At 70.9% G+C, this 56,667-nt stretch carries 52 protein-coding genes and 1 tRNA gene (2 of these 53 cut by a window edge); 24 read left to right on the forward strand and 29 right to left on the reverse strand.

Features of this window, described 5'->3' with window-relative positions; genetic code table 11:
* Positions 1-60: the 5' portion of a GDP-L-fucose synthase gene (locus OG385_RS01170; RefSeq protein WP_266850994.1), read on the reverse strand. 879 nt of this gene lie to the left of the window's left edge; 60 of the gene's 939 nt are visible here — the first part of the coding sequence; it begins with the start codon at positions 58-60; the stop codon falls past the left edge of the window.
* Between the two features lie 125 nt (positions 61-185).
* Between OG385_RS01170 and gmd the strand changes: the two genes are divergently transcribed.
* From gmd to OG385_RS01185, 3 genes are all read left to right on the forward strand, one after another.
* Complete coding sequence (gmd, locus tag OG385_RS01175) at positions 186-1,199, forward strand: GDP-mannose 4,6-dehydratase (protein WP_266850995.1); 1,014 nt, start codon at positions 186-188, stop codon at positions 1,197-1,199.
* A 32-nt stretch (positions 1,200-1,231) separates the two neighbouring features.
* Entirely contained in the window at positions 1,232-3,976 is a 2,745-nt protein-coding gene (locus OG385_RS01180; protein WP_266850997.1) for a LamG-like jellyroll fold domain-containing protein, read from the forward strand.
* Between the two features lie 83 nt (positions 3,977-4,059).
* Positions 4,060-4,743, forward strand: coding sequence for a hypothetical protein (locus tag OG385_RS01185; protein ID WP_266850999.1), 684 nt, complete (start codon positions 4,060-4,062; stop codon positions 4,741-4,743).
* Here the strand turns inward: OG385_RS01185 and OG385_RS01190 are convergent.
* The gene (locus OG385_RS01190; RefSeq protein ID WP_266851001.1) at positions 4,706-5,866 is read right to left on the reverse strand and encodes a glycosyltransferase; all 1,161 of its coding nucleotides are present in this window, start codon (positions 5,864-5,866) and stop codon (positions 4,706-4,708) included. The two genes, OG385_RS01185 and OG385_RS01190, sit on opposite strands and share 38 nt — an antisense overlap.
* Positions 5,863-6,399, reverse strand: a complete 537-nt coding sequence (locus OG385_RS01195) for a WcaF family extracellular polysaccharide biosynthesis acetyltransferase (RefSeq protein ID WP_266851003.1) — start codon at positions 6,397-6,399, stop codon at positions 5,863-5,865. Before OG385_RS01195 ends, OG385_RS01190 begins: the two co-directional genes overlap by 4 nt.
* Before the next feature lie 194 nt (positions 6,400-6,593).
* On the opposite strand from OG385_RS01195, the gene OG385_RS01200 reads away from it, so the two are divergent.
* Positions 6,594-8,135, forward strand: a complete 1,542-nt coding sequence (locus OG385_RS01200) for a hypothetical protein (protein WP_266851005.1) — start codon at positions 6,594-6,596, stop codon at positions 8,133-8,135.
* Here the strand turns inward: OG385_RS01200 and OG385_RS01205 are convergent.
* From OG385_RS01205 to OG385_RS01215, 3 genes are read right to left on the reverse strand one after another with little or no spacing between them, the layout of a single operon-like run.
* Positions 8,108-9,352, reverse strand: coding sequence for a hypothetical protein (locus tag OG385_RS01205; protein ID WP_266851006.1), 1,245 nt, complete (start codon positions 9,350-9,352; stop codon positions 8,108-8,110). The two genes, OG385_RS01200 and OG385_RS01205, sit on opposite strands and share 28 nt — an antisense overlap.
* Positions 9,349-11,061: a lipopolysaccharide biosynthesis protein gene (locus OG385_RS01210; RefSeq protein ID WP_266851008.1), complete on the reverse strand. Its 1,713-nt coding sequence runs from the start codon at positions 11,059-11,061 to the stop codon at positions 9,349-9,351. The genes OG385_RS01205 and OG385_RS01210 overlap by 4 nt, the downstream gene beginning before the upstream one ends.
* Positions 11,058-12,263: a glycosyltransferase family 4 protein gene (locus tag OG385_RS01215; protein ID WP_266860543.1), complete on the reverse strand. Its 1,206-nt coding sequence runs from the start codon at positions 12,261-12,263 to the stop codon at positions 11,058-11,060. Before OG385_RS01215 ends, OG385_RS01210 begins: the two co-directional genes overlap by 4 nt.
* A 187-nt stretch (positions 12,264-12,450) precedes the next feature.
* Here OG385_RS01215 and OG385_RS01220 point away from each other — a divergent pair, with 187 nt between their 5' ends.
* The gene (locus OG385_RS01220) at positions 12,451-12,936 is read left to right on the forward strand and encodes an adenylyltransferase/cytidyltransferase family protein (RefSeq protein WP_266851009.1); all 486 of its coding nucleotides are present in this window, start codon (positions 12,451-12,453) and stop codon (positions 12,934-12,936) included.
* Here OG385_RS01220 and OG385_RS01225 read toward each other — a convergent pair.
* Both OG385_RS01225 and OG385_RS01230 read right to left on the reverse strand, forming a co-directional pair.
* Positions 12,896-13,618 (reverse strand): CDP-alcohol phosphatidyltransferase family protein, encoded by a 723-nt coding sequence (locus OG385_RS01225; protein ID WP_266851011.1) that lies wholly within the window; start codon positions 13,616-13,618, stop codon positions 12,896-12,898. The two genes, OG385_RS01220 and OG385_RS01225, sit on opposite strands and share 41 nt — an antisense overlap.
* Before the next feature lie 82 nt (positions 13,619-13,700).
* Positions 13,701-15,737 (reverse strand): regulator, encoded by a 2,037-nt coding sequence (locus OG385_RS01230; RefSeq protein WP_266851013.1) that lies wholly within the window; start codon positions 15,735-15,737, stop codon positions 13,701-13,703.
* A gap of 285 nt (positions 15,738-16,022) precedes the next feature.
* On the opposite strand from OG385_RS01230, the gene OG385_RS01235 reads away from it, so the two are divergent.
* The 3 genes from OG385_RS01235 to OG385_RS01245 all read left to right on the forward strand — a co-directional run bounded on the left by OG385_RS01235 (position 16,023) and on the right by OG385_RS01245 (position 18,151).
* Positions 16,023-16,949, forward strand: coding sequence for an SGNH/GDSL hydrolase family protein (locus OG385_RS01235; protein ID WP_266851014.1), 927 nt, complete (start codon positions 16,023-16,025; stop codon positions 16,947-16,949).
* A 112-nt stretch (positions 16,950-17,061) separates the two neighbouring features.
* Positions 17,062-17,682, forward strand: coding sequence for a hypothetical protein (locus tag OG385_RS01240; protein WP_266851016.1), 621 nt, complete (start codon positions 17,062-17,064; stop codon positions 17,680-17,682).
* Positions 17,683-17,896: 214 nt separating this feature from the next.
* Entirely contained in the window at positions 17,897-18,151 is a 255-nt protein-coding gene (locus tag OG385_RS01245) for a hypothetical protein (RefSeq protein ID WP_266851017.1), read from the forward strand.
* 105 nt (positions 18,152-18,256) lie between these two features.
* On the opposite strand, the gene OG385_RS01250 is transcribed toward OG385_RS01245, so the two are convergent.
* The 7 genes from OG385_RS01250 to OG385_RS01280 all read right to left on the reverse strand — a co-directional run bounded on the left by OG385_RS01250 (position 18,257) and on the right by OG385_RS01280 (position 24,816).
* On the reverse strand, positions 18,257-18,910 hold the full coding sequence (locus OG385_RS01250) for an ABC transporter permease (RefSeq protein ID WP_266851019.1): 654 nt from the start codon (positions 18,908-18,910) through the stop codon (positions 18,257-18,259).
* Positions 18,911-19,621: an ABC transporter permease gene (locus OG385_RS01255; protein ID WP_266851020.1), complete on the reverse strand. Its 711-nt coding sequence runs from the start codon at positions 19,619-19,621 to the stop codon at positions 18,911-18,913.
* Entirely contained in the window at positions 19,618-20,610 is a 993-nt protein-coding gene (locus tag OG385_RS01260; protein ID WP_266851022.1) for an ABC transporter ATP-binding protein, read from the reverse strand. The genes OG385_RS01255 and OG385_RS01260 overlap by 4 nt, the downstream gene beginning before the upstream one ends.
* Before the next feature lie 86 nt (positions 20,611-20,696).
* Positions 20,697-21,650 carry a glycine betaine ABC transporter substrate-binding protein gene (locus tag OG385_RS01265; RefSeq protein WP_266851023.1) on the reverse strand — a complete coding sequence of 318 codons (954 nt, stop codon included), beginning with the start codon at positions 21,648-21,650 and terminating at the stop codon, positions 20,697-20,699.
* A gap of 50 nt (positions 21,651-21,700) precedes the next feature.
* On the reverse strand, positions 21,701-23,722 hold the full coding sequence (locus OG385_RS01270) for a CocE/NonD family hydrolase (RefSeq protein WP_266851025.1): 2,022 nt from the start codon (positions 23,720-23,722) through the stop codon (positions 21,701-21,703).
* A 167-nt stretch (positions 23,723-23,889) separates the two neighbouring features.
* Complete coding sequence (locus OG385_RS01275) at positions 23,890-24,210, reverse strand: hypothetical protein (protein WP_266860545.1); 321 nt, start codon at positions 24,208-24,210, stop codon at positions 23,890-23,892.
* Positions 24,211-24,261: 51 nt separating this feature from the next.
* Positions 24,262-24,816, reverse strand: a complete 555-nt coding sequence (locus OG385_RS01280) for an alpha/beta fold hydrolase (RefSeq protein WP_266851027.1) — start codon at positions 24,814-24,816, stop codon at positions 24,262-24,264.
* 899 nt (positions 24,817-25,715) lie between these two features.
* Between OG385_RS01280 and OG385_RS01285 the strand changes: the two genes are divergently transcribed.
* The 4 genes from OG385_RS01285 (at position 25,716) to OG385_RS01300 (ending at position 30,464) form a co-directional block, all read left to right on the forward strand.
* Positions 25,716-26,747: an amino acid ABC transporter permease gene (locus OG385_RS01285; RefSeq protein ID WP_266851028.1), complete on the forward strand. Its 1,032-nt coding sequence runs from the start codon at positions 25,716-25,718 to the stop codon at positions 26,745-26,747.
* Positions 26,744-27,772, forward strand: coding sequence for a transporter substrate-binding domain-containing protein (locus OG385_RS01290; RefSeq protein ID WP_266851029.1), 1,029 nt, complete (start codon positions 26,744-26,746; stop codon positions 27,770-27,772). The genes OG385_RS01285 and OG385_RS01290 overlap by 4 nt, the downstream gene beginning before the upstream one ends.
* Positions 27,773-27,873: 101 nt before the next feature.
* Positions 27,874-29,118, forward strand: a complete 1,245-nt coding sequence (locus OG385_RS01295; protein WP_266851030.1) for an LLM class flavin-dependent oxidoreductase — start codon at positions 27,874-27,876, stop codon at positions 29,116-29,118.
* On the forward strand, positions 29,115-30,464 hold the full coding sequence (locus tag OG385_RS01300) for an NtaA/DmoA family FMN-dependent monooxygenase (protein WP_266851031.1): 1,350 nt from the start codon (positions 29,115-29,117) through the stop codon (positions 30,462-30,464). Before OG385_RS01295 ends, OG385_RS01300 begins: the two co-directional genes overlap by 4 nt.
* Before the next feature lie 44 nt (positions 30,465-30,508).
* On the opposite strand, the gene OG385_RS01305 is transcribed toward OG385_RS01300, so the two are convergent.
* On the reverse strand, positions 30,509-31,381 hold the full coding sequence (locus OG385_RS01305; protein WP_266851033.1) for an SDR family oxidoreductase: 873 nt from the start codon (positions 31,379-31,381) through the stop codon (positions 30,509-30,511).
* Positions 31,382-31,484: 103 nt separating this feature from the next.
* Between OG385_RS01305 and OG385_RS01310 the strand changes: the two genes are divergently transcribed.
* Positions 31,485-32,240, forward strand: coding sequence for a TetR/AcrR family transcriptional regulator (locus OG385_RS01310; RefSeq protein WP_266851035.1), 756 nt, complete (start codon positions 31,485-31,487; stop codon positions 32,238-32,240).
* Between the two features lie 60 nt (positions 32,241-32,300).
* Here the strand turns inward: OG385_RS01310 and OG385_RS01315 are convergent, their stop codons facing one another.
* The 4 genes from OG385_RS01315 to OG385_RS01330 form a co-directional block, all read right to left on the reverse strand.
* A complete protein-coding gene (locus tag OG385_RS01315) occupies positions 32,301-33,149 on the reverse strand; it encodes an alpha/beta fold hydrolase (RefSeq protein WP_266851037.1) in 849 nt (282 codons plus the stop codon).
* Positions 33,150-33,268: 119 nt separating this feature from the next.
* Positions 33,269-33,553, reverse strand: coding sequence for a cupin domain-containing protein (locus OG385_RS01320; RefSeq protein WP_266851038.1), 285 nt, complete (start codon positions 33,551-33,553; stop codon positions 33,269-33,271).
* A 120-nt stretch (positions 33,554-33,673) separates the two neighbouring features.
* A complete protein-coding gene (locus OG385_RS01325) occupies positions 33,674-34,003 on the reverse strand; it encodes a hypothetical protein (protein ID WP_266851039.1) in 330 nt (109 codons plus the stop codon).
* A gap of 11 nt (positions 34,004-34,014) precedes the next feature.
* Entirely contained in the window at positions 34,015-36,003 is a 1,989-nt protein-coding gene (locus OG385_RS01330) for a choice-of-anchor P family protein (protein WP_266851041.1), read from the reverse strand.
* 305 nt (positions 36,004-36,308) lie between these two features.
* Between OG385_RS01330 and OG385_RS01335 the strand changes: the two genes are divergently transcribed.
* The gene (locus OG385_RS01335) at positions 36,309-37,262 is read left to right on the forward strand and encodes a hypothetical protein (RefSeq protein ID WP_266851043.1); all 954 of its coding nucleotides are present in this window, start codon (positions 36,309-36,311) and stop codon (positions 37,260-37,262) included.
* A 13-nt stretch (positions 37,263-37,275) separates the two neighbouring features.
* Here OG385_RS01335 and OG385_RS01340 read toward each other — a convergent pair whose 3' ends face one another.
* Positions 37,276-38,388: a M20 family metallopeptidase gene (locus OG385_RS01340; RefSeq protein ID WP_266851045.1), complete on the reverse strand. Its 1,113-nt coding sequence runs from the start codon at positions 38,386-38,388 to the stop codon at positions 37,276-37,278.
* 14 nt (positions 38,389-38,402) lie between these two features.
* Positions 38,403-39,410: a LacI family DNA-binding transcriptional regulator gene (locus OG385_RS01345; RefSeq protein WP_266851047.1), complete on the reverse strand. Its 1,008-nt coding sequence runs from the start codon at positions 39,408-39,410 to the stop codon at positions 38,403-38,405.
* Positions 39,411-39,537: 127 nt separating this feature from the next.
* On the opposite strand from OG385_RS01345, the gene OG385_RS01350 reads away from it, so the two are divergent.
* From OG385_RS01350 to OG385_RS01375, 6 genes are all read left to right on the forward strand, one after another.
* The gene (locus OG385_RS01350; RefSeq protein WP_266851049.1) at positions 39,538-40,290 is read left to right on the forward strand and encodes a glutamine amidotransferase; all 753 of its coding nucleotides are present in this window, start codon (positions 39,538-39,540) and stop codon (positions 40,288-40,290) included.
* 145 nt (positions 40,291-40,435) lie between these two features.
* Positions 40,436-41,452, forward strand: a complete 1,017-nt coding sequence (locus OG385_RS01355) for a DMT family transporter (RefSeq protein ID WP_266851050.1) — start codon at positions 40,436-40,438, stop codon at positions 41,450-41,452.
* Positions 41,449-42,513, forward strand: a complete 1,065-nt coding sequence (locus OG385_RS01360) for a phosphotriesterase (RefSeq protein WP_266851051.1) — start codon at positions 41,449-41,451, stop codon at positions 42,511-42,513. The genes OG385_RS01355 and OG385_RS01360 overlap by 4 nt, the downstream gene beginning before the upstream one ends.
* A gap of 73 nt (positions 42,514-42,586) precedes the next feature.
* The gene (gene efeU, locus OG385_RS01365) at positions 42,587-44,731 is read left to right on the forward strand and encodes an iron uptake transporter permease EfeU (RefSeq protein ID WP_266851052.1); all 2,145 of its coding nucleotides are present in this window, start codon (positions 42,587-42,589) and stop codon (positions 44,729-44,731) included.
* Between the two features lie 126 nt (positions 44,732-44,857).
* The gene (gene efeB / locus OG385_RS01370) at positions 44,858-46,090 is read left to right on the forward strand and encodes an iron uptake transporter deferrochelatase/peroxidase subunit (protein ID WP_266851054.1); all 1,233 of its coding nucleotides are present in this window, start codon (positions 44,858-44,860) and stop codon (positions 46,088-46,090) included.
* A 71-nt stretch (positions 46,091-46,161) separates the two neighbouring features.
* A complete protein-coding gene (locus OG385_RS01375) occupies positions 46,162-48,408 on the forward strand; it encodes an amino acid adenylation domain-containing protein (protein WP_266851055.1) in 2,247 nt (748 codons plus the stop codon).
* 101 nt (positions 48,409-48,509) lie between these two features.
* On the opposite strand, the gene OG385_RS01380 is transcribed toward OG385_RS01375, so the two are convergent.
* A complete protein-coding gene (locus OG385_RS01380; RefSeq protein ID WP_266851057.1) occupies positions 48,510-49,754 on the reverse strand; it encodes an MFS transporter in 1,245 nt (414 codons plus the stop codon).
* A 192-nt stretch (positions 49,755-49,946) separates the two neighbouring features.
* Here OG385_RS01380 and OG385_RS01385 point away from each other — a divergent pair, with 192 nt between their 5' ends.
* Positions 49,947-50,390: a MarR family winged helix-turn-helix transcriptional regulator gene (locus OG385_RS01385; protein WP_266851059.1), complete on the forward strand. Its 444-nt coding sequence runs from the start codon at positions 49,947-49,949 to the stop codon at positions 50,388-50,390.
* An 85-nt stretch (positions 50,391-50,475) separates the two neighbouring features.
* On the opposite strand, the gene OG385_RS01390 is transcribed toward OG385_RS01385, so the two are convergent.
* Both OG385_RS01390 and OG385_RS01395 read right to left on the reverse strand, forming a co-directional pair.
* A complete protein-coding gene (locus tag OG385_RS01390) occupies positions 50,476-50,598 on the reverse strand; it encodes a hypothetical protein (protein WP_266851061.1) in 123 nt (40 codons plus the stop codon).
* Positions 50,573-51,112, reverse strand: coding sequence for a putative immunity protein (locus tag OG385_RS01395; RefSeq protein WP_266851063.1), 540 nt, complete (start codon positions 51,110-51,112; stop codon positions 50,573-50,575). The genes OG385_RS01390 and OG385_RS01395 overlap by 26 nt, the downstream gene beginning before the upstream one ends.
* A 533-nt stretch (positions 51,113-51,645) precedes the next feature.
* Here OG385_RS01395 and OG385_RS01400 point away from each other — a divergent pair.
* Positions 51,646-51,954, forward strand: a complete 309-nt coding sequence (locus OG385_RS01400) for a hypothetical protein (protein ID WP_266851065.1) — start codon at positions 51,646-51,648, stop codon at positions 51,952-51,954.
* 206 nt (positions 51,955-52,160) lie between these two features.
* Here OG385_RS01400 and OG385_RS01405 read toward each other — a convergent pair whose 3' ends face one another.
* Positions 52,161-52,958 carry an SDR family oxidoreductase gene (locus OG385_RS01405; RefSeq protein ID WP_266851067.1) on the reverse strand — a complete coding sequence of 266 codons (798 nt, stop codon included), beginning with the start codon at positions 52,956-52,958 and terminating at the stop codon, positions 52,161-52,163.
* A gap of 354 nt (positions 52,959-53,312) precedes the next feature.
* Positions 53,313-53,386, reverse strand: a tRNA-Pro gene (locus OG385_RS01410).
* Positions 53,387-53,522: 136 nt separating this feature from the next.
* On the opposite strand from OG385_RS01410, the gene OG385_RS01415 reads away from it, so the two are divergent.
* Positions 53,523-54,203, forward strand: a complete 681-nt coding sequence (locus OG385_RS01415; protein ID WP_266851068.1) for a transketolase — start codon at positions 53,523-53,525, stop codon at positions 54,201-54,203.
* A 26-nt stretch (positions 54,204-54,229) separates the two neighbouring features.
* The gene (locus tag OG385_RS01420; RefSeq protein ID WP_266851070.1) at positions 54,230-55,147 is read left to right on the forward strand and encodes a transketolase family protein; all 918 of its coding nucleotides are present in this window, start codon (positions 54,230-54,232) and stop codon (positions 55,145-55,147) included.
* A 134-nt stretch (positions 55,148-55,281) separates the two neighbouring features.
* Here the strand turns inward: OG385_RS01420 and OG385_RS01425 are convergent, their stop codons facing one another.
* The gene (locus tag OG385_RS01425) at positions 55,282-56,472 is read right to left on the reverse strand and encodes a Gfo/Idh/MocA family protein (protein ID WP_266851071.1); all 1,191 of its coding nucleotides are present in this window, start codon (positions 56,470-56,472) and stop codon (positions 55,282-55,284) included.
* 138 nt (positions 56,473-56,610) lie between these two features.
* A protein-coding gene (locus tag OG385_RS01430; RefSeq protein WP_266851073.1) for a right-handed parallel beta-helix repeat-containing protein crosses the window boundary here: on the reverse strand, positions 56,611-56,667 show its 3' portion. Its footprint extends 2,166 nt past the window's final position; 57 of the gene's 2,223 nt are visible here — the last part of the coding sequence; its start codon lies off the right edge, out of view — the gene reads right to left on this strand; it ends in the stop codon at positions 56,611-56,613.

Raw genomic sequence — 56,667 nt, forward strand, 5'->3', positions numbered from 1 at the left:
GCCGCGGTGGCCGGCGACGAATATACGGGCGCCCGGCGGCAGGAACAGCGATTCAGTCATGAGCCGGATCATGCCAGGACGAAGCCCGTCACCGGGGCCGAGATGCTGACTTATTTCCCGAACCACAACATAACCGCGGGGTCCGGGCGGGTCCCGGACCGGTCCGCCAGAGAGGGACATCCCATATGAGCAAGTCCGCACTGATCACCGGAGTCACCGGTCAGGACGGTTCCTATCTGGCCGAGCTGCTGCTCTCCAAGGGCTACACGGTCCACGGGCTGCTCCGGCGTTCGTCGAGCTTCAACACGGAGCGGGTCGACCACATCTACCAGGATCCGCAGCAGCCCGACCGGTCCTTCGTGCTGCACCACGCGGACCTCGCCGACGGGGTGGCGCTGGTGAACCTGCTGCGTGAGCTGAGACCGGACGAGGTCTACAACCTCGGGGCCCAGTCCCACGTCAGGGTCTCCTTCGACGCCCCCCTGTACACGGGCGATGTGACGGGTCTCGGGGCGCTGCGGCTTCTGGAGGCCATCCGGGCGAGCGGCATCGAGACCCGCTACTACCAGGCGTCGTCCTCCGAGATGTTCGGCGCCACCCCGCCCCCGCAGCACGAGGGCACGCCGTTCCATCCGCGCAGCCCGTACGGCGCGGCCAAGGTCTTCGGGTACTGGACCACGGTCAACTACCGTGAGGCGTACGGCATGTACGCGGTGAACGGCATCCTCTTCAACCACGAGTCGCCGCGCCGGGGCGAGACCTTCGTGACCCGGAAGGTGACCCGCGCGGTGGCGCGCATCAAGGCGGGACTCCAGGACCGGCTCTACCTGGGCAATCTGGACGCCGTACGCGACTGGGGGTACGCCCCGGAGTACGTGGACGCGATGTGGCGGATGCTCCAGCACGACGAGCCGACCGACTTCGTGGTGGCGACCGGAGTGGCGGCGACGGTACGGGAGTTCGTGGAGACGGCCTTCGCGCACGCGGGCCTGGACTGGGACAGGTACGTCCGCTACGACCCGAAGTACGAGCGCCCCAGTGAGGTGGACGCGCTGATCGGCGACCCGGCCAAGGCGAACGAACTGCTCGGCTGGAAGCCGGAGGTGCTCGTGGAGGAGCTGGCCCGGATCATGGTGGACGCCGATGTGCGTCAGGTGGCGGACCAACTGGCCGGTGCGAACGTCCGCATCGACCGCTGACGTGAACGACTTCATGCCTGGGGGGTATGTACATGCGTAGATCCAGATCCAGATCCAGATCGAGATCCAGAGGGCTTTCGGCCGCCCTCGTCCTCACTGTCACAGCGGGTCTGGGGGTGACAGCCGCGGCACCGGCCACGGCGGTCACCCCTCCGGTGGCGTTCACCGCGGACAACCTGCCGACCTGGCAGACCAACGGAATCGTCTGGGCGCTGGCCGAGGCGCAGGGGACCGTCTTCGTCGGCGGTACGTTCTCGCAGGTCCGGCCGCCGGACGGGGCGAGCGGGACGCCGCAGGACGCCGTCAACTTCGTGGCGATGAACGCCGCGACCGGGGCGCCCACGTCCTGCAAGCTGTCGTTCACCGTGGGCAGCGGCACCGCGACCGTCCGGGCGCTCGCGGTCTCGCCCGACAAGAAGACCCTGTACGCGGGCGGCTACTTCGGCGCCGTCAACGGTGTACAGGCCAGCAGCCTCGCGGCGATCGACATCGCCACCTGCGCCCCCGAGCCGGACTTCCACCCGAGTTTCCCGGCGACCGTGCGGGCGCTCGCGGTTACCGGCGACACGGTGTACGCGGGCGGCGACTTCGGGACCGTCGCGGGCGAGACCCGCAAGCGGTTCGCCGCGGTGGACAGCGGCACCGGGGCGCTGCGGCCGTTCCGGGCGGACGCCGACCTGCCGGGCCGCGCGATCGCGGTCACGCCCGACGGGCACGATGTCCTGCTCGGCGGTGACTTCTTCACCGTCAACGGCGCCGACTCGCACGCGCTGGCCGTGGTCGACGCCACATCGGGCGACAACGTGAAGACGTATCCGGGCTTCATCGAGACCAACTCGGTCGTCAAGACCATCGGGACCGACGCGACCGGTTTCTACACCGGCAACGAGGGGACGGGCGGCGGCGTCTTCGACGGGCGGATCGCGCTGAACCTCAGCGATCTCGGCCAGCGCTGGCGCGACACCTGCCTGGGCGCCACCCAGGCCGTGCTGTCGTACGAGAACGTCCTCTACAGCGCGTCGCACGCCCACGACTGCTCCAGTGTCGGTGAGTTCCCGGACGGCCCGCGCAACCATCTGCTGGCCCAGCCGACCACCTCGGTCGGCAAGCTCGGCTGGTTCCCGAACACCAACGACGGTCTGGGCGAGGGCATCGGCCCGCGCGCACTGGCCGTATCGGACACCGGGTCGAACAAGTACCTCTGGGTCGGCGGCGAGTTCACCACGGTCAACGCCGCGCCCGCCCAGGGGCTCACCCGGTTCGCGGCGAGCCCCGACACCGGGGTGCCGGGCGTGCCGCAGGCCAGTGCGTCCAGCATCAAGCCCGGTGAGGTGCAGGTGCGCTGGCGCTCCAGCACCGATCTGGACGACAGCAAGCTGACGTACAAGGTGTACCGCAACGGCTCGTCGACCCCGGTGTACACGGCGGACGGCGAATCGCTGCCGTGGTCGCGGCCCCAGATGTCGTTCAGGGACACCGGCGTGACCGCCGGCCAGACCTACACCTACCGGGTCACGGCGACGGACGCGGCGGGCAACGCCAGCGGTCTTTCGCCCACCGCGACGGTCACCGTCCCCTCGTCGGCGGAGGCGTACCCGACGGCCGTCCTCAAGGACGGCGCCACCCAGTACTGGCGCTACGACGAGGGCAGCTCGCCCTTCACCGGCGACTCGTCCCCGTCCGACAGCAGCGGAATCCAGCTCAACGGGCCGTCGCTCCGGCAGACTCCCGCCGCGGTCAACGGCCCCAGTACGGCGATAAGTTTCGACGGCACCGACCAGGTCGTGTACAGCGACCGCAGGACGACCGTGGACGGTGACTACTCCATCGAGACCTGGTTCAGGACGACCACCGACCGCGGCGGCAAACTCGTCGGGTTCGGCAACAACACCACCAAGACCAGCAGCAACTACGACAAGAACATCTACCTCACCGACGACGGACATCTGGTCTTCGGTGTGTACACCGGCGGGGCGCAGACCGTCACGGCGCCGGGCACCTACAACAACGGTGCCTGGCACCATGTGGTCGCCACCCAGGGCGCGTCCGGTATGGCGCTCTATGTCGACGGTGCGCTGAAGGCGTCGTCGAAGGTGACGGGCAACCAGGCGTACTCCGGCTACTGGCGGGTCGGCGGTGACCAGCTCAACGGCTGGCCGCAGCAGCCCACGAGCAACTTCTTCGCGGGCCAGATCGACGAGACGGCCATCTACCCCTCGGTGCTCACCGCGCAGCAGGTGGCCGACCACCACAAGCTGGCGAGCGCCCCGGCGGACACCGTCTCCACCGTCCGGGCCACCGAGGACAGTTACGTCAACGCGGGTGCGCCGGGCACGAACTACGGCACGTCGAGCTCGCTCGCCGTGCGCGGCACATCGGCGTACGCGTCGTATCTGCGTTTCACCCTGCCGTCCGCCCCGGCGGGCACGGTGCTGAAGAGCGCCAGGCTGTCGGTGAAGACCTCGACCCAGACCGGCGCGGGCTCGGCGGACAGCCAGTCCGTCGTCCCGGTCACCGGGGACTGGACGGAGTCCGCTCTGACGTACAGCAACCGGCCCGCACCGGATCCTGGCACACTCGGCACGCTGAGCGGTGCGACGGACGGCTCCACCGTCTACTCGGCCCCGCTCGACACGACCGCGCTCACCCCGGCACTGGGCAGCCCCTACAGCCTGGCACTGACGAGCACGGGCACGGATCCGCTCTGGCTGTGGTCCCGCGAGGCCACCGCGGCCGAGGGCACCCCGCAGCTCGTGCTGACCTTCGGCGCACCGTGATCCGCAGGTGACGCCACCTCACTGACAGCGTGCGGGGCCCGGTCAGCCGGGCCCCGCACCGCCCGTACCACAGGAGCACTCTCATGCGTCCACTCCACCGGCGTGCGGCGGCCGCCGCGGCCGCGCTGGCCGCCCTCGTCTCCGTCTCCGCCTGCGGTTCGTCCGGTTCCCCGCACGACGGCGGGAAGAGCGGGGCCGGCGCCCGGCACAGCCCGGCCCCGGCGGCGAGCATCCCGGACCAGCAGACCGCGACCGGTCCCGCACCGTCCCCCTCGGCGAAGGAGCCGATGCTGCCGGACTCCCGGCTCACCCCCGTCACCGGCTCGTTCAGCAAGAAGGACAAGAAGTATCTGAGCGGGCGGGTGCCGCAGGACATGGACCCCTCCGCCGTGCTGCAGACGGGTCAGGAGAGCTGCCAGCGGGTGGCCAGGACCGCCGCACACGACAAGAACGCGGCGGTGGGGGCGGTCATCGCGGGTGACATCCCCGACGCGAAGGCCGCCATCACGCTGCTCTGTCCGGACCAGAAGCCGGTGCTCAAGGCCGCGGACGCGGGCTTCCCCGACGGCACCCGGAAGAACCCGCGGGCGGGCACCTACCGCGCTCTGACGTCCGCTGCCGACTGCACCTGGCGGGTGTCGGGAAGCGGCGGCAAGGTGCTCGCATCCGGGCCGGGCACGGGCGCCAAGGGGACCGTCGAGGCCCGGATCCCTGCGGGCGCGGCCGAGTTCACGTCTTCCGGCTGCTACGCCTGGGTGCCCGCGTAACACCGCTCGCGCACCCCTCGTACACCGCGATGAGGGTGTCGAGCACGGCGTCCATCGAGAACGCCTGCGCCGCCAGCTTCCGGGCCGCGGCGGAGGCCGCCTCGTTGGCGCCGGGGTCCAGCAGCTCCAGCACCCCGGCGGCCAGCTCCGCGGCGCCGCCGACCACGCGGCCGGCCCCGGCGCCCGCGATGTCCCGGGCGAGCCCGTTCGAGTGCGTGACCACCGCGGGCGTCCCGGCCGCGAGGGCTTCCAGGACCGACATCGGGAACGGCTCGTCCACCGACGGCAGCACATAGACGTGGGCGTGCTGTAGCTCGGCGAGCATCTCACCGGCCGAGAGCGAACCGGGGCAGTGCACGCGCTCGCCGAGCCCGAGGCTGCTGATGAGCGCCTGTACGGAGGCGAGTTCGCCCTCGTCGGGCCCGGCCACGACGAACTCGGCGTCGGGGTGGTGGCGCAGGATCTCCGGGACCGCGGCCACGAAGTCCTGCGGCCGCTTCCTGGCCTGGAGCCTGGCCGCGTACAGCACGCGCGGGGGTCCGGACGGGGTGGGCCCGGCCTCCTGGGCCGGCACCCCGTTCACCAGGCGCACCAGGTGGAGGGGGAGCCCGGGGCCGGTCGGGGCGACGGCTTCGAGGCCCCGGCGCTCGTGCTCGGTCAGATACAGCACGGCCGATGCGCGGCGGAGCACCCTGCGGACGGCCAGCGCGTCGAGCACCTTCGCGAGGAGCCGGTCGCTCGGGTCGACCATGCCGTGGGTCTGGAGCACGAGCGGCTTGCCCGCGCGCAGGGCCGCCAGGGCGACCGGCAGGGTCACCAGGTCGCGTGCGAGGTGCACATGGACGAGGTCGGCGTCGCGGACCAGGCGCCCGGCGGCCGCGACCAGGGCGGGCGACGTGATGCCGCTGAAGCCGAGCGGCAGCATTCTGCGGGCCTGGAAGAGCCGGGCGGGCACGCCCTCCACCTCGGTGGGCAGCCGCCCGCCGAAGCCGTCGCCGAGAGCGACGAGCCGCGCCTCGTGACCGCGCTCCCGCAGTCCGCGGGAGAGGTTGAGCGCGACCCGGACGGGACCGCCGAAGGCGTGCGTCGGGCTGTGCAGGGTGACGGTGTGCAGGACTCTCATACGGGCTCCCGCACCGGGCGCCGGCCATCCGCCGTGTGCAGCGTGAGGTCCGGGAGGTCCCGGTGGACGACCGTGCCCGCCGCGACGACGGCCTGCGCGCCGATGGTGACGCCCGCGAGCACCGTGGCGCGGGCGGCGACCCAGGCGCCGTCCTTCACCACGATCGGGGCGTTGCGGTAGCGGAAGTCGGCGGCACGGTGGTCATGGCTGCCGGTGCAGAGCAGCGCCTCCTGGGAGACACAGACATGCGCCCCCAGGGTGACCGGCTCCAGATTGAGCAGCCAGGCACCCTCACCGATCCAGGTGTGGTCCCCCACGGTCAGCTTCCACGGCCACAGGACCCGTACCCGGTGCCGTATCAGCACCCCTTCACCGACCGTCGCGCCGAAGGCCCGCAGCAGCGCGACCCGCAGCCGGGCCGGGCAGAACCACGCCATGAAGACGGTGTTCATCACGGCGAACCACAGCGCCTGCGTCAGCCGCCCCCGGCCCTTGTCGTATCCGGCCAGCGTGAACGCCGGTAGATTCCGCATCACTTCACCCCCACTGGCGCCTCCCCAGACGCCTGAGCGCTCAGCCTAGTGGGTGATACGCGCAGACGCCGGAAGCTACGGGAGGACAGCGGCCTCGGTAGACTGCCGGCGGGGAAGTACAGCGGGGCGTTCAACCAGGGGCGTTCAACAGGGTCGTTCAACCAGGGGCGTTGAACAGGGGGCGGGGGCCATCCATGGCGACGGACACCAGCGAGGGCGCCCGGCCGGAAGCTCCGGCCGCTGCCGCCGGGCGCGGTCCGCGGTCCGGCCCTGTCCTGCCCCCCGCGGCCGTCCTCCGCTTCGCACCCGCCGTCTCCCCGCGCACGCTGCTCTCCCGGGCCCTGTCGGTGCCGCTCGCGCTCGGGCTCTCGCTCGTGCTGCCGCTGCTCGTCGCCGTACAGCCGGGTGACGGGGTCCACGACGCCGCGTACTGGCTCCAGCTCACCCTGACCGTGTACGCGGGGGCCAGGCTGTCCGGCATGGTGCTGACCAGCCACCGCAAGCTGCTCCAGGGGTCGTTCTGGCTCTTCGTCTATATGGCGATGGGGGTGGCGCCGCTGGCACAGGCGGTGCTCGGCAAGGTCCCCACGCCGGTGGTGGGGCCGCGCTCGGACGTGACGGAGGCCGTGGCGCTCGTCCTGATCGGGTGCGCGGCCTTCGACGTGGGGGCGCTGCTCGCCCGGCACCGGCCCGGGGGCAAGGGCCGTGGTGGGACGCGGCCCGCGCTGGTGCACCGCAGGCGGCTGTATCTGCTGGTCGTGGTGGCTTTCGTGTGCAGCGGGGCGCTCGTCGTCAAACTGGGCGGGCCCGCCGTCTTCTTCAGCAGCCGCCAGGAGATCATCGCCGGGATCGAGGAGGCGGGCATCTCGCAGGCCGACTCGCAGGCCGGTCAGGCCCTGCTGCGCGGCTTCGGTACGGTCCCCGCGCTCTTCGCGCTGCTCGCGTACACCCGCTGGCTCGTCACATCGCGGCGGGCCCGCAGGTCTCCCGCCGTGATCGGCGTCTGGTTCGCCCTGGCCGCGCTGAACACGGTGGTCAACAACCCGATCTCGAACCCGCGTTACTGGTTCCTGACCGTGCTGCTCGCGCTGTTGTTCACTCTCTTCCCGGTCAGCGCGGCGATGTACCGCTCGGCACTGAGCCTGGGCGTGGTGGTGGCGCTGGTGATCTTCCCGTTCGCCGACCGCTTCCGCTACGACGAGCAGAACTACCACCCGGTGGAAACCACTTCGGTGCTGGAGCCGCTGGCGCTCAAGGACTATGACCAGATCGGGATGTTCGCCAACACGATCACCTTCGAGCGGTCCGGGGTGGGCCATCTCTACGGCAAGCAGCTGGCCGGGTCCATCCTGTTCGCCGTTCCGCGCTCGGTGTGGCCGGGCAAGCCGCACGACACCGGTGTGATGGTCGGTGAGTGGATGGACGCGGTCAACACCAACCTCTCCTCGCCGATCTGGGCGGAGCTGTGGATCGACTTCGGTCCGGTCGGAATGACCCTGGGGCTGCTCGCGATGGGGTACGCGGCCGCCCGGGTGGACCGGAGATACGCCCGCCGCGCGATCCGGCGTACGCCTCCGGGCAGCCTGATCTCGCTCGTGGTGCCGCTCGTCGCGGGCTACTCGTTCATCCTGCTGCGCGGTCCGCTGCTCCAGGCGTCGGGGCGGGTGGCCATCGCGGTCATCTGCATCGCGATGGTCACCACCTACCGTCAGGACAGGGGCGCGGCGCTGCGCTGAGCGTCCCCGTCGGCGACCGGACCGGCCACCGGGCCCAGCCGTACGACCCGGGCCCAGGCGGCGACGGCCTTGAGCGCGGAGCCCGCCGCGAGCCCCCAGGCCGCCCCGATGGCGCCACCGAGCGGATAGCCGCCGAGCATCAGCGCCACGGAGACCAGCGAGAAGACCACCTGGAGCGACAGGGTCGCGCGCGGGCTGAGCACCCGGAGGGTGACCAGGGCGCAGGTCCCCAGCGCCATCACCGCGTACTGGCTGCCGGTGGCGGGCAGCAGCGCGGACGCCGACTGCCAGGTGGCGCCGAGGAGTTGGCGCCCCACCCGGTCGGGCAGGGCGTACAGGACCGCGGCCCAGCCGAAGCCCACCCCGGCCAGTACACAGCCCAGGACCGCGGCGGCTCGCGCGGTGGCGCGCCGGCCGCCCAGTCTGCCGAGTACCGGCGGGCCGAAGGCGTTGACCGAGTTGAACAGCACGTTGAGCGGGCCGAAGAGGGTGGTGGCGCCGCGCAGCGCGCCGACGGCCAGCGGGCTGGCGAAGAGGCCGAGGCCGAGGACCGCCAGCTGGCTGGAGGCGTTGCCGACGGCGAACTCGACGACGAACCGCATCCCGAGGTGGCCGCGCCGCAGATAGCGCCGTACCTGGGTGGTGGCGCCGCTCACCAGGGGCCGCAGCAGGAGCAGGCCGGCCAGCAGCGCCGGGACGGCGGAGAGCCCCCAGACGGCCACCAGCCGGGCGGGACCCGCGTGATGGGGCTGGAGGAGCAGCGCGGGCACCACGCAGAGCAGCCGCAGTACATCGGCGGCCAGCGCGCGGTGCGGCTGCTGGAGCGCGGAGAAGGAGTAGCGCAGCCCGTCCTGGAGCAGCACGAAGGGCAGGACAAGACCCAGCGCCAGGAAGGTGTGCCCGAGCCGGCCGCCGACGGCCGCCCCGCCCGCCGCCAGCAGCGCGCCGGCGGCGAGCGAGGCGCAGGCGGTGAAGGCGGCGGCCGAGCGGCACGCGGATGCGAGCGCCGTCCGGTCGCCGCGCTCCAGTACGACTGCCTGGCCGACGTACGACATGTTGAGTCCGAGCAGCACCGTGAACGTCAGATAGACCATCGAGAACGCCGCGAACCCGGCGGTGGTGGAGACCCGGGCCGCCATCACCAGGACCAGGATGTTGGTCAGGCTGGATGCGGCCTGGTCCAGCACCGAAGCGGCGACGACGGCCGAGCGTCTCACCGGTCTCCGGCGCGGATCGTGCCGAGGGCGACGGTGTCGTCCCCGGCGGGGACGCGTGGTGCCGCCGGGGGCGGTGCCGGAAGCTGCGGCGCCGGGCCCGGCGGCAGGGGTCTGCCCGATGCCCGGCTGCCTCCGCCCCGGTGCCCGGACTTGGCCGCGGTACGGCGGCCCGCCCTGCGGGAGGCCGCGTGGGTGACGGCGCCCAGTACGGTGCCGCCCGCGCCGGTGATCAGCTCCCGGATGCGGACGAGGTCGGCCCGGTGCACGGCACGCGGATCGCAGACGATCAGCACACCGTCCACCCGGTCGACCAGCGCCAGCGCGTCGGCGTAGGCAAGGACCGGCGGGGCCAGCACGACGACGGTCGCGTTCGGTGAGTCGGCCTCCTCGATCAGCCGGGTCACCCGGGCCGATGTGAGGGCGCGCGCCACATTCCGTACGCGCTCCCCCGGGATCAGGTCGAAGACCCCCGACTCGCCCGCGTCGACCTGGAGTTGCCGCGGGCCCGGCCAGCCGGACTCGTCGAAGTCGGGCGGCAGGCTCCACCCGGGGCGGCTGGGCGAGTTGGCGCGCAGCCGGGCGGTGAGGGACGGTGTGCGCAGGTCCGCCTCGACGAGCAGCACGTCCTTGCCGGTCTCGGCGAACGACGCGGCCAGGTTGGCCGCCACGGCCGCCGCCGCTTCGCTGTTGCCGCCGCGCGGAGCGGCGACGAGCAGCCGGCGGCGGTCGGCGAACCGCTGGTCGTAGGCGAGCCGGAAGGCCACGGAGCGGTACTCCTCGGCGAGGCGGGAGTCCGACTGGTCCACGGCGAGCAGCGGGCCGCCGTCGGCGACGCGCGGCAGGGTGCCGAGTACGGGGGCCCGCACCGCACGGGCGACGTCGCCCGACGAGCGGGGCGACGGGTCGAAGACCAGCCGGACCCAGGCGGCGAGCAGCCCGAGCGCGATACCGACGGCGCCGCCGACACCGAGCGAGACGATCAGCCCGAGACCGCTGGAGGCGGTCGGCGGCACGGCCTTGACGATGACGGTGCCGGCCGTCATGTCGAGCGCCTTGAGGCTGGCTATCTGGCTGTTGAGCGTGCCGACCTTGCTGAGCAGGTCGTCGTTGCGGGCCCGTGAGGAGTCGGGGGCCCCGCTGCCCTCGGCCGCCAGCTGCTTGGCCAGGTCGTTCTGCTCCTTGGCGATCGGGTTCAGCTGATTCTGGGACTTGGTGACCATGCTGTCCCGGAGATCGCCCCACTGCTTCTTCCGCAGATCGAGGTACGCCTTGGTGACGGCGTTGGCCCGGCGGGCCGCCTCCCCGGGCGAGGTCGTCGTGTAGGTGAAGTGGAGCACCATGGTCTGCGGCGGGTTGGTGACCTGGAGCCCGCGCTGGAAGGCGGCCAGCTGACTGTCGGGCAGGCCCAGGGCCTTGACGGCGACCTCGGCGACGCTGCTGCTGACCGCGGTCTGCCGCTCCGTGCCCATGTTGATGGTCTTGTCGACCGAAACGGCCGGATTGAAGGGGTCGTTGGTGGGGGCGCGCAGCCGGATGTCGCTGGCCGCCGCATAGCTCTCGGCGGATGTCACGCCGAGCCAGGCTCCGCCGAGCAGGCCGACCCCGATCCCCAGGCCGATGAGACGGCGGTAGCGCAGCAGTTGCCTGAACTGGTCCCTCAACAGGTCCGGTTCGTCGTCCCGCGCCGCGGAAGCATGCGTGTCCGTCACGTGTGTGGACCCCCCAAGGCCTCTTCGATCAGTGCGTCGATCCGCGCCAGTCCCGCGTCCCTCGACAAGTGGGACGCCACATGACGCGGCCCCTCAGCCCCCAGAGCATCGGCGGTCACCGGATCTGCGGCGAGTCTACGCACCGCGGCCAGCAGAGCGTCCGGATCCTCCGGGGAAACGAGCACCCCGGCCCCCGAGCGGAGCACTTCCTGAGCGGTGCCGCCCTCGGCGGCGACGGAGGCGATCACCGGCCGCCCCGACGCGAAGTACGAGGTCAGCTTGGAGGGGACGCTCATGTCGAGCACCGAGGCCCGCTGGGTGACCGCGAGGACGTCGGCCGCCGCGAGAATGTCCGGGAATTCACCGTCATCGGCGGGCGGCATGAACAGCAGATTGGGTACGTCGGCGGCGAGCGCGGCGAGCGTCCCGCGCTGGTTGCCGTCGCCCATCAGCACCACGCGCAGGGCCGGATCACGTCTGGCCGCCTCGACGAGGACGTCGAGCCCCTGTTTGAGCCCCATGTTCCCGGAGTGCAGGACGACGGTGTCGCCGTCGCGCCAGCCGAGCCGGGCCCGGCTCTCCGCGCGCGGGCGCGAAGGGCCCGGTATGTGGTTCCAGTTGGGCACGAGGCGGATCCGGCCGGGGTCGACGCCCATCGCCCGTACCTTCTCCACGAAGGTCTCGTGGATCACGCCCACCAGTGTGGCGCGGCGCAGGGCGTACGACTCGGCGCGCTCGGCCAGCGCTGCGGCGCGGTCCCCGCCGCGTATCCCGCTCTGCGCTGCCGCCGCCCCCATCAGGTCCTGCACCACGGGGACGTACGGCGCCTTCCAGCGGGCCGCGAGCCGGGCCCCGAGCACGCCGCCCGCGAGGCTGGGCATCTGTGCCAGCACGGCGTCCGGACGGCCGGTCCTGGGCGGCGCGGCCAGGCCGTGCAGCAGGATCGTGCCCTCGAAGAGCGCCCGCCGGACGGCGGTCTGCCGGGGCGGCACGGTGTGCCGTCTGCGGTGCACCCGTACGCCCTCGCGCTCCTCGGACCGGCGCCAGACACCGGCGTACGCCGGGTCCGTCGTCCAGGACGGGTAGTGCGGCATCCCGGTCAGTACATGTGTCTCGTGGCCACACCGCGCCCAGTGTTCGGCTATCTGTGTCGCATACGGGCCGATACCCGCGTGCTCCGGCGCGTAGTTGGTGGAAACCAGCAGCAGTCTGCGCCGGTTCGCGGCCGGTTCGTCGTTTCGTCGCGTCTGTGTCACGCGGCGGTCCTTTCCCCCCAGAGGTGAACCCGTTGGTTCACCCCGATCGTTCACTCAACCTGAACGGAATGTGCACGCTATCGTCAGTACCTTCCACCACGCCGGGGGGTGTGGTTCGCTGGGGGGTTCAGTCATGACAGCAGGCAAACGGCACCGGGTCGGATACGCACCCGGCGCTTACGATCTCTTCCATATCGGGCACCTCAACATCCTTCGTCACGCGCGCAGTCAGTGCGACTACCTGGTCGCCGGAGTGGTCTCCGACGAGATGGCCGAGCGGGCCAAGGGGCGCCGCCCGATGATCCCGCTCGTGGAGCGGCTGGAGATCGTCCGCAGCGTCAAGTACGTGGACGCGGCGTTCGTGGAGACCGTCGCGGACAAGGTCGAGACCTGGCGGCAGGTGCGGTTCGACGTCCTGTTCAAGGGCGACGACTGGCGGGGCACCGCGAAGGGCGAGAAGCTGGAGCGGGATTTCGCCGCGGTGGGTGTGGAGATCGTCTACTTCCCGTACACGGTGCACACGTCGAGTACGCAGCTGCGCCGGGCGCTCGACGTACTGGCCCAGCCCGAACCGCAGTTCAGCGCCGAACTGCGCTCAGTTCCCGGAACCACTTCATGAGGAAGGCGGCCAGGAACAGCGCGCTGACCGCACCGAGGACCGTATAGGCCCAGCGGAAGCCCGCACCGGCCCCTAGCAGCAGGAAGACCAGGCAGAAGATCCCGTGGTCGACCGGGAGCAGCGCGACCGCGCGCAGCCGCGACGGTGCCGCGGCCGGGCTGCCGGGGGCCGGCCGTGGGGTGAGCTTCTCGGTGAGCAGTCCGCCGAAGAAGGTGACGACGGCGGCGAACTGGAAGCCGAGCGGCACCAGCAGCCAGGCGTCGTCCGTCACCCCGAAGTGGCCGGGGTTACGGTAGAAGGCGATGAGTACGGCGGAGTGCAGTGCGGTGATCTTCGCGCAGTCCACGACATGGTCCAGCCACTCCCCCGCCGCGCTGCCGCCGCCGCGCAGCCGGGCCAGCTGACCGTCGGCAGAGTCGAAAGCGAACCCCACGGCGAGACCGGCCCACACGGCGACGCCCTGCCCCCAGGAGGGTTCGCCCAGCGCCACACCCGCCACGGCGGCGAAGCTGAACACCGCGCTCACCAGGGTCACCTGATTGGGGCTCAGCCCCAGGGCGTACGACCCGGCCGCCAGATAGCGGCCCACCGGGCGGTTCACATAGCGGGAGTAGAGCGACACCCCCTTGGCGGACTTCTGCGCCGTCCGCAGTTCGAGCAGCGCGGTACCCACGGATCCCATGGCCCCCCCAGGTCATCTGTGCACAAAGTGTGAACATCATCGCAGGTGTACGGCCACCTTCAAGACCACCCGGTTCATGGGCTCATGACAGCGGCAACTGCCCGTCCAGAGCGCGGGCGAGGTCCGGGGCGGTCCGTACCGAGGCGCCCCGGAGGAAAGCCGCGGTGTACGCCTCGTCCCCGATGGCCGCACGGGCGCTGCGCTCGCACTCCTCGCGTACGGGTCCGAGCTCCGGGGTGCCGCGCTGCGGGTGGCCGACGGTGCGCCAGAACGCCTGGCTCGTCCCGTAGACCAGGGCGGCCCGGTCACCGTCGCCCTGCGCCGCCACGGCGGCCGCGAGAACGTCCAGACCCAGGGCGATCCCGAAGGCGTCACCGATGTGCCGCTTGCCCATGAGCATCGACTGCGCATGGGCCGCCGCGTCGCCGGGCCGGCTCTGGAAGAGCGCGATCAGCGCGAGCTGGTACTCGGTGTAGGAGCGGGTCCACCAGTCGCCGGTCGCCACGCACGCCTCCCGCAACTCGGCTGCCAGAGCGTGTGCTTCGGCGAGCCGGCCGAGTCCGGTGAGCGCGAACACCTCGACGAGCCGGCACTTGCGGCGGGACGCCGAGTCCCGCGTCATGTCCGCGGAACCCGGCAGCCGCACCGCCACGGTGTGTGCGGCCGCCGGCCGGCCTGCCATGAGGTGGCTGAGGCCGAGGAGATAGGCGGCGGCGAGCGACTCCTCCGTGTCGTCCCCCGGTCGCGCTTGCGCGTCGCACTGGAGCCCCAGTTCGTGCGCCAGGTCGTGCTCACCCTGGAGCAGCGCGTTCACACCGAGCACCCACTGCGCCCGGCTCCGGACCGGCCCCCGCTCCGGGTGGCGGGCCAGGGCACGTTCCACGAAGCTGCGCAGCTCGTGCAGATGGCCGCAGCAGCTCCAGTAGAAGCCGATCAGGCCGACCAGTTCGAGTGCGCGTCCGGGGTCGGTGACCAGCAGCTGTTCCAGCGCGGTACAGAGGTCGATGTGTGCGTCGGCGACCCGCCGGTACCACTCGCTCTGTTGCGGACCGGACCAGCCGGCGTCGGCGTCACGCGCGAGGGCCAGACAGTACGCGGCGTGGCGCTCGGCCAGTTCCCCGCCCTCACCCAGCTCCGCGAGCCACATCCGGCCGTACTCCCGCACGGTGTCGAGCATGCGGTACCGCGAGCCGTCCCGGCCGACGACGGATTTCTCGGTCAGCCCCCGCAGCGCACGGCCGACGCCGTCCGGGGAGAGCGGCCCGCCGGAGCAGACGGCACGTGCGGACTCGGCGTCGAAGGGGCCGCGGAAGACGGACAGCCGCGCCCAGAGGAGCCGTTCCAGCGGTTCGCACAGTTCGTGGCTCCAGCCGATCGCGGTCCGCAGGGTCCGGTGCCTCAGCGCCCCCGGCCGCCCGCTCAGCACCAGTGTCTCGAAGCGGGAGCTCAGCCTCTCGGCCACCTTCTCCACCGAGCTGTCCCGCAGTTGCGCGACGGCGAGTTCCAGCGCCAGCGGGATACCTTCGAGCTGTCGGCAGATCCGGTCGGCCGCGGCGGCCGCGCCCGGATCCGCCAGCGAGAGACCGGGCACAGCGTGCCCGGCCCGCTCGGTGAAGAGCGCGAGCGCTGTCCGCTCGCCCCCGACGGACAGCGGTTCGATCTCGACCACCCGCTCACCGCCGACTCCCAGCGCCTGCCTGCTGGTCGCCAGCACCGTGAGTCCGGGGGCCGCGGTGAGGAGATCGCCCACCAGACTGCGGCAGGGCCCGACCAGGTGTTCGCAGGAGTCGAGCACCAGCAGCCCCTGTTTGTCGGAGAGCCATTCGCAGAGCGCTTCCGCCTGACTGCGCGTCGTGTGGTCGGAGAGTCCGACGGCGTCGCAGACGGTGGGCAGCAGCAGCTGCTCGCCGGAGAGCGGCGAGAGGTCCGCCCACCAGGCGCCGTCCGGCCAGTCCGGTGCCGCACGGCCCGCCGCGCGGAGCGCGACACGGGTCTTGCCCACCCCGCCGATCCCGGTCAGCGTGATCAGCCGGTGCCCCGCGAGAGCGTTCCGGAGATGGTCCAACTCGTTCTTTCGTCCCACGAGAGTCGTGGCCTCGCGAGGAAGGTAGCCCGCCACCGGAACAGTCTCGCCTACTTCGCGCGTCGTCGGCACCACGGGGCGCAGCCCTCCTGACGGCCCGGGGACACGGTTCGGACACACACGGTTCGGACACAGGCGTCGTGGGCGAACACCGTCTCGGCACAGCGGCGTTGAGGCACCGCCGCCGCACCGCGTCGGTGCTCGACAACGCCGGTGAAGTGAAGGAAGTTGTGGTGGACGGCGCCGCCCGCCGCGGCGCAGCCGTCCTCGGCACGCCGCAACCGCACAGCTTCACCGCACATCCAGGAGCCGGGAGCCCCAGTGAACTCAGCACGCCGCACAGGCATTTGCCGCGGAGTACGACGGCTGACCGGGGCCGCCCTCGCCGCTGCGGCGCTCGCCGTCTCGGCCACGGCAGCCGGCCTCACGCCTGCGGCGGCGGCCGGCGGAGGCACGGCGGGCGGGGCCCGCCAGGTGTATGTGGCGCTGGGCGACTCGATGGCAGCGGCGCCGTTCGTCCCGCACCGCACCGGTCCCGCCGCCTGCGGACGCTCGACCCGCAACTACCCGCACCGGCTGGCCGCCCGGCTCAGGGCCGCCGTCTTCCGCGACGTCACCTGCAGCGGCGCGCAGACCGGCGACATGACCGCACCGCAGCGGCTCTCCGTACTCGGCGTGGCCGCGGGCACCGCGCCGCCCCAGGTCGACGCCCTGACCCCCGGCACCACGCTGGTGACCCTGACCATCGGCGGCAACGACGCCGGTCTGGTCGGCGTCGCGGGCAGCTGCGTCCGGCTGAGCTCGCTCGGCGGGTACTGCCAGGACACGTACAGCAGGTCCGGGGTGGACGAGGAGGCGGCCCGCATCGACGGCCTGGGCCCGAAGCTCGCGACCGTACTCGACGCCATTCACCGTCGCTCCCCGGCGGCCAGGGTGCTGGTCACCGGGTACGGGGACTACCTCAGGCCGGGCGGCTGCTGGCCGGCCGTGCCGCTGCTCGCCGGCGATGCGGACTGGCTCCAGGGCAGCATCGACCGGATGAACCGGGTGATCGCCGCGACGTCGGCCGCGCACCGCGCCGAGTACGTCGACGTCCGCACCCCGAGCGAGGGGCACGACGCCTGCCGGGCGCCCCGTGCCAAGTGGGTGGAGGGCTTCGTACCCACCGCGCCGGCGGCGCCGCTGCACCCCAACGCGCGGGGCGAGCAGGCGTACGCGGACGTCATCCACGCCCGGCTGGCGGACTGACCGGGGCTGACGAGGACTGACGGGGGCTGACGGGCGGCGACGGCCGGGCGGCCACCGGCCGGGATCCTGAGCCACTGGCTGTCACACAGGTCCATCGTCCATACTGCGCACCGTGGAACAGCACATAGGTCCGAAGAGCCCGCCTCCCGTGCACGCCGCCGCGACCGATCCGGCGTACGTCCCGGGCCTCATGCCGCCGCGCGCCGACACACAGGCCGCCGAGTCACCGGAACCTGCGGACGGGGAAACCCCCGAGCGTACGGAGGGATCCGCCGATACCGCGCCGCCGCAGGAGCCGGCCGGGGACGGCGCTCCGGGCGGAGCGGCTGCGCCGGAGAGCGCCGCCGCGCCCACTGAGCCGACGGAGGCCGGTGCCGACGCCGCGGAGCACGAGAGTTCCGGACCGGAGGACGCCGGGCGCGAGGGCGATACCGAAGCCGGAGAAGACGACGGAGCTGACCCGGCTTTCGAGGTCGCCGACCGCCGTTCGGTGATCATCGCGAACCGTGCGGGCATGGTGCTCCGGCTGGACGACCAGGAGGCCGAGTTCGACTGGAGCGAGATCGGCGCCGTCGAGTTCGAGACCGCCAAGTACCGGCGCCGTCTGACCGTCTTCGTCCATATGCCGAACCGCCACACCTACCAGGCCGATGTCACGGCGTCCGGCCGGGACCAGCTCAAGGAATGGTCGGCGCAGCTCGATACGGTCCTGGACAGGTATTTCGAGGAGTGAGCCGGGGCCCTGTCCCGCGCCTCCCGCACCCGGGTTCCGGCACCGCCGGCACGTACGAGAACCGCACCCCGGTCCCCACGTCCTGACCTGTCCGCCGCCCCGTCTCCCGGACAGGTGCGTCCGTTCGGCTGGGACCGGGCGGGGCGGCTTGGGGATGCCCCTCCTAACCGATATGCATGTGCTTGCCCATGTAGTCGTCGAATTAGGAGTCTTCATGCGTCTTCGCAGCATGCTCGTCGCCAGCGCCTTCGCCGCCTCCGCGGTGCTGGGCGGCGCCGCGTCCGCCTCGGCCCTCGACTGGGGTCACGGCCACGAGCACCACCACCACCACGGCATCGCCGCCGCGGGCGCCTTCCACGAGGAGAAGAGCGGCATCTTCTACCACAACATCGGAGGTCCGGCGGGTATCACGCACGCCGGGGCCTTCAAGGAAGAGCGCGCGGGCTGGTTCGCATTCATGGCTCACTGATCCGAGTCCCTGCCGCCCCCGGTACCGCACAGTCGCGGTACCGGGGGCGGCGGTCTGTCCGGACGGCGGCGGGGCGGGCTGCCGGGCCGATCCGGACGAGAGGTTCTAGGCGCGCGAGGCGCGCAGCCCCTTGGGCACAAGGAGTCGCTGGATCAGTGCGATCAGCCCGTCGGCGGCGAGCGCCAGGGCCGCCACCCACAGTGCGGCGGCGATCACCCCTTCCAGCCCGTAGTTGGCCTGGCCGAGGACGATGTCCCCCAGACCGCCGCCGCCGGCCACCGTGGCCAGGGTCGCGGCGGAGATGACGTACACCACCGCGATCCGGATGCCGGAGAAGAGCAGCGGGAGGGCCAGCGGCAGCTCCACCTTGAGAAGGACCTGGAGAGGTGTGAGGCCCATACCGCGTGCGGCTCGGACGGTGTCCGGGTCGACCTGGTCCACGGCCAGATACGCCTGGCTGAGGATCGGGGGGATGGCGGTGATCAGCAGCGCGACGGCGATGTTGACGAAGTTGAGGCCGAAGATGCCGAGGCCGATCGCGATGACCGCGAGGTTGGGCAGGGCGCGGCCCACGTTGGAGATGCTGGTGGTGACGAACTCACCGCGGTGCAGATGCCCGAGCCACAGACCGACGGGTACCGCGACCACCAGCGAGACGGCGATCACGATCGCGCACATCCAGATGTGCTGCCCGGTCTTCTCCAGCATCAGCGACAGCCGATCGTGCATGAAGGTGAACGATCCGACGAAGGTGTCCATTTACGCGGCCTTCCTGCTCCGGGCCCACGGTGTGAGCAGCCGTCCGGCGAGTACCAGCAGTCCGTCGGCGGCCAGCGCCAGGATGACCGCGAGTGCGCCCGCGCCGATGAACTGGGTGTTGAACGGCGACTGCAGCGCCTTGAGGATGAGCGAGCCAAGGCCGGAGTCGATGACGTAGGCCGCGATGGCGACCGTCCCGATGGTCATCACCGTCGTGACCCGCAGTCCGGAGATGAGGGACGGCAGGGACATCGGCAGTTCGACCTTGAACAGGATCTGCCGCCGGGTCAGGCCCATGCCCCGCGCCGCCCGCACCGCGTCCTCGGGGACTTCGCGCAGCCCGGTGAGGATGGTGGTGAAGAGCAGATAGAGGCTGTACGCGATGAGCGCGATCTCCACGGTGAGCACGGAGAACCCGGTGACCGGGACGAGGAGTTGGAAGAGCGCCAGCGGCGGCACCGTGTAGAGGAACGACGAGAGGGCGGAGGCCGGCATCGCGAACCACCCCTGGAAATGGGCGAGTACGGCCATCAGGAAGGCGATGACGAAGCCGGCCACGACCGCGATCACGGTGAGTTCGATGTGCTGGACCAGCGCGGGCCAGAAGAGATTCGACCAGTGCGCGGTGAACCAGTCCAAGCAGAAGGTGGAGTTGTTCGCCACGCAGGCGCTGGGGCTCCCGTAGTCCGGGATGACGGGTGCTGCGCTCATGCCGCGCCCGCCTTCCGTACGGCGTCCATCGACGCGGTGCCGATGACGGCTCCGCCGTCTCCGGTGACCCGTACGGCGTCGGCGCCCTCGGCCACCATCAGGGAGAGCGCGGAGCGGAGCGTGGCCTCGCCCGGGAGGACGGGCAGCTCGCCGGTGCCGGTGTCCGGGGCCCGGGTGAGCTCCAGATCGCTGAGCCGGACCAGGGACAGCCGTTTCAGTCCGCGGTCGGCGCCGAGGAAGCGGGCGACGAACTCGTCGGCCGGCTTCTTCAGCAGGGCCCGGGGCGAGTCGTACTGCGCGAGCCTGCCGCCCTCCCGGAGGATCGCGACCCGGTCGCCCATCTTCACGGCCTCGTCGATGTCGTGGCTCACGAAGATCACGGTCTTGCGGATGCGCTCGTGCAGGGCCAGGAACTCGTCCTGGACGTGTTCGCGGGTGATGGGGTCGAGCGCGCCGAACGGCTCGTCCATCAGCATGACCGGCGGGTCGGCCGCGAGGGCGCGGGCGATGCCGACGCGCTGGCGCTGGCCGCCGGACAGCTGGGTGGGGTAGCGCGAGCCGTACTCGCCGACCGGCAGGCCGACCAGGTCGAGCAGCTCGGCCACCCGGTCCTTGGTGCGTTTCCGGTCCCAGCCGAGGACTTTGGGGACGGTGGCGATGTTCGCCGCGATCGACAGATGGGGGAAGAGCCCTGTCTGCTGGATGACGTAGCCGATCGAGCGGCGCAGCTGGATGGGGTCGAGATCGCGGATGGAGCGACCGCCGATGCGTATGTCGCCGCCGGTCGGCTCGGCGAGCCGGTTCACCATCATCAGCGCGGTGGTCTTGCCGCTGCCGGACGGGCCGAGCAGCACGCAGATCTCCCCCGCGGGCACGGTCAGCGACAGGTCGTCGACCGCGGGCGACGCGGAGTTGGGGTACGTCTTGACCACGTGGTCGAAGACGATCTCCTGCGCGGAGGTGGAGATTTTATGGCTTTCCTGGCTCATTGGGGGCTTTTTCTCCTGGAGGGCGACGGAAGGTCGCGGATGGGTGGCGGGACGCCGCCGCGGACGTCGCGGGGCGGCTGCCTGCGTCAGCTGATGTCGTTGGCCTTCAGGAACTTGGCCGCGACTTCGGAGGGGGCGAGCCGTACGGTGTCGACCGCCCGGTTCATCTCGCGTACCGCCTGGTCAGTGAGGAGCGCGTCCACCTTGTTCAACGTCCTGGCGAATTCCGGTCCCTGTTTCTCCTGCACGCCCTTGCGTACGACGGGGGCCACGTTCTGGAAGCCGTAGTAGCCCTTCGTGTCGTCGAGAAGGGTGTAGCCGCCGCGGGCGAGTTGCGGGTCGGTGGTGAAGACGTCGGCCGCCTCGACCTGTCCGTGGTCGAGGGCGGAGTACTGCAGACCGATGTTGAGGGTCTTCACCTCGGTGTTGTGCAGCCCGTAGGCCTTCACCATGTCGCGGTAGCCGAGCGCGCCCTCCATGTTGTCCGGGTACTCGGCGAAGACGACATGGCCCGCCTTCTTCAGATCGCTGATGGTCCTGAGCCCGTGTTTCTTGGCGAAGGCGGGCTTGACGGCGATCGCGTCGCGGTTCTGGAAGGGGGTCGGGGGCAGCATCGTCAGCCCGCGGGTCTCCTCGTAGGCCTTGGCCTGCTGGAAGGTCGCGGCGGCGGAGTGCGGCACCGTCCTGCTCCGGGCCAGGACCTGGAGGATGACCCCGGTGTACTCGGGGTACAGGTCGATCTGACCGGATGTGAGCGCCCCGTCGATGACGGTCGTGCTGCCGATGTTCGACTTCAGCTCGACGTTGTATCCGGCGTGGGTCAGCGCCTGCTTGTACAGCTCACCGATGATCCACTGCTCGGTGAACTCCTTCGCCCCGATGACCACGGTGGGCTTGCCGGTGGTCTCGGAGACGGCGCTGCAGCCCGAAAGGGCGGCGAGGGACACCAGGGCCAGACAGCCGGCCAGGGCCCGCGAGGAGCGGCGGGCCGGCGGGCGCCGCAGGGGCCGGCGGCCGGTCGCCGGGGCCGCGTTCGCCATGGGGGCCGCTGGAGCCGGGGTGAGTGCCGCAGGGGTGCGGCGCAGGCGCCTCACACCTGGTCCCGGGGGACGCTGAAGGACCAGGTACGGCTGAAGATCTCGCGCTCGTCGTCGCCCGAGCCCTCGAACGCGGACAGCTGGTTGACCACGCAGAAGTCCGTGGCGTCGGCGGTCATCCGGGACCGGGTGCTGATGCGCGTCGCCCAGTCGCCCCGGCTGATGGACTCCTCGCGCTCGCTCTCCACCGCCGCGGAGAGCGGGTCGCCCTCGACCAGCCGGAAGCGGTTGAGGTCGCTGCCGGTACGGGTGAGTCCGTCGGCCCGGTCGGTCATGGTGCCATCGGCCGGGGTGGTGACGATGACCTGCTCCCCGGTCTCGTAGTCGTAGCTGACCCGCCTGTCACCGGGTATCGCCGTCAGCTCGATGCTGTGCGGCGGGACGTCGAGCGGCGGTCCGTACGGGCGCAGCCCGGCCTCATCGGCGGGGCGGGGCGCGCGTACCGGCAGGGTCAGCTCGCCGTGTGCCGTGTCGAGTTCCAGCGCCACCTGCTCGGGCGAGGGCCAGATCCAGGGCCACAACGAGGCGGAGACGGAGACCCGGACGCGGTTGCCGGCGGCGAAGGCGTGGCCGATGGCGAACAGTGGTACCGCCACCTCGTAGGCGCGGCCCGGTTCCAGCGGGCGCGGGTCGGTGTGCCCGTCCCGGTGGGTGAGGTTGAGGAAGCCGGTGGTGACCAGCTTGGAACTGCCGTCGGGCCAGACCTCGCAGAGCCGCACGGCGAGCTGCGCCTGCGGCCGGTCGCTGGTGACCCGCAGGGTCACCTCGGGGGCGCCGAGGATCTCAAGACGTTCGGTGAGGGCGGGACCGGTGAAGGTCTGCGAGCGGCCGTCGTCGGCGGCCTGGTCCCCGTACTGCCCCGGTATGTCGCCGAACTTGAGGAAGTCGCCGCCGGATGCGCCGATCGCGAGCGGCGAACGCAGGACGGCCGTGCCCCGGCCGCCGCCGAGCGTGCTGAGCGGGATGACCGACGCCTCGACGCCGGGGGCCGGCCAGGAGGGTTCGGCGACCCAGCGGCCGGGGCGCTCCTCGCGGTCTGCACCGACCGGGCTCGGGTCGGGTATCCAGGCCCGCAGGGCGGGTTCGTCCATGATGCCGTTGTCGGCGCCGCCCATCCAGTGGTCGAACCAGCGCACGCACTCGCCCTGGAAGTCCATGGCGGGGCCGGGCTCGGCCTGGTGGGGGTAGGTGTGCGCCCAGGGACCGAGCATGGCCTTGGCCGGTACCCGCAGGTTCTCCATGAGGCGGAAGACGGCGCCGCGGTACGGGTCGAGCCAGCCGCCGACCGCGTAGACCGGCACCTTGATGGCCGAGTAGTCCTCGCAGACGGAACCGTGCTGCCAGTAGGCGTCCCGGCGCTGGTGGGCCAGCCACTCCTCGGCGTACGGGACGGTCCGCTCCAGCCGGTCCAGCCACTCGTCGCGCCAGGATTCACCGAGCACGGCGGGGTCGGACGGGCGGGCGTTGTACGCGAGCATCGTCGCGGCCCAGGGCAGCATCTCGGAGGCGAGCAGGGAGCCGCCCGCGTAGTGCACGTCGTCGGCGTACCGGTCGTCCGTCGAGCAGACGGTGACGATGCAGCGCAGCTGGGGCGGCTGGAGGGCGGCTATCTGGAGGCCGTTGAAGCCGCCCCAGGACTTGCCGATGATCCCGACCTGGCCGTCCGACCAGTCCTGCTGTTCGATCCAGGCGAGGACTTCGAGCGCGTCGGAGAGCTCGGTGGCGTGGTACTCGTCGAGCATGATGCCGCTGGAGTCACCGCTGCCCCGGCAGTCCACCCGCACCGCGGCGTAACCGGCCCGGGCGAACTGGCCGTGCAGCGTCACGTCGCGCGGAGCCGTCCCGTCGTTCTTCCGGTACGGGATGTACTCCAGGACCGCTGGGACCGGCCCTTCGGCGTCGGCGGGAAGCCAGATCCGGGCGGCGAGACGGGTGCCGTCCTCAAGGGGAATCCAGACATGGCGCAGGACGCGTACGGGATGCTGTGCGGGGGTTGGGGTGGTGGCAGTGCTCATGTTTCGGCACCTTAGAGGAGCCTCACATTCCGTTTGTCCTGAGTGCCCGTGTATACCTGGGTTGTTCAACCGTGAACAAAAGCACAGGCATAGGGCAGCTCATTGTGGGTAAACACCCCATATTTGCACGTTGGTGTGCACGTACCAGTGGGTAATGCCCGCTGCCCCTACGCCGGATCCGGCCCGTCGAGGAACCCGAGCAGCACGGCCGCTTCCGCACGGAGCCGTTCGGCCCGGTCGGCGTGCGCGGGCGCGGTCAACTCCGCTGCGGCCCCGAGCCGTTCGACGGCCTCGGCGCGCACGATGTCCGCCATGCTCCGCTCGCTCAGCTCCCGCCTCGCCACGTCGGTGGCGCCGGCACCGGCCGGCGACCCCTCCAGGGCCGAACTGCCGGGAGCGGCGGCGTCCACCGGCACCGCCCCGGCGTTGTCCAGCGCGGCGAGCGCCGAACGCAGGGCGCTCACCGTGGCCTTCTCACGAGCGCGCATGGCTGCGGGCAGGGCTTGGCGCATACGGTTGTGCAGAGACATGCGGTGACCCTAACGCCGCCGCGCCTCGTGTCCCCAACGGAAATATCCGTAACTGGCCGGTATCCATCGGTGCCGGAGGGGTTCCGGGGTCGGAGACCGGTCCCAGCTAGACCGCGAGGCTCCGGGCGACGGTGTCGGCCGCGAGGAGCGGCAGCGGGCGGCGATCCAGGCGCCGTAGGAGTGGCCGGCCAGCGTGACGGGACCGGTGGCGTCGAGCCCGTCGATGACCGCGCCGAGCCAGCCGTCCAGGTCCCCCGTGCTGCGGATCGGCCGCCCCTCGGCCGGGACGCTGAGCCCCGGCTCGCCCACCAGGTCCACGGCGTGCACCCGGTGGGTACGGCCCAGCCCCGCGGCGACCGCCGCACGCCAGACCAGGGAGGTCGCCCCGCCGCCGGGCAGGAGCACCAGGGGCGGCGCGGCGAGAGGACCGCAGCTGTTGATGCGGGTGAGGCCGTACGGAGTGGGAAGTCCGCGGCTGTCCACCGGGAATGGCCACTGGGCAAGCGCGTCGTCGTAGGCGGCGCGGAAGTGCGGTGACGCTGTTTCGGCCGGCTTGGCGGACACGGTGGACTCCATTACCTAGTGCCACGGCAGGCAACGTTTGCCCCGTCGCGACGCCCGGCACACACTCTCGCCGCACCGGCCGAAAGCCCAAGTACGTCCAGTACAAGGGCTTCCGGCCGGCACGCCGAGAGCACGCACCGAACGCCGCTCCTTGACGGGCAAACCTTGCCTGCCGCGGCACTAGCTGGGCGACAGTCTCGTCAGTCTCATGAGTTTCGTTCAGCGAGATATTAGGGATGTCGCGGGAGCCGGACCCACTCTTCCGGGGATGAAGCCCGTGTTACGGCCGCACGAAATGAACGGCCGCCGGTCAACGGCCTCCCCGCCCGGTCAGCGCTCGCACACCGGATGCCCCTCCTGGACGTTTCCCCTGCTCAGAGCTGTGGCAGCCGCCCTCATCCGGTACCGGCGACGCCTCCCCGGGCCTCAATTCACAGAGCCCGTACGCGCATTGACGCCGCGTTCTCCGCATGGGTTACTGACGCCGGACCGGCCCGTTGATCCCCCGCCGGTCCGGCGGACACGATTCCCCGTGTGCCGCCCGTTTCACCGAGCGCGTCCCGGGCGGCGCCCGTACGGCGGAGAGAACCAGGGTGACCTGCATGGAGAGCGCACCGGAGAGGACGGCAGCCGTCAGCCGCCTTCGCTGCGCCGTGCCGCACCCCGGCTCCTGGCGTACGCAGTCCCCCGCGGTCCGTCCCTGTCCCCCGTGTACCGGCGGGCTGCCGGCCGGCGCTCCGCACTGCGGCCGCTGACGGCCCGGACGGAGTCCCGCCCGCTCCCCCAGCTCCCCCGTCTTCCCCGTACCGCCGTTCCCGGCCCGCTGCCCCGGGGCCGCCGGCTCAGCCCGGCCGTGCCGGCCCCCGCCGTCCGGCCACCTCTTGATCGCTGGAGTACCCATGCCCGAGACGTCCGCGCCCCCTGACGAGCCGGTGACCGCCGGCCCGTCGCCCGTTCCACCCGGACAGCCTCCGGCCGGTTCTGTTGCCGGACCTGACCACCCGGTGCGCGATCCGCGCCTCGCCGCCGAGCGGGTGCTGCCACTGCGCCACCCCTGGCGCTGGGTGCTGACGGCTGTGGTCCTGGTCCTGGTCGCCCAGTTCGTCCACGGGCTGGTGAGCAACCCGTTCTACCAGTGGGACCGGTTCTCGTACTGGTTCTTCCGGCCGGTGGTGCTCGAAGGACTGGTGATCACCCTGGAGGCCGCGGCGCTCAGCGCTGTGGCCGGGCTCGTCGGCGGGGTGGTCCTCGCGCTCTGCAGGCTCTCCCCCAACCCGCTGCTCAGGTCGGTCTCCTGGGTCTATATCTGGGCGCTGCGCTCCGTGCCGCTGATCGTCGTGCTGCTGTTCCTGTACAACTTCAGCGCCCTGTACCGGACGCTGAGCCTGGGCATCCCCTTCGGGCCCGCCTTCTTCCGGTTCGACGAGTCCCATCTCGCCACGGACATGGTGGTGGCCGTCGTCGGCCTGAGCCTCAACGAGGCCGCGTACGCCGCCGAAGTGGTCAGGTCCGGCATGCTCTCCGTCGACCGGGGGCAGCACGAGGCGGCATCGGCCCTCGGACTGCCGCGCTGGTTCCAGTTCCGCCGCATCGTGTTCCCGCAGGCCCTGCGGGTCATCGTGCCCACCTACGTCAACCAGTTGATCGGCCTGGTCAAGAGCACATCACTGGTCTTCTACGTATCCCTGCTCGACCTCTTCGGCACCGTCCAGAGCCTGGGCAGCACCTACCCGGGGGACGTCGTACCGCTCCTGCTCGTGGCCACCTTCTGGTACATCGTCCTGACGAGCGCGGTCTCGGCCGTGCAGTTCTCTGTGGAGCGCCACTACTCACGGGGCGCACTGCGCACCATGCCCCCCACGCCGCTGCAGAAGGTCCGGTCCGGGATCCGCAGTGCCCGTGCCCGGATCGCGATCGGAGCGGGCATATGAGTGTCAGCACCCCGAGGAGAACACCGCTGTCCGCTCTCGCCGCGGCCGCCACCGTCCTCGCTCTGACCGCCGGACTCAGCGCCTGCGGCGGCAGTGGCAGCAATGGGGCGGGCTCGCCGGACGCCGCCGCCAAGGGGTCGGTGGTCATCGGCGCGGTCTCGAACGGGGCCGCCAAGGAGACCACCCTCCATGTTCCCGAAGTGGCCGCGATCCGGTCGCAGCTGCCCAAGTCCGTCACCGCGGACGGGAAGCTGACCATCGGCCTGGGCATGCTCCCCGCCGGGTCGGCGCCGCTGGGGTACGTCGGCGACGACCAGAAGACCGTGACCGGGTCCGAGCCCGATCTCGGCCGGCTGGTCGCATCGGTCCTCGGCCTCCGGCCCGACGTGAAGAACTCGACCTGGGAGAACCTGTTCGTCGGGATCGACAGCGGGCGCACCGAGGCGGGCTTCTCCAACATCACGGACACGGAGGAGCGGAAGAAGAAGTACGACTTCGCCTGCTACCGCGAGGACAACCTCGGCTTCGAGGTGCGCAAGGACTCCAGCTGGAACTTCGACGGCACCTACGAGAGCCTCGCGGGCAGGACGGTCGCGGTAGGAGCGGGCACCAACCAGGAGAAGCTGCTGCTCGAATGGCGGGGCAAGCTGGCGGCCGAGGGCAAGAAGCTGACGGTGAAGTACTACCAGGAGAGCAACAGCACCTATCTGGCGCTCAATTCGAAGAAGATCGACGCGTACTTCGGCCCGAACCCGAGCCTCTCGTACCACATCACCCGTACCGCATCGACCCCGCAGGCGACCCGCAGCGCAGGCACGTTCTCGGGTGCCGGGGCCTCGTTGCAGGGGCTGATCTGCGCAACCGCCAAGAAGGGCAGCGGCCTCGCGAAGCCGCTGGCCGAAGCCGTCAACTACCTGATCGAGCACGGTCAGTACGCCAAGTGGCTCCGGGCGTGGAATCTCGGCAACGAGGCCGTGAAGAGCGCCGAGGTCAACCCGCCAGGCCTGCCGGTCACCACCTCCTGAGCCGGGCCGCCCCTTCCCGGAGAAAGGCGCGAGGGGCGGCCCGCGCCTCCTCCCGAACTTCTCATCGCTCACCAGGTCATCAGGAAAGGCACCCCGCGGACATGTCTCCCTCTCCCCCTTCTCCTCCCGCGCCTCCTGCACCACTGCACCTCGCCGTGGCGCTGGACGGCGCGGGCTGGCACCCCGCGTCCTGGCGCGACCCCCGGTCCCGCCCGGACGGACTCTTCACCGCCGGGTACTGGCTGGACGCCGTACAGGAAGCCGAACGAGGCCTCATCGACTTCGTGACCTTCGAGGACGCGCTGTCCCTCCAGTCCACCGATCCGGCCGGTGACGACCGGCGTACCGACCAGGTGCGCGGCCGGCTGGACGCGGTACTGACCGCCGCCGCCGTGGCGCCGCTGACCCGGCACATCGGGCTCGTACCGACCGCGGTGGTCACCCACACCGAGCCGTTCCACCTCGCGAAGGCCATCGCGACGCTGGACCACGTGAGCACGGGGCGCGCAGGCGTCCGGGTGCGGGTCTCCGCTTCGGCGCACGAGGCCGCGCACTTCGGGCGGCGGAGCCTGCCGGAGTTCCGGCCGCAGGACATCGGGCTGCCGGGGGCGCAGGAGCCGGCCCGAGAACTGTTCGGCGAGGCCGCCGACTACGTCGAGGTGCTCCGCAGGCTCTGGGACAGCTGGGAGGACGACGCCGAGATACGGGACACGGCCACCGGGCGGTTCATCGACCGCGCGAAGCTGCACTACATCGACTTCGAGGGCGACCGGTTCAGCGTCAGGGGCCCGTCCATCACGCCGCGCTCGCCGCAGGGCCAGCCGCTGGTGACCGCACTCGCCCACGAGTCCGTTCCCTACGGGCTCGTGGCGAGCTCGGCGGACGTCGGGTACGTCACCCCGCACGACGCCGCGGGCGCACGGGCCGTCACCGACGAGATCCTGGCCGCCCGGGACGCGGCCGGGCGAGGTGGGGAGACCGTCCACGTCTTCGGGGACCTGGTGGTCTTCCTGGACGAGACCGCTGCCGCCGCGAAGGCCCGCAGGCAGCGGCTCGACGAGACGGCCGGTGCCCCGCTGACCAGCGACGCTGAGGTGTTCACCGGCACCCCGGCCGAACTCGCCGGCCTCCTCATCGACTGGCAGCGCGCGGGCCTGACCGGATACCGGCTGCGCCCCGCCGTCACCGGCCACGATCTGCCCGCCATCACCCGGGGCCTGGTCCCCGAACTCCAGAGCCGGGGCGCCTTCCGCCGCGCCTACCAGGCCGGCACGCTGCGCGGGCTGCTCGGCCTGCCCCGGCCCGCCGGCCGCTACGCCCGGGTCCGGGCCGGAGGACAGTCATGAGCGACACCCAGAAGCAGATCCACCTCGCGGCCCACTTCCCCGGGGTCAACAACACCACGGTCTGGAGCGATCCGGAGGCGGGCAGCCAGATCGACTTCGCCTCCTTCAGCCATTTCACGCGCACCGCGGAGCGGGCCAGGTTCGACTTCCTGTTCCTGGCCGAAGGGCTGCGGCTGCGGGAACAGGGCGGCGAGATCTACGACCTGGACGTGGTCGGCCGCCCGGACACCTTCACGGTGCTGGCCGCGCTGGCCGCGGTGACGGACCGGATCGGGCTGGCCGGCACGATCAACTCCACCTTCAACGAACCGTACGAGGTGGCACGGCAGTTCGCGTCCCTGGACCATCTGTCGGCCGGCCGGGCCGCGTGGAATGTCGTCACCTCCTGGGACGCCTTCACCGGGGAGAACTTCCGGCGCGGTGGATTCCTCGCGGAGGCGGACCGTTACACCCGCGCCGAGCAGTTCCTCCGTACCGCCTGGGAGCTGTTCGACTCCTGGGCACCGGACGAGGTCGTGGCCGACCCGGAGAGCGGGCGGTTCCTGCGGACGCCGGACGCCGGTACGTTCGCCCACCGCGACCAGCACTTCGACATCGCGGGCCGGTTCAATGTGCCGCGCTCCCCGCAGGGCCGGCCGGTGATCTTCCAGGCGGGCGACTCCGACCAGGGACGGGAGTTCGCGGCGGCGACCGCGGACGCGATCTTCAGCAGGCACTCGGCGCCGGAGGCGGGCCGCGTCTTCTACCAGGACGTGAAGGGGCGGCTGGCCCGGCACGGACGGACACCGGACGAGCTGCTGATCCTGCCCGCTGCCACCTTCGTACTGGGTGACACCGACGCCGAGGCGGCGGAGCGCGCCCACGAGGTGCGGCGCAGCCAGGTCAGCGGGCAGACGGCGATCAAGTTCCTGGAACACGTGTGGAACCGGGACCTGTCCGGCTACGACCCCGACGGGCCGCTGCCCGACATCGACCCCGACCCGGGTGAGCACACGGTGGCGCGGGGCCGGGCGAGCGTGCGGATGGTGCGCGACCCGCTGGCCACGGCGTCCGAGTGGCGGCAGCGGGCGAAGGCGGAGGGGCTGTCCATCCGGGAGCTGGTCATCGAGACCAGCGCCCGGCAGACCTTCATCGGCTCACCCGCCACGGTCGCCGCCGCGGTGAACGCCGCCGTGCAGAGCGAGGTCTCCGACGGCTTCATCCTGGCCCCGCATCTGGTCCCCGGCGGCCTGGACGAGTTCGCCGACACGGTGGTGCCACTGCTCCAGGAGCGCGGGGTGTTCCGTACGGAGTACGAGGGGCCGACGCTCCGCGACCATCTCGGGCTGCGCACACCGGGCGTGTGAAGCAAGCTCGTTACGGAGCGGCGGCACCGTCACCGGGCGGAGGGTCAGCGCTCGTCGCTGTGGGCCACCTGCTCGCGCAGGAACGTGTGCAGGGCGATGGGCTCGCGGCCGAGCAGGGTCGCGAGTGCCGGGTCGACGGTGGCGAATTCACCGGCATGGGCGGCCGCGAAGATGCCCAGCAGCTGGTCGGCCACCTCGGCGGGGGCACCGCCGCCCGTCAACTGCTCCCGGAACACGTCGTCGGACACGGTGGTCCTCGTGATGGTGCGCCCCGTGACCTCCGCGGCTGTGCGGGCGATGTCGGCGAAGGTCAGCGCCTGCGCCGCGGTGAGCGGAGGCGTGGGCCCGTCGAAGCGGCCTTCGTCGGCCAGGATGACGGCGGCCGCCTCGGCGAGGTCGGCGTGCGTGGTCCAGCTGACAGGACCGTCCGCGGGAAGCGCGACCTGGCCGGACTCCAGTCCGTGGCCCGCCAGTTGCAGCCCGCTGGCGGCATAGAAGCCATTGCGCAGCGACGTGAACGGCACGCCGGATGCGCGCAGCGCCTCCTCGGTGGCGGCGTGGTCGCGGCAGGCCTGGAAATGGGACGAGGCGCCGGCGCCGATCTGGCTGGTGTAGAGGATGCGGCGGGCGCCCGCCTTGACGGCCCCGTCGATCGCGGCACGGTGCTGCCGTACGGTCTCGTCGCCCATCCGGTCGACCGAAACGATCAGCACCTGGGACGCACCCTCGAAGGCATGGGCGAGGCTGTCCGGGTCGGTGAAGCTGCCGTGCCGCACCCGCACCCCTCGGTCGGCGAACGTCTGCGCCTTCTGCGGGTCGCGGACGCTCACCCCGATCCGGTCCGCCGGGACACGCTCCAGCAGGCTCTCGACAATGCGGCGTCCGAGCTTTCCGTTGGCTCCGGTAACGATGATCATGGTGAACCCCCACGCTCTGTTTCCAGTGGCCGTTTCCAGTGGAATCACTTTCAAGGTATCACCGATATTACCGAGGGAACCACCTGAGCGGTATCGTTGATACATGCCACCACCTCCGCCCACCCGGGACAGCGCCACCGCCGACGAGTCCGACACCGCGGCCTCGGACCGCGAGCAGCCCCGGCAGCGGGTCATCGAAGCCGCGGCCGACCTGCTGGCACGTGAGGGCCGCGACGCGGTCACCACCCGCGCGGTCGCCGTCGCGGCCGGCCTCCAACCACCGGCCATCTACCGGCTGTTCGGCGACAAGGCCGGGCTGCTCGACGCGGTCGCCGAGTACGGTTTCGCCTCGTTCCTGGCGACGAAAGAGGCCAGGAACCCGGACGCGGAGCCGCAGGATCCCATCGAGGGCCTGCGGGCGGGCTGGGACCTGGCGGTCGAGTTCGGCCTGGCCAATCCCGCCCTCTACACACTGATGTACAGCGAGCCCACCAGGGCCGCGTCGGCAGCCTTCAAGACCGGCATGAGGATCCTGATGGGCCGCATCCGGCGGCTCGCGGCCGACGGCTGGCTCCGTGTGGACGAGGACCTCGCGGCCATGCTCATCCACGCCACGGCACGCGGCGCGGTGCTCACCTGGCTGTCCCTGCCCGAAGACCGGCGCGACCCGGCCCTGTTGACCACGATGCGGGAGTCCATGGTCACCGCCGTCACCAACGACAAACCGGCCGTGCAGAGCGGCGGCCCGGCCGGCGCCGCCCGCGCTCTGCGCGCGGCGCTGCCCGAACAGACGACGCTCAGCGGCGCGGAGCAGCACTTGCTGAAGGAGTGGCTGGGCCGCCTCGCATCGGACGGCTGAGGCGCCACGCCACGTACACCCCGGGGCGATGAAGCAGCGTGCCCCGGGGGTCGAGGGCCGTCAGGACGCCGTGGGGCGGTCCCCTCCTGCGGGTTCGGACAACTGCGTCCCGAGGAAGTCCAGCAGGACGGCGTTGAAACGCTCGGGCTGTTCCGCGCCCGGCAGGTGCCCGGCACCGTCGATGACGCTCACCGTGGCGTACGGAACGAGCCCGCCCATCGCCTCGGCCTCGGTGACAGGTGTGTAGACGTCGTCCGCGCCGACCACGATCAGTGTGGGAACACCGGCGTCGGCGACGGCGACGAGGGTGTCGCGGTAGTCGGGGCGCTCGGCCCGGCCGCGCAGCGCGGCGGCAGCCCCACGGGGATCGGTCGTGCGCATCAGACCGAGGACGTGTGCGGCCACGTCCGGGAGTGCGGCGACGTTGTACGGGGCGAGCATCTTGTCGATGACCTCGTCCGCGTAACCGTCCATCCCCTCGGCGAGCAGCCGGTCGGCGAGGCGGTTGCGGAACGCCTTGCCCTCGCCGGTCTCGGCGGGGGCCGACGTGTCGGACAGGACGAGCGCCCGCACCCGCCCCAGGTGGCGGCGGCAGAACTCCATGGAGATCTGGCCGCCCATGGAGACACCGCCGATCACCGCACGCTCGATGCCCAGCCCGTCCAGGAGTGCCGCGATGTCGTCGGCGAAATCGGAGAGGAACACCTTGCCGGGCGTCACACTGCTCTCCCCGTAACCGCGCAGGTCGGGGGTGATCACCCGGTGCCCGGCCGCGCTGAGGGCCTGCGCCTGGGGAGCCCACAGCGTGCGGTTGAACGGGTGCCCGTGGATCAGCACGACCGGGATCCCGTCCGAGGGGCCGAGGTCGTCGTAGTGGAGCGTGGCGTCGTTCACGGTGATGCGGCTCATCGCGGGCTCCCTGGCTGCGGCCGTCGGCTGCGGTCGTCGGCGCTGCGGTCGTGGGCGGGACGTGGTCGTCCGGGGTCAGTACGTGGTCGCGGTGCTGACGTGCGGGGCGGCGGCCCTGGCTACTTCAGTTCGATCTCGACGAAGGCCAGCGGCGAGGATCCGGCGTTGACGACCTCGTGTTCGCCGCCGGCCGGGCGCGCGTAGGACTCCCCCGCCCGCAGCTGCGAGGCGGTGGTCGTACCGTCCGGCGCGATCACGCTGGTCAGACCATCCACGACCGGCACGACGACGTAGTCGTACTCGTGCACATGGCGACCGGTGCTCTGGCCCGGCTCGAAGTCCCAGCGGGTGACGCGTACCCGCTCGTCCTCGTGCTGCTGCGTCGCACAGGCGGTGGTCGTCATGGCGTCTCTCCTCGGCGTCGGCTGCCCATCGTGCTGCGGACGGGTCCGCAACATCCCAGGTGGCAGGCTAACTGCCGGACTCCACGGCGGCGGGGGCGGGGATGTCCCCGCCCCCGACCGCTACAGCACGACAGCAGCCCCGCCGTCCCCTCCCACCGGGTAGCGGCGGGTGAGGACGCGCTCCCGCAGGTGCTCCACGTAGAGCGCGACTTTGATCTCCAGCGGGAAGTCCGGGGGCCAGACCCGGCGGGTGTAGTGGAAGCGGAGGCCGCGGTAGGAGAAGGCCGTTTCGGCGTGGACCTCCTCGCCCTGCTCCACCAGGGCGAAGCGATCGAGGTGCCCGCCGACCAGGCCGGCGGTGCTTCCCTGCACGAAGAGTTCGGCGATTCCCTCGTGCGCGAGGACGCGGAAACGCTCCACGTACACGTCCCGCGTCTCCTCGACCTCCATGGCTCCCGCCCTCACTCGGCGCAGTTGTGGACGGCGCTCGTACTCGATCCGATGACGATATCGCCGAGGCCCCCTGCGACCACGAGATGAACGGCGTTGACCGTGAGCCCGTGGTCGGCCCCGGCGACCGGCGTCTGCTCGTTGATCACCAGCCGGGTCCCGCCGGGCAGGCTGATCGTGCTGTTGGGCGCGGTCGGTACGGTGACGGTCGCGCCGCCGATCGTGAGCGCCGTCAGTGTGGCGCTGCCCGTCGCGCCGTCGCAGCGGGCGGTCGCCCTGGCGGTCAGCCCGGAGATACCGATCACGGGGACTCCGGGGAGGCCGATCGAGGCCGATTCGACACGCGTGGTGGCAGTGGCCGTGCCCGGGTCGAGGGTCGTCGTCACTCCGGAGCAGAGCGCATGTACGTCGAGGACGACCGCAGACACGGCGGCCGTGCAGGGCGGTGTCACAGTGGTCGCGCCCGCTGTCCTGACCTTACCGGTGTCAGGCTGAGCAGGCAGGCCGACCGGCGGCAGGAGCGGCAGGTGCAGCTGGGCCGACAGGCCGAAGGCACGGCCGGTGTAGTACTGGAGGAGCAGGGACGCGTCGGCGCTCGACTTCAGATAGTTGGCGTCTCCGGCGAACGCCGCGTGCAGCGGCACGGTCGCCGCGTCGTTGAGCGGCTGGCCGGTCACGCTGATGGTGCACCGCGCGGCCCCTGCGCTGTCCGTGGTGGCGTCGCAGGACTGCGCGGTGGCCCCCGTACCGAGGGCGAAGTGCACCGACCTGCCGGTGACCGGTGCGCCGAGGTAGTCGTCGAGCTCGCCCGAGAGCCGGACGTCCTTGCCGTTGGCGATACGGGCGGGCCCGGTGTACTTGAGCGTCGTCGGCGACTGGACCGCCACCGTGGCGGCGGCCGATGACGCCTCGTAGCCGGAGTCGCCCGCGAAGCTCACCGCGACCGGGACCGAAGTCGGTGGCTGGCGCAGGGAGTTGATGGCGCAGCGGGCGCCGCCCGTCGTACTCGTGGTGCCGTCGCAGGACTGCGCGGCGTCACCCGAGCCGATACGGAAGTGAACGGTCCGGCCGGTGACGGGGCTGCCCGCGTAGTCGGAGAGCGTGGCGGACAGCTCCAGCGGGCTGCCGTTGATGCCATGCGCGGGTCCGGTGTACGAGAGCTTCGTCGGCGAGGTGGGCACCACCGTGGAGGAGGTCGACGAGGCCTTGAATCCGTCGTCGCCCGCGAAACTCACCGCCACCGCCACCGACCCGGTGGGCTGGTGCAGTTGGCTGATGGCGCAGCGGGCCGTTCCCGCCGCACCGGTCGTGCCGTCGCAGGACTGCGTGGCGTCACCCGCCCCGACCCGGAAGTGCAGGGTCTTGCCCGCGACAGGGACCCCGAAATTGTCGACGAGGGAGGCGGAGAGCGTCAGCGGGCTGCCGTTGGTGCCGTGCCGGGGCCCGGTGTACGTGAGGGTGGTCGGGGCGGCCGGTGGGGGTGGGGTCCCGCCGCACTTGAGCCGGGGGCCGTCGCCCGAGGGCGCGATGCACGGCAGCGTGTAGTAGGCGGTGATGATGCCGAAGGCGTACGCGTCACCGGAGCGGGGGTCGAGGACCGGGCTGTACACGACGAAGAGGTTGGTCTCCGGGTTCAGGCAGCGCACCCGGGCGTCGGCTCCGGGCGTGCAGTTCACCGGGCTGCCGATGGTGTCCTGGATGTCCGTGGCGGGCGGGACCGCGCCGTGACCGCCGTCGGACGCCTCGATGTGCACCCGGCCGAAGCCGTCGAGCGGCGGCGGATCGGACGGCTCGTTGTAGTCCTCCTGGCCGGTGCGGAGCGGCACGTCGTGACCGTACTGGTCGTAGAAGAGCTTCTCGACCTTCCAGTTGATCGGGTTCGGGTTGGTCGTTGCGGCGTAGGCCGTACTCGCGGCCACGCCCACGCCGAGCAGTCCGGCGACGAGACAGAGAAGGGCCGCGAAGATTTTCCCGCGCAGCCATGTGGTCGGACGCTTCACCCGGATCCCCCCGAGGATCGGCGGCTGCGCGGTGGACAGCGCGCAACCGTCAGTGGTTACAGAGTCAGTGGTGCACAGAGTCGGTGGCACACAGAGCTGGTGAAACACCGAGTCCGTGGTGTACATGCCAACGCGGCAGTCTAGCTACGGACGTCCGGTACTGCACAGGGGTTGCCGCACACGGCGCGGCTGCGACCCGAAGGGGGAACGGAGGGCCAGCCTCCGAGCCGCGCTCGCCATGATCAATACCCTGACCTCAGGCGCGTGATCTCGCGCCTGACGGAGAGAAAGGCGAGCGACCTCCAGTGAAATTCCCCAAGTTGCAGCGCACAGCCTGGCTCATCGCGGCGACCGCACTGCTGACGACGCCCGGCACCGCCCCGGCCGTCGCCACCGCGACACACGGCACGGCCCCGGCGGCCGGCGCATGGCAGAAGGTGGGCAGCGACGCCCGCAGCGGTGTCAGCGGCATCGCGTTCGAGGGCCGCACCGCGCACGGAGCCGGGGTGCGCGCGCTGATCGTGCACGACAACAAGAAGACCGGGCAGCAGCGCCTGTCCCGCATCACCGACAAGGAGGGCTCGGCCGACGTCTCTCCGGTCACCTGGGACGGGCCGGAGCCCATGGACCTGGAGGCCGTCGAAGCCGTACCCGGCAAGCCGTCGGAGTATCTGGTGCTCGCCAGCCGCGGCATCGTCTATCACCTCAGGGTCAGCGGCTCCACGGCGAAGGTCCTCGACTACGCGCCGCTCCCGGCGATCGGCCAGGGCGACAACTTCGAGAGCCTTGCGCTGGTGGCCCGGCACGGACATCTCGCCGCCCTCTGGGCCGACCGCGGAGCGGGCCACCGTCCCGCCACGCTGTACACGGCGCCCCTCACCTTCGACGAGTACGGGCAGCCGCAGTTCGGCGGCGTGACCCACCGGACCTACCGGGCCGCGTACCCGGCCGGCGACGCGGTGCGGCACATCTCCGACATCTCGGTGACCGACTCCGGCCGGATCCTGGTGAGTTCGGCGTCGGACGCGGGTGACGACGGCCCCTTCGACTCCGCGGTGAGCGACGCGGGCCGGGTGACCGTGTCGGCCGCCGGCCAGGTACGGGTCACGCTCGCAGCCTCCCCTGACGTACTCGCGAGGTTCCCGCAGTACAAGATCGAGGGGGTGGAGTGCCTGCCCGGATCCTCCGACGCCCTGCTCGGCACCGACGACGAGAACCTCGGCGGATACGTGCGGACCGCTCCGCTCTGCGGGTCCTGACAACGGGCCTTCCTCAGCAGGAATGTGACGCAGAGTCAGCCATTTCACCCCAGGACGCGAGCAGCCGGTGGATAGCCTCGGCCGCCTCGGGGATCGCGGCCACGGCGCACGTCTCGTCCGTGACGTGCGCCTGGTCGGGATCGCCCGGACCGTAGATGACGACCGCACGGGCGTCCAGTTTCCCGGCCAGCACCGAGGCGTCGGTGAAGTAGGTCGCGTACTCCGGTCGCCCGTCGGCTTCCGCGGGGCGCAGGGCATCGGCGAGGTCACGGACGAGGGCGGTGGCAGGGTCGGTGGCCACTCCGTTCAGGTCGAGCACCCGCTCGATCCCGGTTCCCGGGCCGGCGAGCCGCTCGATCGCCAGGAGCGCGTCGTCGGAGCTGAACCCCGGGATGGTGCGGATATCGAGCATCAACTCGGCGTGGTCGGGGACGAGATTGGGCTGGACGCCGGCGTGGAAGGTGCCCACGTTGACGGTGGCCGCACCGTGTGTGTCGCTGCGCGGCCAGTCCTTGTGGTCGTGGATCCGGACCGCCGCCGCGGCGAGCCTGGCCAGTGCGTTGTCGCCGAGTTCGGGCCGGGACCCGTGAGCGCTGCGGCCTTCGGCGGTGAGCCGCAGCCACAGAACGCCCTTGTGCCCGAGGACGATCTTGTTAGCGGTGGGTTCGGCGACCAGCAGCACCGGACTCGGAGTCAGACCCTCCAGCCGGGCCGCCCCCTCGCAGCCGGTCTCCTCGCCGAAGGTGAGGACGAGTTGCACATCGGTGTCGGTGGGGTGGGTCGAGACCCGATGGGCCGCGGCGGCCACCATGCACGCCACGCCCGCCTTCATGTCGCTGCTGCCGCGCCCGCGGAGCCGGCCACCGTGGATGTCTCCGCTCAGCGGGTCGAAGGACCAGCCGGACGCGTCGGCGGGGACGGTGTCCAGATGCCCGGTCAGGGTGACCGGGGTGCGGCTGCCGTAGCGGGCGACGAGATTGACCCGTCCGGGCTCCGGCTCGTCGCTCCGCACGCTGAAGCCTGCGTCGGCGAGGATCGGAGCGAGAAGCGCGGCGGCGGACTTCTCATTTCCGGCCCTGGTGTCCAGTCGGACGAGCTGCTGTGTCAGGGAAACGGGGTCGAGCACGCGGGGGTCTCCTGTCAGTGCTGCGGGGGAACCGCGGAGCCGCGGATCACGAGGTGCAAGGGGAAGGACTTCGCCACCCGGGCGCCGTCCGGGGCCGCGATCCGGTTCTGGACCACTTCGAGCGCCGTACGCGCGAGGTCGGCCACCGGCTGCTGCAGAGTGGTGAGTTTGGGGCGCAGCCACTCGCCGACCCGGATGCCGTCGCAGCCGATGACGGAGAGGTCTTCCGGGATGCTCAGCCCATGCAGTTCCGCCGCGCCGAGGATGCCGACCGCGACGATGTCACTGCCCACGAAGGCCGCTGTCGGCGGTTGCGCGGCGCGCGCGAGGTAGGGAAACGTACTGGCGCCGAACTGCTCGGTGTACGGGCCGTGCAGGACGAGGTCCTCGTCGACGTCCAGTCCGGCGTGATCCATGGCGTCCCGGTAGCCGCGCAGCCGGTCACGGGTGGTGGACAGCTCCTGCGGTCCGGCGATGTGCATGATGCGCCGGTGCCCGAGCTGCACGAGATAGGACGTCGCCTGGTAGGCGCCGCTGTAGTTGTCGACGGCGATGGTGTCGACCTCGGACGGGCCGGCGACCTCCTCGTCCAGGAGGACCACGGGCAGCCCTTCGGCGATCGCCTGGGTCAGCCGGGGGTTCTGGCGGTGCATCCCGACGTAGATCAGCCCGTCGATGGCCTCGGTCGAGGCCGCGAAGTCACTGAACAGCGACTCGCGCCGGGCCTGCTGGCCGGTGATCCCGACGACGAGCCCCACTCCGCTGACGGCGGCCGCCGCGGCAACCTCTTCGGCCAGTTCCGCGAAGAAGGGGTTGATCAGGTCCGGCACGACAAGTGCGATCACCGGGCGGCCGGCGCGTGGGCCGGACGGGGCCGCGACCGGCACCTCGTACTTCAGCTCGCGTACGGCGGCATCGATCCGGGCCGCTGTCTCCGGCTGCACCTTCAGCTGCCCGCGCAAGTACCGCGAAACCGTCGAGGCCGACACCTGCGCATGTTGCGCAACGCTGGTCAACGTCATCCGAACCTCCCTCGCCTTTCCGCAGTCTAGTGCGCTGCCGGTAGGGCATTGACGGCGCATCGACCCGCTTCTATTGTTGCGCAAAACCAGCGCAACATTGCGCAAGATCATCGAAAAGGAGGTACGCGTGAGCCGCGTACTCATCGCAGGCGAGTCCTGGATCAACGCATCCACCGACTTCAAGGGCTACGACGCCTTCCCCCACGCCCAGCTGGAGGTGGGCGTCACCCCGCTGCTCCAGGCCCTGCAGCGCGCGGGCCACGAGGTCACGCATCTGCTCTCGCACGATGTGGCGACCCACTTCCCGGAGACCCTGGAGAAGCTCGCCGCCTACGACGTCGTGATCCTTTCGGACATCGGCGCCAACTCGCTGCTGCTCCACCCGCAGGTGTTCGCCCAGGGACGCCCGTTCCCCAACCGGCTCAAGCTCCTCGCGCAGTGGGTCCGGCAGGGCGGTGGCCTCGCCATGGCCGGCGGATACCTGAGCTTCCAGGGCTTCCAGGCCAAGGCCAACTACCACGCGACGCCGATCGAGGACGTCCTGCCGGTGGAGATCCTCCCGTACGACGACCGCGTGGAGTGCCCCGAAGGCGTCGGCGGCGAGCTCACCGGGGAAACGCACGAGGTCACGGCCGGGCTGGAGTCCGAGTGGCCGATCCTCCTCGGCTACCAGCGGCTCGTCGCGAAGCCGGACGCGCGTGTGCTCGCCACGATCGAATCGCGCCCGCTGCTCGCGGTCCGCGAAGAGGGCGCCGGACGCACGCTCGCCTTCGCATCGGACATCTCACCGCACTGGGCCCCCGCCGAGTTCATCGAGTGGAAGGGCTACCAGCAGCTCTTCGACCAGGCCGTCACCTGGCTCGCCGGCGCCCGGGACTGACCGCACCGTGCCGGGCCCGCCGGGCCACCGCCCGTCGGGCCGACAAGGCCGCAACGGCGATCGCCGCCGTTATGAAACAGCTCACACGCCCAGAGATTGCATCGGTCCCCTCGGACATACTGGCTCAAAGGAGAGCGAATACACGATGACAAGCCTCAACACCGCAGGACCCGAACCGGGCACCGTGCCCGCAGCACCCGCGCGGACCGCCCGCCGCACCACCACGGCAGTGCTGGTCCTGGCCACCGTGCTGGCCGGGCTGCTCAGCCCGCTGCAGTCCACCGTCAACGGCGCTCTGGGCAAGAACATCAACGACGGAAACGCCGCAGCCGTCATCTCCTTCGGGACCGGCCTGCTCCTCATGGCGGTCATCGTGTTCGCCCGCCCGGCCACCCGCCGGCAGGCGCTGAACCTTCCCCGCCTGCTCCGCGACGGCACCATTCCCTGGTGGAACTGTGTCGCCGGCCTGTGCGGCGCCGCCGTCGTGCTCTCCGAGGGCATCACCGTGGGCACCCTCGGCGTCGCCGTCTTCCAGATCGCGCTGATCTCCGGGCTCGTCATCTCGGGCGTGGTCTGCGACCGCGTCGGGGCGACGTCCACGATCAAGCAGCCGATCACGCTCCCCCGCGGTCTGGGCGCCCTGCTGGCCATCGTCGCGACGGCCGTGGCGATCTCGCCGAACTTCCAGGTGCCCGGAACCATCGCGCTCGCGGTCCTGCCGTTCGCCGCCGGGCTGCTCGCCGGCTGGCAGCCCGCCGGGAACTCGGCCGTGGCTCAGGGCAGCGGATCCATGCTGGTCTCCATCGGCCTCAACTTCCTCGTCGGATTCGTCGTCCTCGGGATCGGCCTGCTGGTGCGCGCCTCCACCGGCTCGGTGAGCTTCACGCTCCCCGGCACCTGGTGGATGTACACGGGCGGTGTGCTCGGCCTGCTCTCCATCGCCTTCATGGCACTGCTCGTGCGGGGTCTCGGCCTGCTCCTGCTCGGACTCGCCTCGATCGCGGGCCAGTTGGTCGGTTCGCTGATCCTCGATGTGATCAGCCCGTCCGTCGGCCAGCCCCTGCACGCCGTGACGGTCATAGGCACCGTGATCGCCCTGGTCGCGGCAGGTATCGGAATGATCCCCTCGCGCCGCTCCGTGACCTCGGCGGGGACATCATGACCGGGGGCACGGGCGAGCAGCCGTACGTGCAGACGGTGACCGGAGCCGTACCCGCGGCCGGACTGGGCCTCGTACTGCCTCATGAACACCTGTTCAACAACCTCTCGGGCGTGCTGGACGAACCGAGCTACCCGTTCTCCGCCGCGATCAAGGACGAACAGGTCAGCGCCTCGTCCGCGTGGGCCCTGCGGCACGACCCCTACTGCTGCTCCGACAACATCGCCGCCAAGCCGGTCGAGGACGTGCTCCGTGAGGTGGCTGCCTTCCAGGCCGTCGGCGGGCGCACGATCGTCGACGTGACCTCCAGCTCCGCCATCGGACGCGACCCGCAACGCCTCCTCGGCCTCGCGCGGCGCAGCGGCCTCAACATCATCATGGGCTGCGGCGCCTACCTGGAGAAGTTCGAGGCCGCGCGGATCCCGGCCGGCACGGTCGACAAGCAGGCGGCCGCGATCGGGGACGAGCTCACCAACGGTGTCGGGGATTCCGGCATCCGGCCGGGCGTCATCGGCGAGATCGGAGTGTCCCCCGAGTTCACCGCGGCCGAGCACGGGTCGCTTCGCGCGGCAGCTCTCGCCCAGCTCGACCACCCGTCCGTCCCGTTGATGATCCACCTGCCCGGCTGGCAACGGCGGGCACACGAGGTGCTCGACGTCGTGCTCGGCGAGATCGGTGTCGAACCGGCGAGGGTCGTCCTCGCACACATGGATCCGTCCGGTGCCGACGTCGACTACCAGCGCTCGGTGGCGGATCGCGGCGTATGGCTCGAATTCGACATGATCGGTATGGACGTCACGTTCCCCAAGGAGGGCGAGTCGCCCGCGTCCACCGCCACCGCGGACGCAGTCGCCAGCCACATCGACGACGGCCACGCCGGGCGACTCCTGCTCAGCCACGATCTCTTCCTCAAGCAGATGTGGACCCAGCACGGCGGCAACGGCTTCATCTATGTGCCCACCGTCTTCGCTGAAATGCTCGTGGCACGGGGAATCGACCGCGCTCTGGTCGACACCCTCACCCGGCAGAACCCCGCTCGTATGCTCACCGGACTGTTCGCCTGACCCAGTTGCTCGATCACGTCCGCACGTGGGGGGCCGGGATCACCAGCCCTGAGGCATGGCTTACCTTACTTGTATGACTTGGGCTGACGCGTTCCCCAACCTGCTGATCGGGTTGCGCGAGGGACTTGAGGCGGGACTGGTGGTCAGCATCCTGCTGGCCGCGCTGCGCCGTACCGCGGGCGAGGGCCGCCGTGCGTCCACCGCGCCCGTGTGGCTGGGTGTGGTCGGGGCGGTGGCCGTCGCGGCGAGCTTCGCGACGGTGCTGACGTTCTCCACCGATGTGCTCTCCAGCCGCGGCCAGGAGATGGTGGGCGGCCTGCTCAGTGTCCTGGCGGTGTTCCTGGTGACCTGGATGGTCTTCTGGATGCGGAAGACCGCCGCGAGCCTGTCGGGCGAGCTGCGCTCCAAGGTGGCGGCTGCCTCGCAGGTGGGGGCGGGCGCACTCGCCGCCACGGCCTTCCTCGCCGTGGGCAGGGAGGGCCTGGAGACCACTCTGTTCCTGTGGACGGCTGCCCGGGCCTCGGGCGAGACAGTGTCCCCGCTCGTCGGAGCCGGTCTCGGGCTGGCGCTCGCCTGCCTGGTGTGCTGGCTGCTGTTCCGCCGGGCGATCCGCATCAACCTGGGTGTGTTCTTCTCCCGTACGGCCCTCGCGCTGCTCGTGATCACCGCAGGCGTGCTGGCGTACGGACTCGGCGAGCTGCAGAACGCCGGCCTGCTCCCCGGCCGCACCTGGCTGGCGTTCGACGTCAGCGGGACCATCCCCACCAGCTCGTGGTGGGTCACTCTCATCACCGGGGTGACCGAGCTCACCACGCGGATGACCGTGCTCCAGGTCGTCGCGTGGGCCGTGTACCTGGGTGTCGCCGTCACGCTGTTCGTCAGGGCCGCGCGTTCGCCCGCCACCGCCGGCTCCGCCCCGGCGACGAACTCCTCTCCTGCGGCTGCGGGGCAGCCGGCTCCGGCGGGTGCTCCGGCCCCGCAGGCACAGACCGTCCCCGCGGACGGCCCCTCCGCCCCGCAGGACCGCGCCGGCTTCCTGAGCCGCCGCAACCCCTGGGCGGTCGGCACCGTGATCGTGGTGGTGCCCGCTCTCCTGGCGGCGGGCGCCGTGGTGTTGCTGCCCTCGGGCGGCAGCACAGCGGCCGGCACCCGGGTCACCGTGTCGTCGTCGGGCTGCGCGACCGGGTGGTCCAGCGCGCACAGCGGCGCGCAGACCTTCCAGGTGGTCAACCGGTCCGGGCGGGCAGGCGAGATCAACCTGGACAACGCCTCGGGGGCCATCGTCGCCGAGATCGAGACGCTGGGTCCTGCCACCACCGGCACGATGAGCGCCACACTCGGCGCCGGTCAGTACACCTTCAAATGTCTGATGTCGGGCCATGGGACCACGAGTTCACAGACCGTGAGCATAGGGGCCGGATCGGGCTCCGGAGGCAAGGCCCCGGTCGCTGTCAAGCGGGTGTCGCTCGCCGACCTCAAGCCTGCGACGGTTCAGTACCGCGCCTATGTCGCGCCCAAGCTGACCACCCTCGCCGGACAGGTCGCGACGGTCCGCACCGACATCGCCCACCACCACCTGGACACCGCGCGCAAGGACTGGCTGCCCGCCCAGCTCACCTGGGACGAGGTCGGCGCAGCCTACGGGAGCTTCGGGGACCTCGGAGACGCCATCGACGGACTGCCGCAAGGTCTGCCCGGAGGCGTCCACGACAAGGACTTCACCGGCCTGCACCGCCTGGAATACGGCTTGTGGCACAAGGCCGGTACCGGCGAACTCCTGCCCGTCGCCGACCGGCTGAAGATAGACGTAGCGACTCTGCGCAAGAAACTTCCCCAGGTCACCGTCGACCCGACCGACCTCCCCCTGCGCTCCCACGAGATCCTTGAGGACGCCCTGCGGGACCGTCTGACCGGCGCGGCCGACCAGGGCTCCGGCGACATGTACGCGGAGACCGAGGCCGACATCAAGGGGACGCGGGTGGTCCTGGACGAGCTGGCACCGCTCGTCAAGCCCCGTTCGCCCAAGCTTCTGCCGACCGCCGCCGCACAGCTCGACTCGCTGGAATCGGCGCTGCGGGCGACCCGCACGCACGGCGGCTGGCAGCCTTTCCCGGACGTTCCGCTGGCCGAGCGCCAGCAGGTCGATGCCCGTATCGGCAGCGTGCTGGAGACCCTCGCCTCGGTCCCCGACCTCCTTGAGGTGCCCATCTCCCGCTGATGCGCGCGTCCGCCGTTCGATGTGCGCGTCCGCGCCGGACGACACCGGACCGAAATCCACCGGGCGTCCCCCATCTCTGTCCGCCTCTATCCGCTCCGCCGTCACGACCGATCAAGGAGACCTGCCATGGGCGTCAGCCGACGCACGTTCATACAGGGCGGCGCCGCCGGAGCCGCCGGCACCGCCCTGACGGGCGGACTTCTCGCCGCTGGTGCCCACGCCGACGCGAACAGCGGTGGCAACAGCTCCCACGAGGCGTCGTCCTTCCCCTTCCACGGCGCCCACCAGTCGGGCATCCTCACCCCGGGCCCCCCGCACCAGCAGCGCTTCTCGGCCTTCGCCGCGTTCGACGCGACAGCGGCGAAGCGCTCGGATCTGGTCGAGCTGATGCACACCCTCACCGAGCGGGCCCGCTTCCTCACCACCGGCGGAACCCCACCGGACCTGGGCGTCAGCCAGCCTCCTTCGGACAGCGACGTACTGGGGCCCGATGTCCCCGCCGACGGTCTGACCCTCACCCTCGCCGTCGGGTCCAGCCTCTTCGACGACCGGTACGGCCTGTCCCATGCCAAGCCGCTCCGCCTGACCCCGATGCGGACCTTCCCCAACGATGCGCCCGAGGCCCGCTGGAGCCACGGCGATCTGCTGCTCCAGCTCTGCGCGAACCACCCGGACACCCTCCACCACGCGATCCGCGACCTCACCAAGCACACCCGGGGCGGTATGCAGCTGCGCTGGAAGATGGAAGGGTACGGATCGCCGCCGCGCCCCTCCGGCACCCCTCGCAACCTGCTCGGTTTCAAGGACGGCACCGCCAACCCCACCAACGGGACCGCAGAGGATCTGGTGTGGGTGGACGACCCGGCCGAGCCCGCCTGGGCACACGGCGGCACCTACCAGGTCGTCCGGCTGATCCGGATGCTCGTGGAGTTCTGGGACCGGGTCTCGATCAACGAGCAGGAGATGATGTTCGGCCGCCGCCGGGACAGCGGCGCCCCGCTGGACGGCAACGCGGAGACCGACGTCCCCGACTACGCCAAGGACCCCCACGGCCAAGTCATTCCGCTCGACTCCCACATCCGGCTGGCGAACCCGCGCACCCACGCCACGAAGAGCCAGCGTCTCCTGCGCCGTTCGTACAACTACGACCTGGGAATGGACGAGAACGGCAACTTGCAGTGCGGGCACATCTTCGCGTGTTACCAGCAGGACCTGCACCGCCAGTTCGAACAGGTCCAGCAGCGTCTGATCGACGAACCCCTCGTCGACTACGTCCAGCCCTTCGGCGGCGGCTACTTCTTCGCCCTGCCCGGAGTGCTCAACTCCCGGGACTGGTACGCGCGCCGGCTGCTCACCTGACGGAACCGCTCGGCGTCGGCGTCCGTCCTGGGAAGTACTGACGTTGCCGGTCCGTCGGATGATGCCCCGAAGTGCGCCTCGATCCTGCGCGCGACGACGCGGCACCCGCCCTGGTCATCACAGCCGCCGCCACAAGGGGTGTACTGCCTGAGGAAGTACGGCAGTTGATCGTGGACGATCCCACCACCGCCGCCGTGCTGGAGACACTGGACGGGCACGACCTCTCGGATTCCGACCGGCCGAGGGCGTTGGCGTCGTCCCATCCGGCGTATGTCATCTACACGTCGGGGTCGACAGGCCGGCCCAAGGGCGTGGTCGTGCCGCACAAGGGTGTGGTGAACCGGCTGGCATGGATGGGTGAGGTGTACCGGCTCAGGCCGGAGGACCGGGTGGTGCAGAAGACACCGTTCGGGTTCGACATCTCGGTGTGGGAATTCTTCTGGCCACTGACCGAAGGCGCGACAGTGGTGGTCGCACGGCCGGGTGGCCATCGGGATCCGGAGTATCTCGCCGGACTGGTGCAGCGGGAGCGCGTCACGGTTGCTCATTTCGTACCGTCCATGCTGCAGATGTTCATCGCCGAACGTACCGCCCGGGACTGCACGTCCCTGCGGACGGTGGTCTGCAGTGGTGAGGCGCTGCCCGCCGTGTTGCGTGACCGGTTCCACGCGGTACTGCCGATCCCGCTGCACAACCTGTACGGACCGACCGAGGCCTCCATCGAGGTGACGGCGTTCACCTGCGAACCGGGCAGGGACACCGGCGATGTCGTGCCCATGGGCCGCCCGGTGTGGAACACCCGCACCTATGTACTGGATGCGGGACTGCGGCCGGTGCCGGCCGGGGTGACCGGGGAGCTGCACCTCGCCGGTGCCCAACTCGCCCGCGGCTATCTCGGCCGCCCCGGTCTGACCGCGGAGCGGTTTGTGGCGAGTCCGTTCGGGGGCCCTGGTGAGCGGATGTATCGCACGGGTGATCTCGTGCGGTGGAACTCCGGGGGCGAGCTGGAATTCATGGGGCGTGCGGATGATCAGGTGAAGCTCCGCGGGTTCCGTATCGAGCTGGGCGAGATCGAAACGGCGCTGCGGTCCCACCCCGGTGTCGGCCAGGCCGCGGTACTGGTCCGGGAGGACCGGCCCGGTGACAAACGCCTCGTCGCCTATCTGGTTCCTGCCGCGGACGCCCGGGTCGACATCGCGGCTCTCCGTACGCAGCTGGCAGGTGAGTTGCCGGAACACATGGTGCCGTCAGCGATCGTGCCGCTGGATGTTCTGCCGTTGACGGTGCACGGGAAGCTCGACCGCAAGGCTCTCCCGGCCCCGAAGCACTCCACCGATCCGGCCGGCCGGGGTCCTTCGAATATGCGGGAGGTGATCCTGTGCGAGATTTTCGCGGACGTACTCGGTCTGCCCACGGTCGGAGTGGACGACAATTTCTTCGAGCTGGGCGGGCATTCTCTGCTGGCAACGCGTTTGACCGGTCAGGTGCGGACGAGGCTGGGCTTCGATGTGCCCTTGCGGGCGTCGTTCGGAACGCCCACCGTTGCCGGCCTCAACGATTCGCTCACGGAAGGGCCGCGCCCCGCCCGGCGCGAGGAAGCGCTGGCAAGGATCCTGCCGATTCGGACACGCGGCAGCCGCAGGCCCGTTTTCTGCATCCACCCCGCGACCGGCGTGAGTTGGGGCTTCTCGCCGCCGGCGGCATCGATACCCGTGGACTACCCGCTGTACGGAGTGCAGGCCCAGGGCCTCACCGGTACGGAGGAACTGCCGCGGTCGATAAGGGAGATGGCCGCTGACTATGTGCAGCAGATCCGTACCGTCCAGCCGACCGGCCCGTATCAGCTGCTGGGCTATTCGCTGGGCGGTGCAGTGGCTCAGGAGATGGCATTCCAGCTGCAGGAGGCGGGCGATGCGGTGGGGGCCGTCGTGATCATGGACTCCTGTCCGGCTGAACGGATTCCGGCGCTGTTCGGCCTGGACGCGCTTGCCCTCAACGCGCAGGACGGCGTCCTGCCCGCCGAGTGGGAGCAGTTCATCCTCCGGGACGAGGAGAAGGCCTTCAACCTGCGGGTCCTGGAGAACAGCTCGGCCATTCTGCGCACTCATATTCCCCGTGCGTACGAGGGTGACGTGCTGCTCATCGTGGCGGCTGCGGGCAAGGTCGACGGTTCGAAGCCGGCGGAAGCGTGGGCGCCCTACGTGACGGGAGAAGTGCGGGAGGAGAGCCTGCCGTGCAGCCATGAGGAAATGACCCAGCCCGAGATGCTCACCCTGGTGGGCGAGCTGACGGCGGAATGGCTGAACGCAGGTCGCTGACGGTGCGGTGCACGCACTGATCGCACGCACTGATCGGGGGCATCCACAACCGTCGCCCCGCATCTCCCCTGCGGGGCGACGGTGGGCTCCAGCGGGCCGCTTCACCTGCGTGTGGCGCCTGCTGCCCGGCGCTTCCTCCTGGTGTGGGTGCGGTCGGTGGTCCAGGCGAGCGCGGCGATGACGGGGAAGGCCGCCGCGGTGAGGGTGACCGCATGCCAGTTACCCAAGTGGTAGGCAAGGGTGCCGAGTTGGGAGCCGGTGGCGCCGCCGATGAAGAAGGTGGCGATGTAGACGCTGGTGATCCGGGCGCGGGCGTCCGCGTCGAGTTGGTAGATGGTGTGCTGTCCGAAGATCAGGGAGCACTGCACGGCACAGTCCAGGAGGACTGCGGCGGCGGCGAGGACGAGGATCTGGTGGGCGGCAAGACCGGCCCAGATGAGGGCGGCGGAGGCGAGCAGGCAGGTCACGGGGGTGAGCCGGTGGGCGAGCCCTCGGTCGGCGAGGCGGCCCGCGAGAGGGGCTACGAGCGCGCCGGCGGCGCCGACGAGAGCGAACAGGCCGACCTGGAGCTGGGAGTAGTTGTACGGCGCAGTGGTCAGGACGTAGGAGATGGTCGTCCAGAACGCGCTGAAGGCGGCGAACATGCAGGCGTGGTAGGAGGACCGGCGGCGCAGCTGCGGGTGCACGCGGATCAGGCGGGCCGTGGAACGCAGCAGCGCGGTGTAGGAATCGGTGCTGGTGGGGGCCCGGTGGGGCAGCGCGCGGCGCAGGACAAGGGCCAGGATCGCCATCAGGGCGGCGGAGACCAGGTAGACCGTGCGCCAGCCCGCGACGTCCGCGAGCAGGCTGCCGACGGTGCGGGAGAGCAGGATTCCGGCGAGCAGTCCGCTCATGACCTTGCCCACCACGGCGCCGCGCAGGTGATCGGGTGCGAGGTCGGCGGCGTAGGGGACGAGGACCTGCGCGACGACGGAGGTGGCGCCCGCGACGAGCGCGGCGATGAGCAGGACGGTGAAGGTGGGGGCGAGGCCGCCGGCGGCCATGGCCAGGGCCGTGACGGTGAGCAGGACGGAGACCAGACGGGAGTTCTCGATGCGGTCGCCGAGGGGGACCAGGAACACCATCCCGGCGGCGTAGCCGAGCTGGGTCAGGGTGATCAGCAGGCCGGCGGTCGAGTCCTGGAGCTGGAAGGTCCGGCGCAGCGTCTCCAGGAGCGGCTGGGCGTAGTAGAGGTTGGCCGCGGTCAGCCCGCAGGAAGTGGCCAGGAGTGCGACCAGCCAGCCGGGCAGGGCTATCTGTCGCGCGTTTGACTCCGGTGTGGCACGGGCGGCTGCGGGCACGGGCATGGTCTGTCTCCGGATACGGACGTGGGGTGGGACGGAAGCCGAGTCGACTCCACGGATCGGCCGGCCCAGGACCTGCGGCCCGGGCCTGAAACGGACACCTCGATCGCTCAAGCGATCAGCCAACCGGCATGGAATCAGGATTCCATATTGAACTTTGATTCAATATAGAACCCGACAAGTACAGTGTCAAACATGAAGAACTCGGGCGACCCGCTACCTCAGGGGATCGAAATCGGTGCACTGTCCAGGATCATTCGGCAACACTTCGCCGACCGGATCGAGCAGGTCATCCACCCTCTGGGGCTCACCCTCGGGCAGTGGACGGTGCTGCGGGAGCTGAAGCGGACACCCGGCGCCTCCGCTTCAGAGCTCGCGCGCGCCGCGGTCCACACGCCGCAGGCCGTCAGCCGTCTCGTCCGGACCCTGCAGGAGGAGGGACTGGTGGAGCGCTCCCCGGCCCGGGGCCGGGTGGTGGACAACCATCTCACCGCCAAGGGACACAAGGTGATGGATGAGACCTTCATCCAGATTGAGGCCCGACTGGCTCCGGCACTGGAGAAGTTCGACAGGGCCAACACCGAGGAGTTCCGCCGGCTGTCCCATCTCCTCATCAAAGCCCTGGAAGACCCGGCCTGAGCCAGATACCCGGGGCCCAGGGGCGAGCGGGCCGGGCTGCTGCGCCAACAGTTGGCAGAGAGCACGGCGGAGCAGCGCCCGGTGTCTACGCCCTGATCTTGCCCTGGAGGTCGGCGAAGACGATGACGTGGGAGTCCCCGTGGCGGTCCTCGGTGTACTCGCCGGGCAGCACCGCAAGGCCTTCAGGAACGGCTGCGGAGGGCCGCATCCAGATCGCGGAGCAGTTCGCCGACGCGCCCTCCGCCAGAAGGTGCTGCGGGATAGCGGTTGAGCACGTCAACGACGACTGGTGTCGCGCGCCGGAGAGCTTGCTCAATATGATCAGCCCCGACATCTCGGTCATCGCCCGCCATGAGTTCGGCCGCTCTCGCTGCGTGGGCCGCTGCCCCCAGAATGTGCTTGACCTGGTGAGCGTCGGCCAGCGGATGCAAATACGCGGCGGAGGCCGCGCACATCGCTGCTCGCGCTGCATTGCCCGCGACCGCGGTGCCTGCATCTCGGGCCGCCTTGTGCGCCGCCCACCCACTGTCGCGCAGTGACTTCCCGCGTTCACCACCTCTGGCGAACGTCCACGCGGCGTCGATCGCGTCGCGAGGTCGCGAGTCGGCCGGGTGTGCTCTCTCAAAGAGTTCCAAGACCTCCTGCGCGCTCTCCGCCGCATAATGGGCGACCCCACGCAGGTCCTGCTTGCTCAGAACGATCTCGCTGCTTTCGTTGGCCACGAGGTGCATCCTCGTCCACCACACTGGCACGACTCGACCCCGAGCTGAGGCCAAGCCCCGGACCGGAACGCCAACGCGAGGACAGCCACGGTCAATTCACCGAACGGGTGCGGAGAAGCCGGCAGAACTGCTCGGCTGACCTTGCTCAACAGCGCTCGTGAGAAGTCGTGAGACGACGCCCCACACAAGCGATCACGGGCCCGGAGGCCGGCAACTCGGGTTGCCACTCACGAAAAGGCAGCCGCTCCCGTCGAGGCCGTGCTCACCCCCGACGACGTTCGGCACCGGCGCCTTGCGCGCGCTTGCGGCGCGCCTTCGGAGACCTGTCGCAGACCGGTACGCGACGAGCACTTCTGAGCGGGGTCGGTGCTGGAAACGGAGCGGAAGCCACCGTGCCAGTCCCTGACTCGGCTAGGTCCTGTCCGGCGGATCATATGGCTGCCGGGGTGGGACGGGAGTCGGGGTTGACCTCAAGTCGGGTTGACCTTCTAGGTTCGGGTGCGCCGATGTCGACGTACCTGAGAGGAACGGCCATGAGGACGCTGGTGTTGGGAAGGACGCCCGCCAGGGTGACGGAGGTGCTGGCCACGCTGCGTGCGGACGGTTTCGACGCGGAGGGAGTGAGCACCGACGAGGAGGCCCGGAAGCTGTTGGAGACCGAGGAGTTCGGGATGCTGATCATTGGCGGGGGTGTGGAGCCGGACTCCCGTGCAGCGATCAAGGAGTTCGCGGCGGAGCACCAGGTGCGGCGGGTGATCGACGGCGCGCTGACGGAGCCGTTCGACGCCTACGTGCGGCGGGAGTTCGAGCCGCTGATCCGGGAGGTCGCCTCCAAGGGGTGACGACCATGGTCCGCCCGGGCCTTGATCGAGGCGGCCCCCTTCACTCGCACAGCACCAGCGCAGGCCCGACCTGGCGAAGCATTCGCGGCTGTCACCGACACTGACAACTTCCCGCTACGACCGCAGGCCATTGCGCAGGTTCTGATAGCCGGAACTACCAGCACGCACACACCGAGCATGGTGCATGACCGACTTGCCCACCTCGACTACCCGAGGCCGCCGTTGCTCTGGAGGAGCTGACCGTTGATCCATCCGCCCTCTGCCGAGCAGAGAAACGAGACGAGATTCGCGCAGTCCTGCGGCACACCGAGGCGTCCCAGGGGCGTGAAGCGGATCAGGTCCGCCTTCTGGTCCTCAGTCATCCACCCGGTGTCGGTCGGTCCGGGATTGATCGCGTTGCAGGTCACTCCCAGGTGGGCGAGCTCACGGGCGGCGGCCAACGTGATCCGGTCCATCGCCCCCTTGCTTGCCCCGTACGGGAGGTTGCCTGCGGTGTGGTCGCTGGTCAGGCTGACGATGCGCCCGCTGCCATGCTGTCCGCGAAACCGCAGCCCGTACTCCCGGAGCAGCAGCCAGGTTGCCCGTGCATTGACCGCGAAGTGCAGGTCGAAGCTCTCCACCGTGGTGTCCAGCAAGCCGGAGTCGACCGACTCGCAATGGCAGAGCACCAGCGCGGTGACGTTGCCCAGCTCACGCTCGACGCTGTCGAAGAGCTGAGCCGGCACGGCCGGGTCGCTCAGGTCCGCCTCGGCCGCAAGCGTTCGCGCCCCATGGGACGCCACCTTCTTCCGCAGCTCTTCGGGCGCACCCCGCTCGATGCCCCACTGCATGCGCGCGTCATACGGAGTCCAGTACGTGAACGCCACGTCCCAGCCGGCCCGGGCCAGATTCAGCGTCACGGACGCCGCGATCCCCGCCGAACGTCCCGCCCCCGTGACCAAGGCAAGCGGGCGCCCCGCCTCTCCCTCGTCCTGTCGGCTCCCCACGCGGCTCTCACCAGTCATGATCCTCATCCTGGCGGGCCGCCCGTCACATGGCACCCGATTTTCCCGGGCCGTGCCACGCTCACACTCCTCCACCACAAGGCACGCAAGACACAGGTCAGACAGGTATTCAGGCAGTTCCAACACCCGACTCCACACCCGGACATACACAAATCACGGCCGCCGGCGCAACGCTCTCCGTACACCTCAGCGCTCTCGCCTCAGCGTCTCCGCGCACCGCGCTCGCTGCCGAGCCCCATCGTCATGATCCGGTGACGCCGGTCAAGGAGACCGGTCCCCAATTTGTCCCAGAAAATGGCCGAAGGCCGGTTTCGGATTGCTCCGAAACCGGCCCTCACCTACGACTCTCACGAGTCGGGACGACAGGATTTGAACCTGCGACCCCTTGACCCCCAGTCAAGTGCGCTACCAAGCTGCGCCACGTCCCGGTGCCCGATCCGGCCCGGGGCTTCCCCGGCCGAACGCGCACCGAAACGATACCGCACTTCAGCCGGTGGTCACGAACGCGTTTCCCCGGCCGTTGCGCTTGACCTCAAGTGCGCTTGATGTTGGATCGTCCGCTGTATGGAAACGGACACAGACCTGAACAGGCTGATGGCCCTCATGACGGGCGACGAGAAGCACGGACCTGCCGCGACCTCGACCCTGGACGCGCTCTGGGTGCTGTACGACCGGGTGCTGCGGGTCACGCCGCAGACCGTCTCGGACCCGGGGCGGGACCGCTTCCTCCTGTCCAAGGGGCACGGGCCCATGGCGTACTACGCGGTCCTGGCGGCGAAGGGGTTCTTCCCCGCTGAGCTGCTGACGGGCTTCGGCTCGTACGACTCCCCGCTCGGCCACCACCCCGACCGGCTGCTGGTGCCCGGTGCCGAGATCGGCAGCGGGTCGCTCGGGCACGGGCTGCCGCTCGGCGTGGGCACGGTGCTCGGGCTGCGGGCGCAGCGGCTCACCGCGCCGCGGGTGTGGGTGCTGATCGGCGACGCCGAGCTGGACGAGGGCTCGGTGCACGAGGCCGTCGCCTATGCCGGGCCCGCCGGCCTTGAGCAGCTGCACACCGTGGTGATCGACAACGCCTCCGCCAGCTACGGCGCCCCCGGTGGGATCGCGGCCCGTTTCGAAGCGGGCGGGTGGTCGGTCGAGACCGTCGACGGGCGGGACCACGAGCAGTTGTACGCCGCCTTCACCGCACCGCATCCGGGCCGGCCGCACGCCGTGGTCGCCCGGGTCGAGCCCAAGAACGCCTGAGCCGGACCAGCCGAGAGGGATTTGTCATGGACAACATGCGTGAGCGCTTCGCCGCCACCACGTCGCGGCTGCTGGACGAGGACCCGCGGCTCGCCGTCGTACTGGCCGAGATCACCCGCGACGGATTCGCCGACGCGGCACGCGCCCACCCCGGCCGGGTGGTCAATGTGGGGATCCGGGAGCAGCTGCTGATCGGTGCCGCCGCCGGGATGGCACTGACCGGGATGCGCCCCGTGGTGCACACCTTCGCCAGCTTCCTGGTCGAGCGCCCCTTCGAGCAGGTCAAGCTGGACCTCGGGCACCAGGGTGTGGGGGCCGTGCTGGTCAGCGCCGGAGGGTCGTACGACTGGCCGGCCGGCGGTTTCACCCACATGTCGCCCGGCGATGTGGCGCTCCTCGACACGCTCGACGGCTGGACCGTGCACGTACCCGGCCATCCCGACGAGGCGGAGGCCCTGCTGCGCCGGGCCGTGCGCGGGGACGACCGGGTGTACGTACGGCTGTCGGTGCAGGCCAATCAGCGGCCGCGGCCGGTCACCGGAGGCGGGTTCCACACCGTGCGGGAGGGCCACGGCGGGGTGGTGGTGGCGGTCGGGCCGCTCCTGGACGCCGTCCTGGAGGCGACGGAGGGCATGGATGTCACCGTGCTGTACGCGACGACCGTACGGCCCTTCGACGGCGCGGCCCTCCGCTGGGCCACCGACGCCCCCGACCGGGCCGATGTGGTGCTGGTCGAGCCGTATCTGGCCGGCACCTCGACGGCCGCGGCGAACGACGCCCTGGCCGACCGGCCGCACCGGGTGCTGGGCCTCGGGGTCGGCAGGAAGGAGCTGCGGCGGTACGGGCAGATCGAGGAGCATGTCGCAGCGCACGGCCTGGACGCCGCCTCGCTGCACCGGAGCATCACCGGATTCCTGGCCGGGACGTCCCGGCCGCAGGTCTGAGCCCCGCAAGCCGGGACGCGGACGCCGGGCCGCTAACGCCAGGCCACGGACTCCGGGCCGCGGACTCCGGGCCGCGAGCGCCGGGCCGCGCGTCAAGGGGTCGGAGCCCGCGAGCGACGGCCCCGCACCCCCGGTCACCCCCTGCGCTGCTGGCCACGCTCGAAGTAGTCGGCGAGCGCCGGGTCGAGCGGGGGCACCCGGCGCGGGGTGCCGCCGTCCCGGAGCGAGTCCGTGGCCCGCACCCCGGCGGCCACCGCCATCCGGGCGGCGACCGGTGAGGTGTCGGTGCGGCCGCCCTCGCGTACGAACCGCAGGAACTCGTCCATGAGCAACGGGTCGGCGCCGCCGTGGCCCGCCTCGTCCTGCGCGTCCGGGACGGCGTGGATCTCGTCGGCGTCCTCGCGGTACACGGAGCGGCGGGTGTTCCAGACCTTCACCTGGTTGCCCGGCCCGTCGCCGAAGTTCTCCAGGCGGCCCGCGTCGCCGATGACGGTGTAGTTGCGCCAGTAGTCGGGGGTGAAGTGGCACTGCTGGTAGGCGGCCAGCACACCGTTGTCCAGGCGCATGTTCAGGAGGGAGACGTCCTCGATGTCGATGACGGGGTTGAGGGCGCGCTGGGTGTGCGGCGGCCAGTGTCCGTCCTTGGTGTACCAGTCGGCGGCCTTGGGCTCACCGGGCTCGCGGCGGTGCGGGTTGTCGCCGTAGACCATCAGGTCGCCCATGGCCTGGACGTCGCGTGCGTAACCGCCTGCCAGCCAGTGCAGTACGTCGATGTCGTGTGCGGCCTTCTGGAGCAGCAGTCCGGTGGTGTACTTCCGTTCGGCGTGCCAGTCCTTGAAGTACCAGTCGCCGCCGTAGCCGACGAAGTGCCGGACCCAGACGGTCTTGACCTCGCCGATCGTGCCGGCGGCGATGAGGTCGCGCATCAGCCGGACGACCGGCATATGGCGCATGTTGTGGCCGATGTAGAGACGGGTGCCGGTCTCGTACGCGGTGCGCAGGATCTCGTCGCACCGCTCGACCGTGATGTCGAGGGGCTTCTCCACGAAGACCGGTTTGCCCGCACGCAGCGCTTCGCAGGCCAGCTCGGCGTGGGTGTGGTCGGGGGTGACGACCAGGACCGCGTCGATGTCCGGGTCGTCGAGGACCGTGCGGTGGGCGGAGGTGATGAGTGCGCCGGGGAAGGCCGTGGCCGCCTCCGTACGGGCGGCCGGGTCGGGGTCGGCGAGTGCGGTGACGCGCGAGCCGGCTCCGGGGCGGTGGGCGGTGCGGGCGATGCTGCCGCGCAGGCCGTAGCCGAGGACGCCGATACGGAGGTCGGACATGGGGCTTCCTTCACTGGTGCGGGTGATGCGGATGGTGTGGGTGATGCAGGTGGCGTGCGTGATGCGGGTGGTGCGGGTGCGGGCGGCCCCCCGGAAGGGGCCGCCCGCAAGCTGCCGCTACGAGCAGCTGCACAGGCCCTACGGGTGGACGGCGACCTGGGCGAGCCCGACCCGTCCGGTGCCGGTGAGCTGGAT

Origin of the sequence: Streptomyces sp. NBC_01306 (assembly GCF_026340465.1) — a bacterium.
GTDB lineage: Bacteria > Actinomycetota > Actinomycetes > Streptomycetales > Streptomycetaceae > Streptomyces.

Excerpts from the sequence above, each read along its gene's own strand:
- OG385_RS01265 (WP_266851023.1), bottom strand. The coding sequence starts at position 21,650 with ATGGCGAACGCGGCCCCGGCGACCGGCCGCCGGCCCCTGCGGCGCCCG.
- OG385_RS01255 (WP_266851020.1), bottom strand. The coding sequence starts at position 19,621 with ATGAGCGCAGCACCCGTCATCCCGGACTACGGGAGCCCCAGCGCCTGC.
- OG385_RS01285 (WP_266851028.1), top strand. The coding sequence starts at position 25,716 with ATGCCCGAGACGTCCGCGCCCCCTGACGAGCCGGTGACCGCCGGCCCG.
- OG385_RS01260 (WP_266851022.1), bottom strand. The coding sequence starts at position 20,610 with ATGAGCCAGGAAAGCCATAAAATCTCCACCTCCGCGCAGGAGATCGTC.
- OG385_RS01245 (WP_266851017.1), top strand. The coding sequence starts at position 17,897 with ATGCGTCTTCGCAGCATGCTCGTCGCCAGCGCCTTCGCCGCCTCCGCG.
- OG385_RS01310 (WP_266851035.1), top strand. The coding sequence starts at position 31,485 with ATGCCACCACCTCCGCCCACCCGGGACAGCGCCACCGCCGACGAGTCC.
- OG385_RS01425 (WP_266851071.1), bottom strand. The coding sequence starts at position 56,472 with ATGTCCGACCTCCGTATCGGCGTCCTCGGCTACGGCCTGCGCGGCAGC.
- OG385_RS01345 (WP_266851047.1), bottom strand. The coding sequence starts at position 39,410 with ATGACGTTGACCAGCGTTGCGCAACATGCGCAGGTGTCGGCCTCGACG.
- efeU (WP_266851052.1), top strand. The coding sequence starts at position 42,587 with ATGACTTGGGCTGACGCGTTCCCCAACCTGCTGATCGGGTTGCGCGAG.
- OG385_RS01320 (WP_266851038.1), bottom strand. The coding sequence starts at position 33,553 with ATGACGACCACCGCCTGTGCGACGCAGCAGCACGAGGACGAGCGGGTA.
- OG385_RS01295 (WP_266851030.1), top strand. The coding sequence starts at position 27,874 with ATGTCTCCCTCTCCCCCTTCTCCTCCCGCGCCTCCTGCACCACTGCAC.
- efeB (WP_266851054.1), top strand. The coding sequence starts at position 44,858 with ATGGGCGTCAGCCGACGCACGTTCATACAGGGCGGCGCCGCCGGAGCC.
- OG385_RS01275 (WP_266860545.1), bottom strand. The coding sequence starts at position 24,210 with ATGCGCGCTCGTGAGAAGGCCACGGTGAGCGCCCTGCGTTCGGCGCTC.
- OG385_RS01220 (WP_266851009.1), top strand. The coding sequence starts at position 12,451 with ATGACAGCAGGCAAACGGCACCGGGTCGGATACGCACCCGGCGCTTAC.
- OG385_RS01390 (WP_266851061.1), bottom strand. The coding sequence starts at position 50,598 with ATGCGGCCCTCCGCAGCCGTTCCTGAAGGCCTTGCGGTGCTGCCCGGC.
- OG385_RS01200 (WP_266851005.1), top strand. The coding sequence starts at position 6,594 with ATGGCGACGGACACCAGCGAGGGCGCCCGGCCGGAAGCTCCGGCCGCT.
- OG385_RS01405 (WP_266851067.1), bottom strand. The coding sequence starts at position 52,958 with ATGACTGGTGAGAGCCGCGTGGGGAGCCGACAGGACGAGGGAGAGGCG.
- OG385_RS01180 (WP_266850997.1), top strand. The coding sequence starts at position 1,232 with ATGCGTAGATCCAGATCCAGATCCAGATCGAGATCCAGAGGGCTTTCG.
- OG385_RS01380 (WP_266851057.1), bottom strand. The coding sequence starts at position 49,754 with ATGCCCGTGCCCGCAGCCGCCCGTGCCACACCGGAGTCAAACGCGCGA.
- OG385_RS01270 (WP_266851025.1), bottom strand. The coding sequence starts at position 23,722 with ATGAGCACTGCCACCACCCCAACCCCCGCACAGCATCCCGTACGCGTC.
- OG385_RS01385 (WP_266851059.1), top strand. The coding sequence starts at position 49,947 with ATGAAGAACTCGGGCGACCCGCTACCTCAGGGGATCGAAATCGGTGCA.
- OG385_RS01325 (WP_266851039.1), bottom strand. The coding sequence starts at position 34,003 with ATGGAGGTCGAGGAGACGCGGGACGTGTACGTGGAGCGTTTCCGCGTC.
- OG385_RS01400 (WP_266851065.1), top strand. The coding sequence starts at position 51,646 with ATGAGGACGCTGGTGTTGGGAAGGACGCCCGCCAGGGTGACGGAGGTG.
- OG385_RS01415 (WP_266851068.1), top strand. The coding sequence starts at position 53,523 with ATGGAAACGGACACAGACCTGAACAGGCTGATGGCCCTCATGACGGGC.
- OG385_RS01190 (WP_266851001.1), bottom strand. The coding sequence starts at position 5,866 with ATGAGAGTCCTGCACACCGTCACCCTGCACAGCCCGACGCACGCCTTC.
- OG385_RS01355 (WP_266851050.1), top strand. The coding sequence starts at position 40,436 with ATGACAAGCCTCAACACCGCAGGACCCGAACCGGGCACCGTGCCCGCA.
- OG385_RS01225 (WP_266851011.1), bottom strand. The coding sequence starts at position 13,618 with ATGGGATCCGTGGGTACCGCGCTGCTCGAACTGCGGACGGCGCAGAAG.
- gmd (WP_266850995.1), top strand. The coding sequence starts at position 186 with ATGAGCAAGTCCGCACTGATCACCGGAGTCACCGGTCAGGACGGTTCC.
- OG385_RS01315 (WP_266851037.1), bottom strand. The coding sequence starts at position 33,149 with ATGAGCCGCATCACCGTGAACGACGCCACGCTCCACTACGACGACCTC.
- OG385_RS01360 (WP_266851051.1), top strand. The coding sequence starts at position 41,449 with ATGACCGGGGGCACGGGCGAGCAGCCGTACGTGCAGACGGTGACCGGA.
- OG385_RS01300 (WP_266851031.1), top strand. The coding sequence starts at position 29,115 with ATGAGCGACACCCAGAAGCAGATCCACCTCGCGGCCCACTTCCCCGGG.
- OG385_RS01305 (WP_266851033.1), bottom strand. The coding sequence starts at position 31,381 with ATGATCATCGTTACCGGAGCCAACGGAAAGCTCGGACGCCGCATTGTC.
- OG385_RS01185 (WP_266850999.1), top strand. The coding sequence starts at position 4,060 with ATGCGTCCACTCCACCGGCGTGCGGCGGCCGCCGCGGCCGCGCTGGCC.
- OG385_RS01290 (WP_266851029.1), top strand. The coding sequence starts at position 26,744 with ATGAGTGTCAGCACCCCGAGGAGAACACCGCTGTCCGCTCTCGCCGCG.
- OG385_RS01195 (WP_266851003.1), bottom strand. The coding sequence starts at position 6,399 with ATGCGGAATCTACCGGCGTTCACGCTGGCCGGATACGACAAGGGCCGG.
- OG385_RS01420 (WP_266851070.1), top strand. The coding sequence starts at position 54,230 with ATGGACAACATGCGTGAGCGCTTCGCCGCCACCACGTCGCGGCTGCTG.
- OG385_RS01250 (WP_266851019.1), bottom strand. The coding sequence starts at position 18,910 with ATGGACACCTTCGTCGGATCGTTCACCTTCATGCACGATCGGCTGTCG.